A 57671-nucleotide genomic window follows, 5' to 3' on the forward strand; every position below is an offset into this window, starting at 1 on the left:
CGCCCCTGACACACGCCCAGTTGGACGGCGCGGACGCCGTGGTCACGGGCTGCGCGGTCGCCATCGCGCGGACGGGCACCGTGATCCTCGACCACGGGCCGGGGCAGGGCCGCCGCGCGCTGACGCTGGTGCCGGACATCCACGTGTGCGTGATCCACGCGGATCAGGTCGTGCCGGACGTGCACGACGGGGTGCAGGCCGTCGCGGCGGCCGTGCGCGCCGGGCGGCCCCTGACGTGGCTCAGCGGCGGCAGCGCCACCAGCGACATCGAACTCGTGCGTGTGGAGGGCGTTCACGGCCCGCGCACGCTGCGCGTGATCGTGGTGGACGGCGCCGGGCCCTGAATTCTGGCGGGCCGGCTCAGTTCACGTGGTCCCGCCGGTCACTGCACTCCGCGCACATCACCCGGTAGAGCCGCGCCGCCTGCTCCCGGCGCAGGGGACCGTCGGCCGGATCGAGCGCCAGGGCACGGTACACGCTCCGCACCGCCACCCTCACTTCCGGAGGCGCACGGTGCAGAAGGTCCGCCACCTCGCCGTCGGACAGACCCGCGGCGTGCAGCGCCCACACGTCCCGGTAATGCCCGGCGACGCGGTGCGTGAGGGGCAGCCGGTCCGTGACCCAGACGGACGTGGTGGAGGGATCGGTACGGGGCGCGGGCATTCGGGAGCCTCCATGGCAGTGAGGTGGGGTGCCGATGCCCGGAGTGTGCCATCCCGACCGTGATCGGGGCGTGATCGCCGGGGCTGCCGGCGTTCCCGTGCGGACGGCATGGCCGGATAGCAGGCCGGCGCCGGCAGCGGGACCAATTTCCGCGTGCTTATCGTCACTCTCCTTGTGGTAAGTAGAGCGCCTTCGGGTGCTTACTTCCGCCCGGTGGGTGATGGTCCTACAGTGGGCAGCATGAACCTGACGGGCAACACCATCCTGATCACCGGCGGCAACTCGGGCATCGGCCAGGGCCTTGCGGCGGCGTTCCACGCGCTGGGCAACCGCGTGATCATCACCGGGCGGCGGCAGGACACGCTGGACGCGACCGTCGCGGCACATCCCGGAATGACGGCCGTGGTGCTCGACGTGGCCGACGCGGACGCCGTCCAGCGCGTCGCCGCGCAGCTGGTCCGCGACCACCCGGACCTGAACGCCGTGATCCACAACGCGGGCATCATGAGCGAGGAGGACGTGAAGGCCGGTGCGGTCGACGCGGCCGAGGCGCACGTTGCCACGAACCTGCTCGGCCCGATCCGCCTGAACGCGGCGCTGCTGCCGCACCTGCTGGCCCAGCCCCGCGCGACGGTCATGACGGTCACGTCCGGCCTGGCCTTCGTGCCGCTGGCCCTGAACCCCACGTACAGCGCCACCAAGGCCGCCATCCACTCGTACACGCAGTCGCTGCGCTACCAGCTGGCCGACACGGCCGTGCAGGTCATCGAACTGGCGCCGCCGTATGTCCGCACCGGCTTGCAGGGCGAGCGGCAGGCGACCGACCCGAACGCCATGCCGCTGGACGAGTTCGTCGCGGAAGTCATGCAGATCCTGCAGGACCAGCCGGACGTGACCGAGGTGCTCGTGCAGCGTGTGCATGCCCAGCGCTACGCGGAACGCAGCGGCCAGTACGACGCGTTCTTCCAGCGCATGAACGACATGCTGCGGGCCGCCCGGCACGGCTGAGGCTCCCTGAGGGCCGGCCGCACCCACGCGCGGTGCGCTGCGTCACCAGCGGCACCCACCACCATTTCGGCTCAAGTTGTCCGACATTCAGGGCGAGAGGTAAAGACGGGATGACAGCGGGCTAACGCCTGTCCTGTCGAACGAGCGGTGCCCACTAAGAAATTGCGCTTCGACGAGAGCCGATCCATGGCCCCGCCCATCCGATCACGGCACCCCGGGGGCCCAATCTAGGCAGCCGCCGGGCGCCGGAGGTCATCCATCGGGTGGATGTGGGCGACCTCACAGACTGGAATCCTAAGTGAGTGAACACTCACTTACATGGCGCGGCCCCGGCAGATCACCGACGAACAGATCGTGAACGCAGCGCGCGACGCCTTTCTGGAGCAGGGGTTCGGCGCGACCACGGCCGAGATCGCGCGGCGGGCGGGAGTGTCGGAGGGCACGCTGTTCAAGCGCTATGCCCGCAAGGAGGAACTGTTCGAGGCGGCGGTGGGGCTGCGCGAGTACGGCCGGTGGCGGGACGATCTCGTCGGGCGGGCCGGACAGGGCGACGTGCGGCGCAACCTGGAGGACGCCGCGCTGGCCTTCCTGACGGAGTCGAGTTCGGTGGTGCCGCGGCTGATGGCGGTGTTCTCACGCGGGCACGATCCCAGCCACAACCCGCTGCTGGGCCGGCTCGACGATCCGGTGCGGCGCGACGCGGAGGCCCTGGCGGCGTACCTGCGCGCAGAGACGGCGCTGGGCCGCCTGCGCCCGCTGGACGTGGACGTCACTGCCCTGACGGTGATGGGCGCGCTGACACACTATGTCCACCGGGAGCACATGATGCCGCCGCAGGGCCGCGAGGCGATCGATGCCGGGCGGCTGGTGCGCGGCCTGTTCGACGTGTTGTGGCCGGGCCTGTCGCCGTGAGCTGCGGCGCCGAAGTAAGTAAGTGATCACTCGATTATTCGACGTCCGACATTCGCGCGCTGCTGGCCGCTCCACCCGAGGTACTGCAATGCTCCATTCCGTCCGTTTCACGCACGTCCTGCTGCTGACCGCCCTGCTGGTGGGCGGGGCGACAGCCCAGACGACCGCGCCGCCCCCGTCCGCCAGCGCGCCCGCCGGGGCCGACAGTCCGTCCACGGTGCTCACGGCGCTGCGCTCGGCGCCCGACTGGCGCTCGGCTGACCTGACGTACCGCGCCGCGCAGCTGACACTGGACAGCGCCCGCACCCGCGCGGGCCTGAGCGTCAGCGCCGGCGCGACCGGCAGCCTGACGAAGATCCCGTGGGACACCGGGACGTGGAACGGCGCGGCCACGGTCACCCTCAGCGCCGGGTGGAGCGTGCTGCCGTGGTCTGCCGCACAGGAGGGCGTGCGCAGCGCGCAGCGCGCCCTGGACAGCGCGGCGGTCACGCTGCGTACCGCCCGCGCCACCCTGACGGTGCAGGCGCTCCAGGCCTACGCGGCGGCCCGCAGCGCGGCGGCCCAGCAGGACCTCACGGCCGCCCAGGTGGCGCTGGCGACCCGTCAGCTCGTGGTGGCGCAGGACCGCCGCGCGCAGGGCGTGATCGCCGCCGAGGGTGAACTCGCCGCGCAGGCCGCGCTGGAACAGGCGCAGGTGGCCCAGACCCGCGCGGCGCACGCGGCGGCGCAGGCGGCCCGGTCGCTGGCCCGGCTGCTGGGCCGCCCGGTCACGCTGCCCACGACCTCCGCCGCCTACGCCGCGCTGCCCACCGTGTCCATCACCGGCACGCTGGACGAGCGGATCGCCCGCGCGCTGCGGAGCCGGCCCGAGGTGGCCCGCGCCCGCGCCGCGCTGGAGGACGCGCGGGCCGGCGTGCAGGCTGCACAGCTCGACGCCTCGCTGCCGGACGTAACGGCCAGCGCGGTCTACGGGCAGCTGTCGGATGCGCAGGGCAACCCCGGCAAGACCGTGAGCGGCAGCGTGAACCTGAAGGCTGGCACCGTAGGCGTTCAGGCCAGCGTGCCCGTCCGCGACACCAGCGCGGTTCCCAGCGGCCTGTCCCTGTCACTGAACGCCACGATTCCGCTGCTGGGCAGCGCCGCCGGCACCGTCCTGCAGCAGGCGCAACTGGGGCTGGCACAGGCGCAGCTCGCCCTGGACAGCGCGTCACAGGCCGTGGACCTCGACGTCCGGACCCGTTCCGAGGCGCTGGAGGACGAGCAGGCCGCCCTGACGGCGGCCCAGACCGCCCGCGCGCAGGCCCAGGCGGCGCTGGACTCCACCCGCGCCCGCGTGGACGCCGGACTTGCCACCACGCTCGAGCTGGGCCAGGCCGACCTGGCCCTGCAACAGGCCGCGCAGGCCCTGGCCGCCCAGCAGGACGCCGTCACGCTCGCCGCGCTGCAACTCGCGCTCGCCACGACCGACCTCGACTCCACGCTCCTGCCCACCGGAGGCACGCCATGATCCGCACCCTGACCCGACCGACCCTGCTGCTCCTGCTCGCCACGGCCACGGGCGCCGCCGCCCAGACGACCCCCGCGCAGGCGACCCCGCTGACGCTGGCGGGCGCGGTCACGCGCGCCCTGGCGAGCGGCGCGGATATCACGACCGCCCGCGCGAACCTCCAGAAGGCCCAGGCGGCGCTGCGCGCGGCGCGCACGGACCCCACCAGCCCCATCACCACCCTCACGCAGGCCGAGCAGGACGCCGCCGCGCAGGCCGCGACGCTGGAGGCCACCAAGTTCAGCGTGACGCAGACGGTGGTCACGCAGTACACCGCGGCCTACGAGACCGCGCAGCGGATCGCGCTGAGCACCGCGCAGGTCGCGCTGGACGACCGGCAGCTGAAGATCGCGCAGGCCCGCCTCGCCGCGCGGGTCGCCACGGCCCTCGACGTGAGCCGCGCGCAGACCACGCTGAACACGGACCGCCAGGACCTCGCGGACGCGCAGGCACAGCAGCCGGTGCTGGAAGCGCAGCTCGCGCGCAGCCTGAACCTACCGGCCGGCACCGACCTGACCCTGAGCGCGCCGCCCGCACCGCCCAAACTGAGTGTGACGCTCGCGGCGCTCCAAGGGGGCCTGGCCACACGCCTGCCCACGCTGGTGCAGGCGGCGAACGGCGCGGCCTTTGCGGCCCTGCAGGTGAAACTCGCAGACAACGACTACACGCCCGCCCGCACGCTGGAGGACGCCCGCACCGCCCTGGCGAACGCACAGCGCAGCGCAGACGACGCCGGGCGCGCGACCCTGACGCAGCTGCGCGACGCCTACCGCGCCGTGCAGGACGCGCAGCAGCGGGTGGGCATCGCGGCCGAGTCGCGGGCGAACGCACAGACCAGCCTGACGAACGCGCAGGCCAAACTGCGCGCGGGCACGGCCGCCGCCGTGGACGTGCAGGCCGCGCAGGTGCAGGCGCAGCAGGCGGCGCTGGGCGTGACCCAGGCACAGGACGGCGTGTGGAAGGCCCTGGCCGCGCTGAGCGCCGCGTCCGGGACGGACGTGACGGGGCTCGTGAAATGAGGACGCCCCGTCCGCTGGTGGCCGGCGTGCTGCTCGTGGGCGCCCTGCTCGCGGGCTGCGCGCCGCGCGGGAAGGAGGCGGCCGCAGCGAACAACCTCGACGCCGCACCCGCCAAGACCACCACGCTGGAGGTCGCCGCCGTGACCGGCCAGATGGGCACGCTGGGCGTACAGCGCAGCGTCGCCGCGACCATCGAGGCGCAGCGGGACTCGCAGGTCGCCGCCAAGACCGGCAGCACGGTGCAGGCCGTGCCGGTGGACGAGGGCGAGCGCGTCAGCGCCGGGCAGGTCGTGGTGCAGCTCGACGACACGCAGGCCCGCCAGGCCCTGCAGAACGCGCGGCTGCAACTCCAGCAGGCGCAGATCACGCTGGACCAGACGCGCACGACCACCGGGCAGGCCACCTCGGCGCTCCAGGCGTCCGTGACGTCGGCGCAGGCGGCGCTGGCCCAGGCGCAGAGCGGCGCGCGCAGCGCCGAGTCGCTGTATGCGCTGGGCGGCATCAGCCTCGCGGACGTGCAGGCGGCCCGCGCGCAGCTCGCTCAGGCGCAGAGCACGCTGGCACAGGCCCGCAACTCCCTGGCCCAGAACGGCCGCAGCGCGCAGGGCAGCGTGCCGCTCCAGCAGGCGAACCTCCAGACCGCGCAGGCGGCCGTGTCGCAGGCCGAGGAGAACCTCGCCCGCACCGCCGTGCGCGCCCCCTTTGCGGGCACCGTCGCGTCCGTCGCAGTGCAGGTCGGCGAGTTCGCCGCACAGGGCTCGGCCGTGTTCCGGCTGGTCGATCCCGGGTCCATCCGAGCGACCTTCAGCGTGCCCAGCGGGGACGCCGCGGCGCTGCAGGACGGCGCCCGCGTGAACCTGGGCTACGGCGGCGTGAACTACGTGGCGGTGGTGACGGGCTCGCCGGGCATTGCGGGCAGCAACCGCCTGGTGCCGATCACGGCGCGCGTGCAGGGCGGCGAAGCCCTGCCGGTGGGCGCGGCCGCGCAGGTGCGCTACCGCACCACCCTGGGCCGCGGCGTGCTGCTCCCCAGCGGCGCGGTGCAGGTCGAGGGCGGGCAGAACACCGTGTATGTCGTTACGGCAGGCCGGGCGGTGCAGACGCCGGTCACCGTGATCGCCGAGAGCGGCGGGCGGGTGGCCGTGAGCGGAATCGAAGCGGGCGCGCGCGTGATCACGCCGGTGCCGGCCAGCCTTCAGGACGGCGCGGCGGTGAAGGTCGCGGCGGCGGGCACACCATGAGCACGCACGACACCGAGGAATTCCGCTCGCACCCCGGCGCGACCCTGCCGGACGGCACGCCGGAACCGGCCGTCCATCCGCTGGTGCGCTTCAGCGTGCGCAATTACGTGTTCTCCATCGGGATCTTCGTGATGCTGGTGCTGGCCGGGCTGGTCACGACCTTCCGGCTGGGCGTGGAACTCCTGCCGAACTTCGAGGTGCCGGTGCTGGCCGTCAGCACCGCGTACCCCGGCGCGAACCCGGATCAGGTGGACCGCGAGGTCAGCCGCAAGATCGAGGACGCCGTGAGCACGCTGGCCGGGGTGACCGACATCAACACCACGTCGGTCAGCAACCAGTCGGCGGTCGTGATCACATTTAATGACGGCACCGACGTGGACTCGGCGGCGAACTCGGTGTCGCAGGCGGTCGCCGCGATCCGTGGGGCGCTGCCGGACGGGAGCGAGGCGCCGGTCGTGCAGAAGTTCGACCCGAACGCCACCCCGATCCTGACGCTGGCCCTGCTGGGCGCCGGCGCGCCGCCGGACGAGGTGACCACCTACGCCGAGGACGTGCTGGTGCCGCGCCTGGAGCGCGTGGACGGCGTGGCGGACGTCAGCGTGAGCGGCGGCCCGGCCCGCAAGGTGCAGGTGCTGCTCGATCCGTCGCGGCTCCAGGCGTACAACCTGACCCCGGCGCGGATCACGCAGGCGATCGGCGCGAGCGCGCTGGACCTGCCGGCCGGCACGGTCGCGCAGGGCGGCGTGCAGACGCAGTTCTCGACCCGCAACACGCCCCGCAGCGCGGCGGACGTCGCGCGGATCACGGTGGACACCCAGACGGGCGTGCAGGTCTCGGACGTGGCCAGCGTGCGCGACGGCGCGGCCGAGGCGACCAGCCTGGCGCGCGTGAACGGGCAGCCGGCGGTGCTGCTGAGCGTCCGCAAGGGCAGCGGCACGAACTCGGTGCGGGTCACGGACGCCGTGCGCGAGGCCATGCAGGCCCAGCCGCTCCCGAAGGGCTACTCGATCACCCTGGCGAGCGACACCACCCGCGAGACGCGCGCGACCGTCAAGGACACCTTCAAGGAGTTCCTGATCGCCATCGCGGCGGTGGGCGTGATCGTGCTGCTGTTCCTGGGCCGCCTGGACACGGTGTTCGCGGTGATCCTGGCGATCCCGATCTCGATCAGCGCCGCGCCGCTGCTGTTCGGCGTCACGGGCTTCACCTTCAACATCATCTCGCTGCTGGCGATCATCGTGGCGATCGGCATCGTGGTGGACGACTCGATCGTGGTCGCGGAGAACGTGCAGCGCTACCGCGCGCTGGGCTACTCGCGGCTGCGCAGCGTGCTGCTGGGCGGCAGCGAGGTCTTCTCGGCTGTGACCGCCGCGAGCTTCTCGCTGCTGGCCGTGCTGATTCCGCTCAGCCTGATGCCGGGCATCCTGGGCCAGTTCTTCAGCCAGTTCGGGCTGGGCATCGCGGCGGCCATCGTGCTGTCGTGGCTGGAGAGCCTGCTGTTCCTGACGGTGCGCATGGCGTACACCCGTGACCTGGAGCCCGTCACGTGGGCAGACGTCCCGCGCGTGATCCGGCGCTTCCCGGCGCTGCTGCGGGGCGCCCTGGTGGGCGTGAAGACGGTGAAGGGCGTGGCGTGGCTGGCCGCGACCGGCGCGCTGGTCAGCGTGCTCCTCACGCGCGTGCCGCTGCCGGTGCCCGTCGCCGTCCTGATCGCGGTGGTCACGGCGCCGCTGGTGCTGGCCGCCCTGCGCTACGTCATCACCAGCGTGGTCGCGGTGCTGGAGGCGGTCACGGACACGCTGCACGGCATCACCAACCGGGCCGTGCAGGCGGTCGCGCGGGCCTACGCCCGGGGGCTGAGCCGCGCCCTGGCCCGCCCGTGGGCCGTGATGGTCGTGGCGCTGGCGTTCCTGCTGAGCGCGCCGCTCGCGCTGCGCGGTGTGGGCTTCGCGTTCACGCCCAAGAGCGACAGCGGGATCGTGACAGTGGACCTGAGCCTACCGGTGGGCACGGATCTGGACGCCACCAACCGCCTGACCCGCCGCCTGGAGGACGCGCTGCTCGCCAGGCCCGAGGTGCGCCTGCTGGAGACCAGCGTCGGCGCGAGCGGGCAGATCGGCGGCGCCAACGCCAACGAGAGCGGCCTGACCGCCACCCTGGTGAACAAAGGCGAGCGGGCGCCCATTGATGAGCTGATCGCGGAGTACACCCGCGACCTCACGCCACTGGTGGCTGGCGTGCCCGGCGCGGAGCTGCGGGTGGGCACGCAGCAGCAGGGCCCGGCCGGCAACTCGGACATCTCGCTGGCGCTGGCCGCGCCGAACCAGGCGGTGCTGCTGGAACGCAACCGCCAGATCGTGCAGCTGCTGTCGCGCGACCCGAAGCTGCGGACCGTGGAGAGCAGCCTGAGCGCCACCCGGCAGGAACGCACCTTCGTGCCGGACGCCACGAAACTCGCCGGCACCGGCCTGAGCGCCAACGACGTGGCCCAGGCGCTGCGCACCTACAACGACGGCACCACCGCAGGCAGCGTGCGCGACGGCGACCGCAGCATCGACATCGTGGTCCGGCTTGACCCCTCGCGCATCGCGGACGAGCAGAGCCTGCTGTCGCAGACGGTGTACTCGCCGGCGCTGAACGCCAACCTCAGCCTGGGGCAGCTCGGCAGTTTCAGCGTGTCGCAGGCGCCGGCCACCCTGACCCGCCTGAACAAGGCCTACACCGCCACCCTGAACATCAACGTGGTCAGGGGCGGCCCCAACGCCTTCGCGTACCAGCGCGAACTGATCCAGCGCGTGCAGGACGCCGGGCTGCTCCAGGGCGGCGTGACCCTGGGCAACGCCAGCGCCTTTGGCAGCGCCGGCCTGACCAGCGACCTGGTGTTCTACGGCCCGGTGCTGATGGTGGTCGCGGTGCTGCTCACGTACCTGGTGCTGGGCAGCCAGTTCAACTCGTTCCGCTACCCCATCTACCTCCTGCTGCCCATTCCGCTCGCGATCGTGGGCGCGCTGTGGACGCTGCACCTGTTCGGCGTGAACCTCGACGTGATCACCGTGCTCGGCATGGTGATCCTGCTGGGCCTGTCCACCAAGAACTCGATCCTGTACCTGGAGTTCGTGACCGAGCGCGCCCGCACGCTGCCGCTGCGTGAGGCGCTGCTGGAGGCGGCCGAGCTGCGCTTCCGCCCGATCCTGATGACCACCCTGACGGTGCTGGTGATCTCGATTCCGCTGATCCTGGGGCAGGGCGACGGCGCGGAGTTCCGGCGGGGCCTGGGCATCGTGATCCTGGGCGGCGTGATCACCTCCACCCTGCTGACCTTCTTCGTGGTGCCCAGCGTGTTCTGGCAGTTCGAGCGCCGGCGCGTGAAGCCCGAGCCGCAGCCCCCCGCGCCGGCGGGCACGCTCGCGCCGGGCGACTGACCGCCGCCGGCTTCCTCGGCCCCGACTCTGGGAAGGTCACCCCTCCGGATCGGGGGCGAGTGCTGTGGGCGACCGGGGCGCATCCGCATTCCGGCCTATTCCGCAACACTCCAATCCCTGATACAGTTCCACACCGAAAATACTTTCATACTTGAGGGTATTGAGGAGGTGGAAGTAACCCGACCATGACGACCCCCGCTCCCCCTGCCCCGGACGCTGCCACCGTCGCCGCCCAGCGCCTGGGCCGTCAGATGAAGCAGCTGCACCGCTACGTGTCCAGCCACATGATGAAGGCCATGCAGGACCAGCTCCAGGGCGACGACCTGAGCTTCAGCCAGGTGACCGCGCTGCACCAGCTGCGCGCCCACGCCGCCCTCAGCATCGGCGGCCTGGCCGACCTGACCGGCCTGAGCCTGCCCGCCGCCAGCCACCTGACCGACCGCCTGGTGCAGCGCGGCCTGGCCGAGCGCCGCGAGAACCCGGACGACCGCCGCGCCAAGACCCTGGCCCTGACGCCCGCCGGCCACACCTTCCTGGACGACATGGACCGCCGCATCAACGAGACGTACCAGCAGGTCTTCGCGCGGGTCGGCCACGCCCTGATCGAGGCCGCCGCCGACAACCTCGAGGCCGTGCTGACCGAGCTGCGCGCCCAGGACCCCGCTCCGCCACCCGGCTGCCTCGCCGCCCCCACGCTCCCCCCGGAGGAGACCGCATGACCCAGTCCGCTTCCCAGGTGGCCCCCGAGGGCCGCATCAACTACGCCGAGGTGCTGGACTTCCCCACCAAGCGGATCATCCTGATCGGCACGCTGCTGGGCCTGTTCCTCGCGGCGCTCGACCAGACCATCGTCAGCACGGCCCTGCCGCGCATCACCCGCGACCTCGACGGCCTGTCGCTGTACTCGTGGGTCACGACCGCGTACCTGCTCGCCAGCACGTCCATGGTGCCGATCTACGGCAAGCTCTCGGACATCTACGGCCGCAAACCGGTGCTGCTGTTCGGCATCGTGGTGTTCCTGCTGGGCTCCGCGCTGTGCGGCATGGCCGGCGAGCCCTTCCTGAACGGTCTGTTTGGCAGCGGCATGATGCAGCTCGTGGTGTTCCGCGGCCTCCAGGGCTTCGGCGCCGCAGCGCTGACCAGCGTGGCGTTCGCGATCATCGCGGACATCTTCGCGCCGGCCGAACGCGGCCGCTACCAGGGGCTGTTCGGCGCGGTCTTCGGTCTGAGCAGCGTGATCGGGCCGCTGCTGGGCGGCTTCCTGACCGACCACGTGTCGTGGCGCTGGGTGTTCTACGTGAATCTGCCCATCGGCCTGGTCGCGCTGGCATTCATCTTCTCGAAGATGCCCCGGCTGGCCAGCGGCCTGAAGCCCAAGATCGACTACCTGGGCGCGCTGCTGATCATCGTGTTCAGCGTGCCGCTGCTGCTCGCCCTGACCTTCGGTGCGGACGGCAACTACAGCTGGACGAGCCCCACCGTGCTGGGCCTGTTCGCCCTGAGCGCCGTGGCCCTGGGCCTGTTCATCTTCGAGGAGTCCCGCCACGAGAGCCCCATCCTGCCCCTGACGCTGTTCCGCAATCCCACGTTCGCGTGGGGCGTGCTGGCGCGCTTCTTCATCGGCGCGGCGTTCCTGGGCGCCATCCTGTTCCTGAGCCTGTACCTCGTGAACGTGCAGGGCGTGTCGGCCACCAAGGCGGGCACCGCCACCATCCCGCTCACGCTGGGCCTGATCGTCGGCGCGATCGGCAGCGGGCAGCTCGCGTCGCGCCTCGGGTACTACAAGATCATGATCCTGGTCGGCCTGTGCCTGATGATGGGCGGCTTCGGCCTGCTGAGCACCCTGAATGCCGACACGCCCTACGCGCAGGTCGTGCTGTTCATGGTCGTGCTGGGTCTGGGTCTGGGGCCGGCCCTGCCGCTGTTCAACCTCGCCATCCAGAACGCCGTGAAGCCGTGGGAGATCGGCGTGGCCACCAGCAGCGGACAGTTCTTCCAGCAGTTCGGCAGCGTGATCGGCACCGCCGTCTTCGGCGCGATCCTCACCGCCATGCTGCCCTCGCAGATCAACACGCAGCTCGCGCCCGTCAAGGCCGACGCCTCGCCCGCCACGCGCACGCAGCTCGACCAGCTCAGCAGCGCCGGCAGCGGTAGCCGTAGCCCCCAGGCCACCTTCGACGTCGCCGCCGTGAAGGCCAGTTCCGCCGCCGGCATCACCAAGGGCTTTGACGGCGCGCTCGCGGCCGTGACGGGCGCCGTGAACTCCGGCAGCATCGCGGCCATCCAGGGCGTCGCGGCCAGCCCGCAGATTCCGGCAGAACTCGCCACGCAGCTCAAGAACATTCCCGCGCAGGCGCTCAGTACGCCTGAGGGCCGCGCCGGGGTGCTGTCGGGCATCACGAAGGGCCTGGACAGCGCGAAGGCCCAGACGATCAGCGAGACGAACTCGACGCTCGACAAGGTCGCCCGCGCCATCAAGGTCGCGTTCGCCACTACCATCAGCCGCATCTACCTCGTTAGCATCGGCGTGGCGCTGCTGGCGCTGCTCGCGGCCCTGCCCATGCCGAACCTGCGCCTGCCCCGCAAGGGCGAGCACCCCGACGGCGAGCCCGGCGGCCTGGCGGCCCTGGAAGGCTGAGCCCTCCCGCTTCTCCCGAGAAAGCAGAAAGCGCGGCCCGGACGCACTGTCCGGGCCGCGTTCCCGTGTGCGCGGGACGGGGCATGCATCATCGTGCGGTCGCGTCGGGTGGCCTAGACTCCGGGAGATGAAGGCCCGCCGCACTGCCACGCCGCCCCCATACCGCTGGGTGCTGGCGCTGCTGACGGTTCTGGCGTCCTTCGCGTTCCTGGCGCGGCAGCCGGAACCGGGAACGCCGACCGGCACCGGGCTGACCCGCATGGCCGCGATGCCGGACATGCCGGCCGACCACGCCGAGCGTGCGGCGACGCCCTGCCCGCACAGCGGTTCCTCCACGACGGCCGAGACCACCTCCCCCACCACCCGGGAGGACGCCCGCGGACACGCGGTCCCCCTGACCACCGCCGCACCGAACGCACCCCCGACCGCGCACGACCACAGCGCCCACTGTCCGTTCTGCTTCACGGCCGCCTTCGCGCTGTTGGCCGTGGGGGTCGCGCTGCCCGCGGCGGCCACAGCCCGCACGGTGCGGGGCGACCCGGCGTACACGCATCCCGCGCTGCTGGTGCTGGGGCTCGCGCAGGCGCGGGCTCCGCCGCTGGACTGAGCTCGGCCACTCGCGGCCCCACGCAACGCTGTTCCCGCGTCACGCCACGCATGGTCGGGGGTTTCCGTTCCACATGGCCGTCTGGCGAAGCGCCGGGCTGTGTTCCCTCAACCCATCCAGCCAGGAGATCCATGATTCCGTTCAAACCGCTGCTCGCCCTGTTTGCCGCCGCCCTCATCAGCGTCGCGGCCGCGCACGCCACCGTCCGCACCGAGGCCGGCACGGCCGAGTCCGCCGCCGGGAAGTCCGAGACGTACCGCCTGAACGTCCCCACCGAGAAGGACGTCGCCACCACCGAGATCCGCGTGGTGGTCCCGGCGGGCGTCGCCGTCAGCCGGTTCCAGGTCACGCCCGGCTTCACCCGCACCGTCACCCGCAACGCCGACGGCCTCGTGACCGAGGTGGTGTGGAAGGGCAGCGTGGCGCCCATGGAGTATGTCCGCTTCTTCTTCCAGGCCACCAACCCAGCTATGCCCGGCGAACTCGTGTGGAAGGTCTACCAGACCTACGAGGACGGCACGGTCGTCGCGTGGGACGACACCGATCCCGCCAAGACCCCGGCGTCGCACACCACCGTCAAGTAAGCACCCGGGCCGGGCGGCGACCCGTTCGCCCGGCCCCCGGAGGTTCCCATGAAATCGATCCTGTCCCTGCTGAGCGCCCTGCTGCTCTCGACGGCCCTGGCGCACACGGAAGTGACCGCCATGACGCCCACCGCGAACGCCACCGTCAGCGCTCCAAAAATGGTGACCCTGACCCTGAGCGAACCCGTGAACCTGCGCTTCTGCACCTTCCGTGTGATGGCCGTTCCGGCCGGCAAGACGGCCGCGCAGGCGTCCGAACTGGCGCTCACCGCGAAGGCTGGTGCCGCCGGACTGGTGAACCTGCCGGCGCGCTCCACCGGCATGGCCGCCACGGTCCGCATTCCCCTCAAGGCGACCGTGGCGCCCGGCCAGTACGTGGTGGCGTGGAAACTGCTGTCCGACGACGGGCACCCCGTCACCGGCTTCAACGCCTTCACCGTGAAGTAGCGCCGTGACCGCGATCCTCACGGCGCTGGGCTACGCGGGACTGACCCTGCTGCTGGGCAGCGCCCTGGCCCGCCGCTGGCTCACGCCGGGCCGGCCGGGCGTGGGGCCGGGTTTTGCCGGGCTGGCCCTGCTGCTGCTCGCGTGGGGCGGGCAGGTGGCCGTCACGCTGTCCACCCTGGGCATGACTGGCATGGCTGACGTGCTCGACTACGTCACGACCACGGCGACCGGGCGGGCCATGCTGACCGGGCTGCTGGGCGCCACCCTGCTGCTGGCGGTGGAGGTGGCCGCGTGGCCCGCCCTGCTGGCCGCCGGGATGGCGGGCGTGACGCTGTGGGGCGTGGCGGGCATCGGGCACGGCGAGGGCCACGGCGCGTGGGTCCGCGCCCTGCACGCCGTCCACGCCGGGGCGATGACCGTGTGGCTGGGCGGCGTCCTGGCACTGACCACCGCCCGGCGGCTCCCACCGGATCTCGCGCGCCGCTTCACGCCCGCCGCGCTGGGCAGCGTGATCACGCTGGCAGTCACCGGCCTGCTGATGGCCACCGAGCACCTCACGGCCCTGCGTGAGTGGGTGGACACGCCCTACGGCCGGGCGCTGCTGCTGAAACTGGCGCTGGTCGCCGCGGCCCTGCTGGCGGCGATCCTGGTACGCCACGCCTTCGCCCGGCAGGCGTGGGTACGGCTCGCCCTGTCCCGCGAGGCGCTGGTGCTCGCGGCGGTGCTGGGTGTCACGGGCGTCCTGAGCACAACCGCGCCGCCCGGCGGGCACAGCGAGCACGCTCACGGCAGCGCCTCGGTCACGGTCTCGAAGAGCCGCTCCGTCCCGCGGTGCGCCGATCCGGAGACGCGGCCACACAGAGGCACCGACGCACCGTGCGTCGTGTTGGACCTCAAGCCCCAGGATGCGGCGGGGACACCCCTCCCAGCCGGCGAGCGCGCGCCCACCGGGCGCCTGTAAATCATCGACCTCCTCCCCAGAGGGTTCCTGCCGGCCGTCAGCGCGGCGGCTCCATTCGCGCAGGCCGTACTCCACATCAGGAAGCGCACCCGCGAGTTGTAGTCTGTGACGCTGCACTTCGTCACGACTGGCATCAATAGCCGACCGACCATGAACACGCGCCTCGCCGCAATGGATGCCTTCGAATAGTCATTGACGTGATCCCCGGCCCATGCCCCCCTCTGTGTGGACGGAGCGGGCACGAGCGCCCCTATACTGGCGCGCGTGACGGACGCCCCCGCGCGGCATGCCGCCCTTCCCCGCTGGGTACCGTGGCTCCTCGCGCTCGTTCCAGTCGTGCCGCCGCTGTACCTCGCCGCGCTGGGGGCGCTGGGCGAGTTGCGGCGCCTGCCGCTCACTGCCCGGCGGGTGCTGTTCGTGTTCGCGGCCTGTCAGCTGGTCGCGGCGCTGTTCACGCCACAGCCGCTGCTGTCGGTCGCGCTGGCCGGTGCACGCACGCTGCTGATCCTGGCGATGATCGCCGCCGGCGCGTATCTGCGTGACAGCCGCGCCCTGCGCCCCCTGCTGTGGGGCCAGCTTGTGATCTTTGCCACCGCGTGGCTCTACACGCTGGCCACCCAGGGCTTCGCCGGCGTGCAGGAGCGGCTCGGCCACCCGTACTACTACGTGGTCTCGCTGGGCCTCGTGGCCGTGGTGGCCCTGTGGTTCGTCGTCTTCTGGCGTGGCGGCGGCTGGTGGCGCTGGCCGACCGGCGCGCTGGCCGTGGTGACGCTGCTCGCGGCCGGCAGCCGCGGCCCGATCATCGCGCTCGTCGCCGGCACGCTCGCGGCGTTTGCGTTCCAGCGGGAGCGCCGGCGGGCGTGGGTCCTCCTGCCCGCCGGTGTGCTCGTGGTGCTGGCCGCCGCGACCAGCAGCGCGCACCTGCCATTCAAGCCCCTGAACCGCCTGCTGAATGACCAGACGAGCGGCCGGGAGTACGTGTGGCAGGACGCCATCGAGGGCTGGAAGACCTCACCACTTGGCGGCGTCGGCCCCTACCAGGGCGGACCGTACCTCACCTACCTGTTTAAAGACGGCTGCCAGCTCACGCCCACCCTGGAACGCAACGACATCGGCTGCCCTGCCGCCCTGACCCGCTGGTCGAGCGTGTGGCTGATCGCGCACAACGCGTGGCTGCACTGGCTGCTCGAAAGCGGCGTGATCGGTGTGGCTGGCCTGCTGGCCGTGATGAGCTACGCCCTGTGGCTGGCCACGCGGCAGGGCGATCCCCTGACCCTAGCCATCCTGTACGGCTTCACCGCAATGAACGTGGTGGACGTCGTAATCGCGCTGCCGAGCCAGCATTTTGCCGAGCTGTGGTGGGCGCTGGTGGGCGTGGTGCTCGTGAATTCGGCTCCTGCACCGAACGCCACGCCGGGCTGACCGCACTCACCGGACATTGAGAAACCGCAACCGGAGGCGCTCACCCTCACGGCAGTAAAAGCGCGTGCCCTTCTGGCGGCCGGCTTAGGCCGAGTCGGAGGCGGTCCAGAGGGCACACAGGGCCTGCCAGCGCTCCGTGTTCAGCGAGACGTCCGCCGGCAGAACCACGCCCGCCTGCGCCCGGAGACCGCTCTTCACGTCGGGTCGGCGGCGCCGCGCCAGCTCATAGACGCTTTTTCGACCGGTGCCCACGTGCAGAACAGGCTCCTGGATGACGCGGGCATGGCGAATGACATCCGCCAGCAGGGGCGCCAGCACGTCCACGTAGTCCTGGCTGGTGTACATGTCGGTGAAGGCGACCGGGTACGCGAAATCGCGCGGACGGAAACTGGTGCGAATGATCAGATGCTCCCGCGCCGAGCGTGCGGCTTCCTCGGCGACGAGTTTCGTCAGGGCGTAGTGGTTCGCGACTGGGCCGGGGGTGTCGCCCTCCCTGTAGCCGCCCATCTCGCCGCTGAAGACGTAGTCGGTGCTGATGTGCACCAGTTTGGCGTTCACGGCCGTGGTCGCCGCCGCCACGTGCCGGGTGCCGCTGACGTTCACGGCCCAGCACGCCGCGCGCTCGGTCTCGGCGCGGGTCACGTCGGTGTAGGCGGCGGCATGCACGATCACCTCCGGCGTCACCTCGCGGACGACCGACAGCACCTGCGCGGCTTCAGTGACGTCCAGTTCCTGCGAGGTCGGGGCCACCACCTCCGGCATCAGCCGGCGCAGCTCACGGCCGAGCCGACCGCTGCCGCCAGTCAGCAGGACAGTCACCCCCGGTCCTCCATCCACAGGTCATCACCGAAGTAGTTCCAGGGCAGGCGGCCCTCGTCGGGATCCGCAGCGTCGAACTGCGCGTCAGCGGCGTACAGCAGGGTGGCCCCTGCGCTCCCGGCCCGGTACCCGTGGGCGACCCCGCTGGGAATATGCAGGAGGCTGGGCTGTTCGGCGCTGAGCAGGAAGGGGCGCCTCGAGCCCACGGTCGGGCTGTCGGCGCGGCAGTCGACGAGCCACACGCCCAGCTGGCCGCTCAGCACGCACCACAGTTCATTCTGTGGCCGCAGGTGGATATGAAAGGCATTCAACCGGCCCGGTGCCGCCCACGACACGCTCAGTTGCCGGGTATGCATGGTGGTGGGAAGGTCCTGCCCCTCCCCTCCGGTCAGGCGGAGCACCTCCATGAACGCTCCGTTCTCACCACGGCGCTTGTTCAGGTCCCGCTGCCACACGCCGGCGATACATGGGGCCACCGGATACTTCTGGAACGTCAGGTCACGGGCGTACGCCGCGGCCAGACGCACCGGTCGGTCGCCCGTCACGCGGTTCCGTCCGATTCGGCGCCAAGCCTAAGCAGGTACGCGCCGTACCGGTTGTTAGCGTACGTCCGAGCGAGCGCCAGCAGTTCGGCGGAGGTGATCCACCCCTGACGCCACGCGGTCTCCTCTGGGGACGCTACCTGGATCCCCTGACGGTGCTCGATCGTCCGGATGAAGAGCCCGGCTTCCAGCAGGCTTTCGTGGGTACCGGCGTCGAGCCACGCGAAGCCGCGGCGCATCACCTGGACGTCGAGCAGTTCATCGCGCAGATATGCACGGTTGATGTCGGTGATCTCCAGCTCACCGCGTGCAGAGGGACGGATGGAACGGGCGATCTCCACGACCCGATCATCATAGAAGTACAGGCCCGTCACCGCATAGGTGGAGAGCGGCTTTGGGGGCTTCTCCTCGATGCCCTGGACGCGTCCGCTCGCGTCGAAGCTCACCACCCCGTACCGCTGGGGATCGCTGACTTGATAGGCGAACACCGTCGCCCCCTCACGGCGCCGACTCGCCACGCGCAGCAGTTCAGGCAATGACTCCCCGTAGAACACGTTGTCCCCAAGGACGAGCGCACACGGCCGCCGCTCGAGGAAATCCTCCGCGATCAACAGCGCCTGGGCGATGCCCTCTGGACGAGGCTGGACCGCGTAACAGAAATGCACCCCCCACCGGGAGCCGTCGCCCAGCAGTTGCTCAAAGCGCGGCAGGTCCGCTGGCGTGGAGATGATCAGGATCTCCCGGATGCCGCTGAGCATGAGGGTGGTCAGCGGGTAATAGATCATCGGTTTGTCGTACACCGGCAACAGCTGCTTGCTGACGGCCAGCGTGGCCGGGTACAGGCGCGTGCCGGAGCCGCCTGCCAGGATGATGCCCCGGCGGGCGGGCTCGGGCCCACTCACGGGGGGCCGCCGGACAGGCGATCGGCGTATTGCCGGTCGTAGTACCCGCGGAATTCGCCGCTGCGGATCGGCTCCCACCACCATGCGTTGGCGGCGTACCAGCGCGCAGCCTCGGCCACGGCCTGCCTGGGGTCGTACTGCGGCGCCCATCCCAGGGAACGCAGCTTATCCACGTTCATGGAGTAGCGCCGGTCGTGGCCGGGCCGGTCCGTCACGTGCCGCACCAGGCCGGGGTCGGCCCCCAGGGTGTTCAGCACGATGTCCACCATCTCGAGGTTGGTCATCTCGCGGCCCGTGCCAACGTTGTAGACCTCACCGATCTCGCCGCGCAACAGCACCGCCTCGATTCCGGCGCAGTGGTCGAAAACGTGGGCGTAATCGCGCATCTGGAGACCGTCGCCATAGACCGGGATGGGTTCGCCGAGCAGGACATTGGTACTGAACAGCGGCACCGCCTTCTCTGGGTACTGGTATGGCCCGACGTTGTTCGCGCCACGGGTGATGGTTACGGGCAGGCCGTAGGTGATCGCGTAGGCCTGCACCAGCTGGTCTGCGGCCGCCTTGCTGGCTGCGTACGGACTGCGCGGCGCGAGGGGATCGGTCTCCACGCTCTGATGGCCGTCCGGAATGTGCCCGTAGACCTCGTCGGTGCTGATGTGGTGCAGCCGCAGCCCCAGCTCGCGCGCCACCTCCAGCAGCACGTGTGTGCCGCGCACGTTGGTGTCCGTGAACACCAGCGGCCCCAGGATGCTCTGATCGACGTGCGTCTCCGCCGCAAAGTTGACGATGAGCTGGATGCTGTGCTCTTGACACGTCCGGCGCACCAGCGCCTGGTCCCCGATGTCACCGATGACCAGCGACAGCCTGGCGTCGTCCCACAGGTCGCGCAGGTTCTCGCGCCGTCCGGCGTACGTGAGCTTGTCGTACACGACGACCCGCGCGTCCGCATGCAGGCCGAGCCAGTACCGCACGAAATTGCTGCCGATAAAGCCGCAGCCACCGGTCACGATCATGTTCATTCACGGCCTCCTCACGCGTAAGCATCAGGAAGGATGACATCCACGCGAAACAGCCGTCAGTAAGTGCCGGCCTTCGCTTGGCATTGTCGCGCATGACCATCCTGAGTGCAGCGTGGTCTCTCACCCGTGATCTCTCTACACCGACCAGTCCGGCGGGCAGGCAAGTCCACCGGGTCGCAGGGATGCCGAGGGCTGATGGGAGACCCGGAAGAGCTGGTCGTCCGTGCGCCCGCCTTCTCTATACTGGCGCGCGTGACTGCATCCAACGCGCTGCTGCCCACCGATGTTTCTGGGCCGGTACGGATGGTTGTGGCTGTCGTTCACCTCGTTCAGCCGTTCCACTCCTTTGCCTGTTTTCAGTTTCGACGTCATGCACAGCGTGCTACCGTCGGCAGGCTACGCCCTCCTCAGGGCTCACTCAGCTCCCGCAACAGTGGTACACGAGCTGCCCTTGGGGGCCGATTCTGTTGTAACCAGCCCCTTCGATGCGTAAGTATTGACCCTGGACGCTGCAGCGTGGCAGGGCGCCAGCATGTGAGAGGGGCATCTGTGGTACACCGTGTTCGGTCCCGGAGCAATGGCCGTCATGGCGGGGGAAATCTTGCCGGAGCGGCGGGAATAGAACCTCTTCTGGGCAGCACACTTCTCCGGTTTCCTATCTCCAGCCCTCGTCACACAGGCCAAGTTGGTTGGGTCTGATGGGTGCTGGCAGTCGATCTACAACGATTCCGGACTCCAATGATGTGACTCGCCCCGATTCACCTGAACACTGGTCAGACTCTGATTGGTTCACCGCTGGTAGAAGCTCCGCCCGTATCTGGGGCCGGCATGGCTGATCTCCCACCGCCACCCGCCTCAGTGGCGATCGAGCGGTTTACGGACTTCAGTCCCCGCGAATACTGGGGATGGTGGACCATCGGCACCCGGTCAAGCGCTGGGTTTCAGATCGCCACCGCCGGTCCCTACCAGCTGTCGTACGCCGGATACATGGCGCAGTTCAATCAGCGGCTAACCGTCTCACTGGATGGACGGGAGATTGGTCGATATCGCTACCCGAACAAGGGGGGGGATGCCGCCTTCGGCAACACGGATATCGTGACTTTCACGCCCGGTGAGCACGTGCTGGCGTTTCGCACGAACCTCAGCAGCCGGTCCGGCCCGGTCATGCCGTTCGCTCCAAACGATCCGCGAGACCTCGGCGTCGCTCTGAGGACGCTCGCCGTCTCGCCGATGGGCGGGTCCCTGCCGCACGTCCCACCGTCGGTACAGCTCCTTACCAGCCCGCTGGTCATCACATCCGGGGTGTTTACCGGTGACCCGGCCATCCACTACCGTGCCGCTGGTGCTGACGGCCTGCGCGTGCAGTTCGGCGGCGGAGCCACCCGGCTGACGTATCAGTTGCTCTCCGCACACGACTCGCAGGTCATCGACGTCGCTCTGGACGGACGATTACTTCGGCAGCTGCGTGCCGGCCGGCGCGCCACCGTACTCCGTGGAGACGTCGCGCTGCCCGCGGTCGACAAGTCAAGTCGGACTCACATTCTGACTGTGACCTCGCCCAGCGGTAGAGCGTCGGTGGCTCCCCCGTATCTCCTGGGAACCAGCGCTCTGCGTCAGCAGGACGTGTCGTTCTACGTGGCCGAACTGGATCTGGCACCAAGACGAAGGTCCACCGCGCTAGACAGCATCCTCACGGTGCTGGTGGCGCTCGTCGTCCTACTAGCGCTGTGGTTACTGCTCCGTCCGTATGGACGGCGGCACCCCTAACAGAGCGGCACACCCGGCCATCCAGGGTCAGGACCACGTCGGGAGGGCCAGCACTGCCCGTTCCGGATCCTGCCCGGCCCTCCGGGCGGCGACGGCTGTGTCCAGGATTTCCCGGTACTGTCGCTTGAAGCGCTCGGTGGAAAACCGTTCCGCGTGCCTCCGAATTGCTGCTGCACTGAAGTGCGTACTGGAGCGTTCGAAGTCTAGAACAGCGGCGGCGAGATCCTCGACGGTCTGATTCTGGAAATGCAGGCCGGTGACGCCGTGTACGACGGTCTCCAGGCTGCCGCCACGGCCGTATGCAATGACAGGTGCACCAGCCGCCTGCGCCTCCACGGAGACGATCCCAAAGTCCTCATCTGCCGCGAAGACGAAGGCGCGGCACCTATTCATGTGATCTGCCACAACTTCATCCGGCTGTCGACCCAGGAAGGTGACGGAGGTGCCGGCCAGAGCCCTGACTTTCTCGAAGTCCGGGCCGCTGCCGATCACGACCAGTGGCTTATCCAGCTGTGAGAATGTTCTGACGATCAGATCGAGCTTCTTGTAGGGCACAAATCGGCTCATGGTGAGGTAGAAGTTTTCCCTAGGGAGGCTGGGGTCGAACCGCTTGACCTCGACCGGTGGGTACAGCACGCGGGCTGGCCTGCGATACGTGCGCCAGATACGCCTTGCCACGTATTCGCTGTTTGCGACGTACACATCGACGCGGTTGGCCGTGCCGAGATCCCACAGGCGGAGGTAATGGAGGGCCAATTTTGCCAGGGCGGCCTTGGCCCCGGCAGTCAGGTTGGCTTCCCGCAGGTACTGCTGATAGAGATCCCAGGCATACCGGACGGGCGAATGTACGTAGCTCAGGTGCAGCTGCTCGCCGCTGACAAGCACACCTTTGGCGACCGCGTAGCTGCTGGAGACGATGACATCGAAAGCCGTGAGGTCGAACTGCTCGACGGCAAAGGGCATGAGAGGCAAGTACGCGCGGTACTTCTGCCGGCCCATTGGGAGCTTCTGGATCAGTGAGGCCCGCACGTCGGCGTGTTCCAGGGGCGTGCCGATGAAGTCGCGGGGCTCATGAACCATGGTATAGACCGGCGTGCCTGGCAGCACGTCGAGCATCTGCTCGAGCACCTTCTCGGCGCCGGCGTAGCCGCCGGCCAGCCAGTCGTGGACATAGGCGGTCTTCATCGGGCGGCCTCCTGCTCGAGGATCGACTGGGTGGCCTGGGCAGTGGCGTGCCAGGAGAAGCGGCCCGCGTGCGCGTGACCGGCCGCCCCGAGTGAGCGTCGCGCGGCTTCGTCGTGGATCAGATGCCGCATCGCCTGCGTCCAGGCCTGGGGGTCATGGGGGTCGAGCAGCAGGCCTGCCTCCCCCACCACCTCGGGAAGGCTGGTGGCGTTCGACACGATGACCGGCGTACCGCACGCCATGGCCTCCAGTGGGGGCAGGCCGAAGCCCTCGTACACGCTGGGGAAGGCGAAGAAGGTCGCCCCGGAATACAGGGCAGGCAGGTCGGCATCAGCCACCCGGCCGATCAGCCGGCATCCGGGGGGGGGCGTGCCAAAGCCACTCCCGGCGAATGCGTGGCCCGCGCTGCCGGCCACGACCAAACACAGGTCGTCTGGCCGATCAATCCAGCCCGACCACGCGCGGAACAGCGTGGCCAGATTCTTGCGCGGCTCAATCGAGCCCACCACCAGCGCGTAGCGGCCGTCAATGGCGTGACGCTGCTTGACGGCCTGGACTGCCGCAGGATCGGCGGGCCGGAAGGCGGGTTCGATGCCGAGCGGGATCGCCGTCACCCGGTCGGGCGCCGCGTCAGTCAGTGCCAGGATACGGTCGCGCGAGTGGTTCGACACGGTGATGACGTGCTGCGCGGAGGCGATCAGGCGGGGCAGCATCCAGCGGTACCACGCGGCGAAACGGCCGGCGAACCACTCGGGATGGTCGAGGGTCGCGACATCGTGCACGGTCACCACCTGCCGACGCAGGCGCACTGGGCCGGAATTGGCCGGGGAGAAGAGCAGGCGGCCCCTCAGCTGGGTGGGCAGGATCACCTGTTCCCACAGCTGGGCCTCGGCGAGCCCGGCGGCGGGCCGACTGGACAGGGTTTTGACCGGCCCAGGCAGGGCACGCAGCAGGTTGGACACGTAGCGCTGCACCCCGGCATGCCGGCTCGCGTTCAGACTGCGGGTGTTCACGACGAAGGGCAAGGGGCGATCCTCCAGGTAGGGGCTAAGGGGACAGGGCGGGGTGAGCCGCTCCAACATGGGTCTAGTATCCGCATCGAACCGCCGTGCTGCCGCAAGCGGGCCGGACGGAACACAGTTAAACTTGATGGTGAACTCCAGCGGTAGATGGAAGAGATTCAGAACCTGTGGCATGCACAGGTGGATCACGGTGCCCAGCCAGAATAAGGGCAAAATAAATCCAGAACCAGACGTCGTTGAGGTCTGGAATGGCGATAACCTTTGCTACGAGATAGGTCAGAAAAGGCCAGAGTATAATCTTGTTCTTCGTTATCATGGCGTTTGTGACAACTGATGACGCTAAGAGAAATGCAGGAAACAAGCCCAAATTGCTCAAAATATACGTTGCGAAGCTGCTCGGCCTGTTCGATCCGAGGCCAACCCCGACGCCAAACGTCTTATAAATCAGGCCCACAGCATATTCGTTTGAGGCATTCCTATTGACATAGGACAGGCTCCCAATTTTACCAAATGTAAGTACGTGCAATATATTTGAAATATTGATCAAAAACAAAAATAGACCGACCATGACTAGGATGGGCAGCAGAGTGTTGAGGCCCATGGCCCTCTGCTTAACGACAGTGATGAATAAATTCACACAGAAAGATAGCGTAAGTAATATGATGACGATGACACCCGTAGAGGATGTCGTGATGAGAGTGGCAAAGAGAGCTAATATAATATTGACCACGCCCCTGTGTGTTTGGAAATAGAGTCCGATAAAGAGGGCCAGCATGGATGAAAAATAGGCTGATGCGGTCGACGCCTCCAGAAAGCTGCCGTTGATCCTGGGTATACCGTAAAAAAGCTGGGTTGAGAGGTAGCCATAGGCCGGGTTGTTAGCTATATAGTCACTTGGGAAATAAAAGGCAGAGACCTTTGCAATAAGCTGCCATAAAGCAATGATAAGGGCAACATAGAAAATATTTCTCAGTACATTTAAAAATTCACCCACGTTCATATAAATATATACAACGACCGAAAAATTCAGTACCAGATAGGCCGCCTGCCCAATTTGACTGAAGGACTGCACGAGCGGCGTCTGCACATTGACCTGATCATCGATACCAAGGCGTGGGCTGTAGACGCCTAGACCTTCGAACAGAATCGGCAGAATAAATGCCCCCACCACCGTAATAAATGAAAAAATCGTTAGATGGATCCACTGCCGATTGACAATAGTGTCCAGCGCTCTATTCAACCTCATCAGCACCAGAAAAAATATAAATACCGCGTAGGCATAGTAAGGGGAAATACCGATAGCATTTCCACTCTGCCCGATTACTAAGACAGCCGACGCTGGAAATATGGCGAACAGGCATAAAAAATAAAACGCCGCTCTACGTCTGTAGAGCGTACAGCCAATTGCCACAGCCACCATCAACGACCAAATAATCTGGTAAGCCATTATTCGGATATGCCAAAGATGAATAGATGGCGACAGATTTGAAACCCTTTGCAGAACACGATGGTGGTCGGCACCGCTACAGACCCGTCCGGGGAAGACGTGAATCGATGGACCAGCTCCAAGTTACCACCTTCCAAGAAGGATTCTGGAAAAGTAAAGTCTAATGCTCTGAATTTGGCCTCTCTTTCTGTGGTGATCATGAGCCGAGGAGTTCTGTAATCTGGCTCACGAGAATGCGGGCGCCGGCAGACCAGTCGTGCTGGATGCGGCGAGCCACTGGGGCGGGGGCCGCAAGTTCCTCTTTGATCGCCTCGGTCAGAGCGGCAGCTTCCGGCGTCACATATCTCACGCCTTCACCGCCGGCCTCTCGCAGTTCTGGTAGATCACTGGCAACCACCCGTGTTCCGGCGGCCACAGCCTCCGCAACCGGGATGCCGAAGCCCTCGTATCGCGACGGGAAGACGAACAGGTCTGCCGTGGCGTACGCCAGGGGCAACAGAGCGTCATCGACGTACCCCAGGCGCACGACACCGCGAGTTGCGTTGTGCCTGATAAGTTCCTCAAGCGACCTGTTATTCCAGCCCGGCCCGCCGATGAGCGCCAGACGGTGGCCCTTCAGCACCCCGCTGGCCTGCAACTCCAGAAAAGCGTCGACGACCAGATGCAGATTTTTTCGCGGCTCCTGACTTGCCACGCTCAGAACGTAGGGTGAGGCGAGACCCAGGAAATTGGCAACCGCCGCCGGGTCGGCTTGAGCGCGCAGGAAACGCTCATCGACCCCTGGAGACGCGACCTGCGACGGCACGCCGTAGCGCTCGTTAAGCCGTTTGGCCGTGCCGTGCGAGACAGACACCACCCGGTCGGCCCGCCGGACGTCGGAGGCGAAAAAGAGCCTGTTGGCCCACAGATGCGTCGCCGACATGGTGTCGGGGGCATACACGTGGTTGAGGTCATGAACCGTCACCACGGTACGGACTGTCCGGGGCAGCGGCGGCAGGAAGGTTGCGGTGCCCCAGAAGACGTCCAGACGCTGTTGAGCACACAAAACGCCGCAACGCGTTTTGAGCCAGATAACCGGCTTCAGTGACCGGGCCCGGTGGGAGGGTTCAACCACGTTATGCCATCGCTCCGAGATGACCGGCATCTCGACCTCAACCGGGCTGAAGACGAAAAACTGGGCGTGTGGCAGCATCGTGTCGAACATTCGGCACATCTCGAAGATGTAGCGCCCAACGCCAGATCGCGAGCCCATCAATCCCCGTCCATCGATGCCAATGCGCGGGGCTCGACCCACGAAGCCAGTCATCTCGCCATCCGTTTTTTCAAATCCCGCGCCGCGATCAGCACCGCGTTCGGAGTCAACAGGATCGGGACGCTCGTCAGCCAGAAAGAAGAGTAGCTGGAATAATATTTCTTCATCAACATAAACGTATCTGTAATATATTTCAGATTTGCGCCTTTTTGAAGTTTAACGATGATGATTTGACTGTTTGAGTACTCTTTGAGTAACATTTTCATGACCTTATCTTTGACCACCGGATTGTTCCCGTAGACCTCCCCTACAACATCGCTGTAGTTTTTTAGATCCAAGTCCATTCTCTTGAGCATACCCTCTGTCGCTGCGGAGTCATTTCCAGTGCGGCAAGAGATTAATTTGTCGTCGAAATAATACCAATCTGGCCTGAGGAAAACCATTCGGGCTATAACGTGTAAGTGGATATATCCATTCAAGTGAGACTCGGCGTCAAATGATGCGAGAACCATGTTCCAGATTGATCGATTTACAATTTGACTCGACATAAATCCAAAGGCATTGCCTAATGTTGAGAAGCATGCGACTGGGTCTACAAAGTGCGTTGTACCGGCACAATAGACGATGCTGTTTCTGGATCTCTTGGTCTTGAGGTCTGACTCATAATACTGGACGCCGGTGCAGACGCCGGTGGGTTCCGAGGTCAGGAGGTGACGCAGCTTTTCTACCGCACCCTCTTCGAGGGCGTCATCATCGCCTAGCAACCAGCAATACTGTCCAGCCGCCATGCTGACGCACTGGAGGAGATTGCGGTCAAAACCCACGTTCTCACGCCATTTGAAATACCTGACGTTAAGGCCTCGCCGCGAGAAGGTTTCGACGACGAGGGCCGTATCGTCTCTCGACGCGTTGTCGCAGACAACCACCTCCACATCGGCCTGGGCCTGGGAGAGGACGCTCTCCAGCGCGGTCGCCAGGAGAGCGGCCCGGTTGTACGTCGGGATACAGATGGACAAGGTCGGGGCTAACGGAGGTTCAGTCACGGGGAGCCGCCCTCAGAACCCGGTGGGCACGCCACGCGGTGGCCGCCAGGATAGGCACCACCACCGCGATGGTGCCGTACAGCACGCCGATGACGCCGAAGCGCTGGCCGAGGGCTAGGCTCAACGGGACATGCACCAGCGCGCCGAGGCACACGGCGATGAGCTGGGTGCCGATGATCCCCAAGCCGTTGAGGAGCACCGAGCAACAGTTGACCAGCGCATACAGCATGGCCCACACGGCCAGGGCCACCATGAGCGGCACATCGGTCAACTCGCGTCCGGTCCAGAGCTTCAGCAGCGGGCCGTGCAGCAGGATTGCCAGGCCACCACCGCAGCCGAATAGCACGACCGTCACAGTCACTGAACGCTGAAATGAGCGGCGTATCCAGCGCCAGTCGCCGGTTACGGCCGCGTGGGTATAGGCTGACCACAAGGGCGTCAAGATAGTGAAATGCATCCCGATCAACAGCGCCGCAATCTTCTGCACGATGCTGAAGTCGCCGGCCGCGCCGATTCCGATCAGCCGCGCCGCAATCAGCGGGTCGGTGGTAAAAAGTGCCACGGCCCCGATGCCAAGTAGCCAGAACAGCGCGCTGGGCGCGGCAATCTCACGCACGACAGTCAGAATCGGCTTGAGGTGGAGGTAGGGCACCCGCCAGCCACGTAGGCGGAGGAATACAATCAGAGACACTAGGGCGGCGCCATCGAACAGCACGTAATAGGCGCCGATGAAGGTGGCAATGGGCAGCGCGCGCGCCAGCACCACTACACCTATAAGCAGCGCGGCGGACTGGAGCACATCAAGCAGGCCGCGCCGCGCCGCATCCTGGTATGCCAGGAATCCGGCCACATTCAGGCTCAGCGGCAAATTCAGTGCCAACAATACGATCACCGCTACCGACGCCGCCTGGGCTGGGCCGGCCAGCGCGGGGGCGTGGACTCCCAGAAACGTTGCCCAAGGCACCATCAGCGCCAAGCCGCCCAGTACCGACGCCAGAACCAGCGCAATGAAGGTCAGGAAGGCCAGCACCGAGAAGAAGAGTTGGGCCTCCGCCCCGTTGTCACGGGGCTGCTGAGCGACGGCCGCAGCCAGCCGGTTACGCAGCCCCTGCCCGAGCCCGAAGTCGAAACTACCAGCAAAGCCCACGAAGGTGCCGATGATGGACCACAGTCCGAACTCCTCGCGGCCCAGGGCACGCGTCAGGATTCCCACGGAAATCAGGCTCGCCAGCACTGAGAACACCCTGGCGCCGAGCATAGAGGTCGAACCCAGCAGCACGCCGCGGGTCCGCTGACGGGCCACTGTCATGAAGAAACAGGCGTCAGACGCCCCAGAAATGCTTCGACCTGTGCCTGCACGTCATCGGCCGTCAGCCGGTGCTCCTGCATCAGATAGCTGTACGAGCCGCAGAATTCGGAGAAGCGATCTTGAATCCCGATCCGGCAGACGTATGTCGGAGCGTGCGTGCTGACGATCTCGGCCACCGCAGCGCCCAGACCGCCGAGCACCGAATGCTCCTCAACCACCACCAGCACCTGGTGCGCACGGGCAACCGAGGCCACGGCGGCTTCCGATAGCGGCTTGATAGACGGTACGCTCCACACGGCGGCACCGGGAAAGTCATCCGCCACCTTCAGGGCCGTCTTGACCATCGAGCCCGTCGCCAGGAATGCCAGTGGCCCCTGCCCCGCCCGGAGGTTCAGCACTTCCCCCGCACGCAGCGTGAGCGGCCGGTCATGAACATCGCCCAGATCGGCCTTTCCCATTCGTAGATAGACCGGCCCGGCCGTCTCGTAGGCAAGGGTCATGCAGGCCTTCAGCTCGTAGGCGTCGGCAGGCGACAGGATCTGGATGGACGGCAGAGCTCGGAGCGCGGCGACGTCCTCGGTGCTCTGATGACTGGAGCCCAGCGCGCTGTAGACCACCCCCGCGCCGTCCCCAGCGAAGATCACGGGCAACTGCTCGTAGCAGACGTCGATTTTGATCTGCTCCAACACCCGAATGGGCACAAAGGCGCTCAGCCCGTACACGATAGGCCGCAGCCCCGCCTTCGCCAGTCCGGCAGCCACACCGACCATGTTCTGCTCGGCGATCCCGGCGTTGACGTACTGCTGCGCGCAGACCCGCCGGAATTCGTCGAACAGGGCGTACCCGTGATCGCCGGTGAGCAGCACGACGTTCGGGTCGGCCTGGGCAAGGCGGATCAGGCTCTGCGAGAACGCGGTTCTCATGACTGGATGTCCTCTTCGGGTTCTGCTGGCGCACGCGCTCCAGGCGCAGACTCCAGCTGGATGGGCAGTTCGCCGAGCGCCTGCGCCAGAGTGGTGGCATCAAGCCGGGTGTAATGCCACTGATTGTTGTGCTCCATGAACGACAGCCCCTTTCCCTTGACCGTATGCGCGACCAGGGCCTTGGGACGCCCATCTTGGTCTCGCAGAGTGCCCAGTGCGGCGTCCAGGGCCAGCTCGTCGTGCCCGTCCACGTCCCGAGTGTCGTAGCCGAAGGCGCGCAGCTTCGCGGCCAGATCACCCATATCGAGCACCTCGGCCGTAGAACCCATCGCCTGGAACCCGTTTGCGTCCACGATCAGGACCAAGTTGTCCAGCCGCTGGTGAGCGGCGAACATCAGGGCCTCCCAGATGCTGCCCTCGTTCATCTCACCGTCGCCAACCACGGCGTAGCACCGCTGGCCGGTGTCCTGGCGCTTGGCCGCCAGCGCCAGCCCCACGCCAACCGAGAGGCCGTGGCCCAGCGAGCCGGAGGTGACTTCCAGCCCCGGCACATGCGCGTCGGATAGCCCCTTGAGGCGGGTGCCATCGGCGAAATAACGGTCTAGATCCTCATCGCCCAACCACCCCAGGGCATACATGCAAGCATACTGCGCCATGACCCCGTGCCCTTTGCTGAGTACCAGATAGTCGCGCCCTGGTGCCTGGGGCAGCGGGTTGTGCCGCAGCCAGCCCCGGTACAGCACGGCCAGGATTTCCACGATAGAGAAGGCACAGGCGATATGCACCGTCGAGCCCGCGTGCGCCATCCTGAGCACGCTTCGCCTCAACAGGGTGGCGTCCAGGGGGGCCGTGATTTCGGCAGGTGGCGTCATGACATGCTCCTAAAAAAGGGAATGCGGCCCGGCCTGCCCCGCTGCGGAGTGCTGCGCACGGTGCCAGGCCAGCGTCTGGACCAGGCCAGCTTCCAGGGTCGTGGTCGGTGCCCAGCCAGTGGCGCCACTCAGCCTCGAGATGTCAGCCTCAAGCCGCATGATCTGGTTGCTGGCGTAGGGCCGCGCCCCCAGGCCCAGCGGCAGCTCTGGTCCGATCAGATCGCGGATGGCAGTCACCACCGAGGCCACGGTTCGGCTGGTGCCCGACGCTAGGTTGAAGATCCCTTGCGCCCGCTGGGATTGCGCTACACGGACGAGGGCACGGGCGGCGTCGTCCACGTACAGATAGTCCCAGAGCTGTTCGCCCGCTGTCAACTCGGGCACGCGGCCAGCCAGGTACTCATCGATCACGAAGGGAATCAGGTGCCGGGGATCGTCGAACGGACCGTAGGTGGCCAGCAGCCGCAGCCAGACGAACCGCAGCCCGAGCGAGGACGCCAGACGCGCTCCCACCAAACCGACCGACGCCTTCACCGCTCCGTACAGCGTGATCGGTTCAAGGAGAAGTTCCTCGGTCAGCACCCCACCTGGGAGCCCGTACTCTGCCTGCGAGCCCAGCCCCACGAACGTTCTGGCCCCCGCCGACGCGCTCGCTTCCAGCAGCTCCAAGCTGCCCGTTAGGTTCTGGTGAACCTGGCGCGGATCGTCGTGCAGGCCGTTACCGACGCCAAACCACGCCAGATGTACCACCACATCCGGCGCGAAGGCGTGGAGCGCGGGCGCGAATGCCGCCACGTCGTGCAGATCGCCGCCGATCACGGTGAGCTCCGGCCACTCCGGCAGACTCGCTCCGCGCTCACGGTCTGGCCGCACCAGCACAGCTGTCGTGCATCCGGCCTCCACGAATGCACGAACTGCCGCGCGGCCCAGATGTCCCGTCGCGCCCGTCACGAAAACCCGCATCCCAGGCAGATCTTCCATCAGGGGCTGACCGGGGCGCACACCTCGCCTACTGTCCGCGCGATGAAGTCGAGTTGCTCGCGGCCCAGCCCTGGATAGATGCCCACCCAGAAGGTGCCGTTCATGACCCGGTCGGTCTGAACCGTGTCGCCCACCACGCGGTAGTTCACATGCTTGTAAGCGGGCTGACGGATCAGGTTGCCGCCGAACAGCAGGCGGGTTCCGATCTTCCTGCTCTCGAGGTGCTGCACCAGATTATTGCGGGTGAAGGTCGCGCCCTCACGCACCGTGATCGGGAAACCGAACCAGCTCGGCTCGCTGTTGGGAGTGGCTTCGGGCAGGATCAGTACGTCCTCGTACGGGCGCAGTTGCTCCAGCAGGTAAGCGAAGTTCTCGCGGCGGCGCGCGATGAAGCCTTCTAACTTATCCAACTGCGCCACGCCCACCGCGGCCTGCATGTCGGTCAGCTTGAGGTTGTAACCGATATGCGAATAGGTGTATTTGTGGTCGTAGCCCTCAGGCAGGTCGCCCAGCTGCCAGCCGAAGCGCTTGCCGCAGGTGTTGTCCACGCCAGGCTCGCACCAGCAGTCGCGGCCCCAGTCGCGGAAGCTTTCGACCAGCTTCTTCAAGCGGGGGCTGTTGGTGAGGACCGCGCCGCCCTCGCCCATGGTGATGTGGTGCGCTGGGTAAAAGCTCACCGTCGCCAGGTCGCCGAAGGTGCCGACCTTCTGGCCGCGGTAGGTCGCGCCCAGCGCGTCGCAGGTGTCCTCGACGACCCACAGGTTGTACTTCCTAGCCACCGCCATCACGGCGTCCAGGTTGAAAGGATTGCCCAGCGTGTGCGCCACCATGATGGCCCGCGTGCGCGGCGAGATGGCCGCCTCCAGGTGGGTCACGTCAATGTTGTACGTGGGGATGTGAGCGTCCAGAAACACTGGGACCAGGCCATTCTGAATGATGGGGTTCACGGTGGTCGGGAAACCCTCGGCGGCGGTGATGACTTCGTCGCCGGGCTTGAGCTGACGGTCGCCCAGATCCGGGGAGGTCAGGGCGCTCAGGGCCACCAGATTGGCGCTGGAGCCGGAATTGACCAGCAGGGCGTGGCGCACGCCGAACCATCGGGCGAACTCCTTCTCGAACTGCCGGGCGTAGCGGCCGGTGGTCAGCCAGAAGTCCAGCGAGGCGTCCACCAGATGCTCGACCTCATCGGCGTCGAAGACCTTGCCGCTGACCGGCACAGCCGACTCGCCGGGTGCGAACGCACGTTCGGGCCACTGGGCCGCGTGGTAAACCCGCGTCAGCTCTAGAATCTGTCGGCGCAGTTCCTCGGCGGTCTGGGGGAGGGCTGGAGTGTTCAGGGTATCGGTCATGTACTGGCTCCCAGAAAGTCTTCATACCACGCGACGGTGCGTTTCAGACCGTCGTCGAACTCACGCTGAGGACGCCAGCCCAGCACCCGCTCGGCCTTGCGGCTGTCCAGATACTGATCCTGGATCTCGGCACGGGCCCGATTCTGGATCACGGGTATGAGATGTTCCCTGTGCATGATCCGCTGCAGTGCCGCGGTGACGTCCAGCACGCTGCGGGGTTTGTCCGGTCCGAAGTTGAAGACCTCACCGCGCACGCCCTCGCGCTCGGCGGCCTCCGCCATCAGCAGGTAAGCATCCACAGCGTCTTCCACGTACACGTAGTCACGGGTCAGGGTGCCGTCGCTTCGGATCAATGGGGCTTGACCCGCCAGCAGGCTGCGGATGGTGCCGGGGATGATGCGGCTCCAGTTGAGGTCGCCGCCGCCGTAGATGTTGCCGCAGCGGGCCACCACCACGGGCAGGTCGTAGGTGTGGCTGTAGGTCTGCGCCAGCAGATCCGTGCAGGACTTGGACACGTCGTAGGGGTGCTGGCCGCCCACCGGCATGGCCTCGGTGTAGGGCAATACCGCGCTGTCACCGTACGCCTTGTCGCTGGAGGCCACCAGCACGCGCTGCACCAGGGAGCGGTGAACCCGGCAGGCTTCGAACAGGTTGTAGCTGCCCCGGATGTTGGCCTCAAAGGTCGGCAGGGGACTGCGCAGCGCGGTGCCCACGATGGTCTGGGCACCCAGATGGAAGACCGTGTCAATCTCGTGCTCGTTGATGGCCCGCTCCAGCGTGGCGTAGTCCTCTAGAGCGCCGTTCACCACGCTCACGCGAGAGAGGGTGCCGCTACGCATCAGCTCGCTCTGAGGATCCTGATCGCGGATCAGAACCACGGTGTACACGCCCAGATCCACCAGGCGGCGGGTCAGCCAGGAGCCGACCAGACCGGTGGCTCCAGTGACCAGCACCCGCTTGCTGGTCCAGAAGGCGGGGTTTAGGGCGCTCACCAGACCCTCCAGGGGGCTTGGCCGGTCTGCCACAGGTCTTCCAGGAGGTGCTTCTCGCGCAGAGTGTCCATGGGCTGCCAGAACCCGTCGTGGCGGTAGCCCATCAACTGACCCGCCTCGCTCAGCGACTCCAGCGGCCCGCGTTCCCAGATCGTGTCGTCCCCAGCCACGGTATCCAGGGCCTCGCGCTGGAGGACAAAGAAGCCGCCGTTGATCCAACCCTCGCCGGTCTGCGGTTTCTCGCTGAACTCCGAAACCCGGTCGCCCTCGGTAAGCACGCCGCCGAAGCGCGAGGGGGGCCGCACCAGCGTCATGGTCGCCGTGCGCCCGTGGGCCTGGTGGAACTTCAACAGTTGCGCGATATCCACATCGGCCACACCGTCACCGTACGTCGCCATGAAGGTCTGATCCTCGCCCAGCCATGGACGGATGCGGCCCAGCCGGCCGCCGGTCATGGTGTTCACCCCGGTGTCCACCAGATGCACCTTCCAGTGCGGCTGCTTGCCGTGATGGATGGTTGTCGTGCCCGTAGCCAAATCTACAGAGATGTCATTGTTGATGGCGTAGAAGTTCAGGAAGTATTCCTTGATCACTTCGCCCCTGTAGCCGAGCGCAATGATGAACTCGTCAACTCCGTGGGCCGCATAGATATTCATGATGTGCCACAGGATCGGTTTGCCGCCAATCTCCACCATGGGTTTGGGCCGGATCGCCGTCTCCTCAGCCAGCCGGGTTCCCATTCCGCCGGCCAGGATGACCGCTTTCATCGGCCGTCCAGATAGGTCATGTCACCGTGCGTGTACTGCGAAATATTAGAATCCACTGATCTACTCCTCATTTTTTGCCATGACGGGAGGCGTATCTCCGCCATTACCCTGAGCCAATATGATCTGTTCTGTTTTCTCACCTTGTGCGCGAGCTTGTTGAGTGAATCTTCCCTGTATTGAAGCCGCCACGGAATCTCCAGCTCTGACAGGGCATGTCGATTGATAGCGAGCCTCTGAGCTTGAATGAGTCAGCCACTCGAGCCAATATAGCTTCCGAACGCTGATTGGCTGGTCGCTGGAGGTGGCGATGGCTGTGCAGGGACAGACCAGTCGGAGTGCCCAGACAGTTGACCGACCGTCACGTCGACTACGGCCGTGCGCTGCCGTCAGATCGGGAGGCCCAGAATGTGCCGCCGCCTGTGCGTAGTCAAGGCTGGCGCAGGGAGTCTCCACAACCCGGGAGAAGCACGCAGTCTCCTCAGAAAGGGGAGCCAAGCCGCACGCCCCCGCACTCAGTAGGCCCCATGGCCCCTGAGTACGACTCCGACGGTCCGCAGCAGGATCATCAGGTCCAGCCATGGCGTCCAGTTAGTAATGTAGAACTTATCCATGTCCATGCGCTCTTCAAAGGTGCTGGTGTTGCGGCCTGACACCTGCCAGTAGCCGGTAATGCCCGGCCGCACCTGCAAGACGAAACTGCTAAATGAGCCCAGTTTGTGCTGTTCCCTGACCAGATAGGGCCGCGGGCCGACCATGCTCATGTGGCCCAGCAAGATGTTGAAGATCTGAGGCAGCTCATCAAGGCTGTACTTCCGCAGAAAATAGCCCACTCGGGTGACTCGGGGGTCGCTCTTCAGTTTGTGGTAGGTCTCGTATTCGTCTCTCAACGCGGGATCGTCCGACAGCATCCCGTGGAGCCGCTCCTCCGCATCGAAATGCATGCTGCGGAACTTGTAACAGTTGAATACGCGGTGCTGCCTGCCGAGCCTCGGCGCAGCGAACAGAACCGGCCCCGGTGAGTCCAGACGGATCAGGAGAGCGATGAGTGCCAGCAGGGGCAGCAGCAGCAGCGACAGGCCGAGGCCCAGCAGGAAGTCCAGCACCCGTTTGAGCACCTGAGACTGGAGGCTTCTGAGGTTATTGCGGATCTCCAGCGAGGCGACCGTGCCGATGTTGTGGGCCTGGAGCGCCTGATTGGGCATTCCAAAGAGGTCGGGGATAATCCAGGTATACGGGAAGGACGCGTAGACGCTGTTGACCAGCCGCTGAGCAAGTTCGGCCCGCGCGCCTGGAATAGAGAGAAGGGCGTGTTCGGTCAGGGGTGTCTCCAGCGCCATGCTGATGGGACCCACGACCCGAACGCCGTTCACGACCGTACCGTGCAAATCGACATTGTCGTCGTAAGCCACGACAGGCTTGAGACCATAGGCCGGGTATGTTCTGAGGTGAGCGATCACCACCTCGGCCGTGCGGCCGGCGCCGATGATGCTGATCTCGCGGCCGAAGAAATTCATCGCGACCAGGTTGGCCCGCAGGTAGTACCGGAGGATCAGGGAGACCACCAGCACAATGGACCACTCCATGATGATTCCGGAAAAACTGGGGGAAAACCGCTGGGTAGCAAGAGCGGCGGCCAGCTGACCGGCGACCAGTTGCAGGGTGCCGATCACGTGCAGGCGCAGTTCGGTCTGCGGTGAGCGGCCATAGCCTGGGTACAGTCCCTGGTACGCTCGCCAGATAAGCCACAGGCCACCCCACACAGCCAGCGCCTGCAGGCCAGACCGGCTGATGGCCAGGCCGAACACCGCGCTGGTCATGAGCAGGGCGAGCGCAAGGGCCAGCACGTCGCCGGTCAGCAGAACCAGGCCCTGGGGCACGCTGGTGAGCCGGGGAGCACGCTCGGAGCGGCGCTGCATCGGGATGGGCGTGGGAGACAGGACGCCCATGGCTCAGAGGCCCTGCCGCATGGATCCAGCCGCCGCGCGCAGACCGGGGATCCAAGTTCCGGCGGGTGGCTTGGTCAAGACCAGACCCAGGACGTGCACACCCGCATTCTCGGCACGCCGCAACGCTTGCTGGACAAGTTTGAACCTGAACCGGCCTTCACGTACGGCGACGACCGCACCAGCCACATGCGCCCCCAGCATCAAGCTGTCAGCATCGGTCAGGAGGGCCGGCCCGCTGATCAGCACCAGGTCGTGGCCAGCGCCCCAGCGGGCGAACAGGTCGCCCAGTGCGGCGGCCTGCCGATGCCGGCCAAGACGGCCGGGCACGTCATCAGAATCGGATCCGGACGGCAGCAAATCCACGCCCGGCTGGAGTTCCAAGGCCTGCACATTCCCAGGATCGTCCAGCGCTTCCCACAGGATTCGGGCACCTCCGACGCCGCACAGTTGCCGCCAGGAGGCGGAAGCAAGCCGGCCTGCGGTCGGGGAGAGGGCTGCCGAGCGCGGCCCAGCTTCAATGATCAGCACGCGGAGGCCGGTGCTGGCCAGTTCGGCGGCCATGGACAGCGTGAGCTGATCGGCGCCCTCACTCTCGCGGCTGGAGGTGACAAGAATTGGGTGGCCTGCCCACCGGCCGAGCTGGGCCCCCAGGTTTACCCGCACGAACCCGATCCCCCCCTGCCCGCGCTGGTCGGCGGGGACAGTGCCCAGAACCGGCCAACCCAGGGCCAACAGAGTATCCTCGTCTCGCACGCTGCGGTCGGCGACCGTGCGCAGAGCGGCCAGCCCGGTGCCGAATACCAGACCCAGAACCCCGACGAGTAGGGCGTCGCGCAGCGGCCGGGGCGAGACAGGCTCCTGCGGCGGTGTGGGCGGCGCGACACGCTCAAGAAAGCCTCTGATCCCCAGGGCCTGGACACCGAGCTGAGTCTGGATCCGCCGCAAGCTGCCCTGCGAGGCCAGCAGCGCCTGCTGATCCGTCACCGATAGGTCAGCGCGGCCCAATTGACGGCTCACCTCGGCCAGCTGGGCCGTCACTCGGCGCTGGGTATCGAGAAGGCCTGCCGAGGCCCGCGCCAAGTCCCACTCGAGAAGCGCCTGAGCCGCCAGATCGTTAAGGATCACGGCCTCGCCCGGACTCCGGCCCTGGGCCGTGAGGAGGTAGATACCGTTGCCGCCGGGGTCGATCCGGCTTTCCAACTGGACGGTGCGGACGCGCTGCTGCTGGAACTCCCTCTGGAGGTGGGCCGTCAGCGCCGCCCGGCGGGTGGCCGGCAGGCCGGCCGCCCCCTGAACAAGCGCGATCAGCCGGCCCATCACGACTGGGCCCTGGAGGGCGTCTTGCAGCGCGCCGTCAGGCACCGGGAGGGCCGTCACGACCGTCTCACGGACTGTGGCGAGGGACACCACCGCCGTGGTGCTCAGGGAAGATGTAGCCTCATACACGGGCGGCTGGGCGCTGAACCACAGGAAGACTGCCAGGCCCAGGCCCAACGCGGTCAAGAGAATCCAGTGGCGCTGGCGCCGGAGCCCAGCCCACAACGCTGCGAATTCGATTTCGTCTCCAGGCTGGGTATTCAGCATGGCAGGGGTGGTCAGCGGCCGACCGGCAAGGTTCGGGGCCGTCTCAGTGGACGGAACACGGGTCAGACCGATCGCCCCAATCCGGAACTGTGTGAGGTGTCTCGACGGCTTATGGGGCACGTGACACGCGGCGCGTGCAAAACGCGCCAATCGGGTGGCGGAACAATCTTGGTCATGGTCAGGAATTCAGGCATAGGATTTCACTCAGCCAGCGGGTGAACGGTGCTCACGGCACAACGCCACGCGTCCAGGGCCCCGAAGTTCGGGAACGCCGCTGCAGCGGGCGGTACTGACAGCAAATCATAATTCTGACGCAGATGAGGAAAGGATGCCCAAATCCCAAGCGGCCGTCAGCTTCATGAGAAGGTCATAGGTCCCGATGGGGCGGCATTACGAGCGGAAAGCTGGGAATGAGACACTCAGCGGACATCGTGCTGGTCACGCAGGAACACGGCAGCTGTGAGGCGGGCCCGGGTCATCAACCTGTCATCTGATCCCGTGACCGTGCCGGGCCACAGGCCAGGGGGCACGGAGTCGCCCCCGTGCCCCCTGGCCAGCCGCGCTGGATATTACAGGTTGCCCTTGAGGGTGCTGGCGACCTTGAAGGCGACCTTCTTGCCGGCGGGAATCTGGATCTTCTCGCTGGTGCCGGGGCGCACGCCGGTGCGTGCGGCGGTGGCCTTGACGCTCAGGGTGCCCAGGCCGGGCAGGCCGACGCTCTGGCCGCCCTTCACGGCGCTGACGACGGCGTCCAGCATGGCGCTGACGGCTTCCTCGCTCTGCTTCTTGGTCAGGCCGGTCTTGTCGGCCACCAGTTCCACGAGCTGGGTCTTGGCCACCTTGGTGCTGGCAGCCTTGGTCGCGGTCTTCTTCGCGGCGGGCTTGGCAGCGGCTTTGGCGGCAGGCTTCTTGGCGGGGGCCTTCGATGACTTTTTGGTCATGGTGAGCAGCATGACATATCCAGCGCGGCTTGAACAGGGGGGAAGCCGATAAGAACGCCCTCCAGCACGGTCATCCCCGGACATCAAATCTGAAAACGCCATTCCAGACAATATTTTTACCATTCTGCCAAAACAGAGTGCGGGCACGTGGGGGCGTTCTACCGCTCCTGCGCGACGACGCGCTAGACTCGTCGCCACCACATCCACACCCGGACGGCACCCCGCGCGCCGTCCCCTCGGAGGCTTGACATGACTCCTGCTCTGCTCCATTCCGCCCACTACTGGCCCCCCCACAAGCCCAGGAGCCTGACGTTGCCGCGCACGGGCCTGATGCACAACCTGCAGGTCAGTGCCGAGCGGTATCCGGACAAGGTGGCCCTGTGGCATTACGGCCGGTCGCTCACCTACCGCGAGCTCCACGATCAGGCGACGCGCCTGGCCGGCCACCTCGCCGCGAAGGGCGTCGTGAAGGGCGACCGGGTGGCGCTGTGGATGCAGAATTCACCGGCATGGGTGCTCGGTGCCTTCGCGGCGTGGCAGCTCGGCGCGGTCGTGGTGCCGCTGGCACCTATGCTCCAGGCGCGGGAATTCGCGTTCTTCCTGCAAGACGCCGGTATCCGCGTGGGCATCGTGGGCGCCGAGGTATACGAGCGGGCCGTGCAGGCGGGGCTGGAGCACGCGGTCGTCGCGGACATCCTGCAAGGGACGGAGGCGACCGCCGGCATTCCCGTGCCCGAGGGCCTGAGTGCAGCGCCCGAACTGCGGCCTACCGACGTGACACTGGACGCAGCCCTGACGGCCGAGCCGGCTCCCGCGGCCGGAGTCACGGCCGACGACCTGTGCGTGATGCCGTACACGAGCGGCACCACCGGCCTGCCCAAGGGTTGCATGCACACGCACCGCTCCGTGCAGGCGAATGTCTTCGGCGCCGGGGCGTGGGTGGACGGAACGGTCGAGGACGTCTTCCTGGCGGCGCTGCCGTTCTTCCACGTCACCGGCTTCGTGAACTCGCTGCTGTCGGGCCTCACCGGCGGCGGGCGCATCGTGATCATGTCCCGCTGGGAACGGGACGTGGCCCGGACACTGATCCGCACCCAGGGCGTGACTCTGTGGACCACGACCCCGACCATGGTGATCGACCTAATGGCGTCTCCCCACTTCGATCCGGCCGACCTGGCGAGCGTGCGGAACATCACGGGGGGCGGCGCGAGCCTGCCGGAAGCCGTGGGACAGAAGCTCCTGGACTCCACCAGCATCCTCTACCTCGAGGGTTACGGGCTGTCGGAGACGATGGCGCAGTCGCACTCGAACCCGAAGGGCCGGCAGAAGTTGCAGTGCCTGGGCATTCCGCTGTTCAACGTGGACTCGCGCGTGATCGACCTCGACACCCTCGAGGAACTGCCGACTGGTCAGGTGGGCGAGATCGTGATCAGCGGGCCGCAGGTGATGCAGGGGTACTGGAACCGTCCCCTCGACTCTGCCGCCGCGTTCATCGAGATCGGCGGCCAGCGGTTCTTCCGCAGCGGCGATCTGGGCCGCATGGACGAGGAGGGCTACTTCTTCTTCTCGGACCGCCTCAAGCGGATGGTGAACGTATCGGGCATGAAGGTCTGGCCGGCAGAGGTCGAGAACCTGCTGCACGCGCACCCGGCGGTACAGGAGGCGTGCGTGATCAGCGTGCCGGACGAACGCACCGGCGAGCGCGCCCGGGCGCTGATCGTGCTCAAGCCGGGCCAGACTGCGGACCCTGCGGACATAGAGGCCTGGGCCCGGACCCAGATGGCCACGTACAAGGTCCCGCGCGAGTACGAGTTCGTGGACAGCCTGCCGCGCAGCCCCACCGGCAAGGTGGCGTGGCGCCCACTGCAGGAAGCGGCCCGGGCACGACTCAGCGGGACGGCAGCGTCCTGACTGGATGTGGCATAGGTCCTCGCAGGTGGGAAGAGTGAGGCCCAAAGGGACAGGCGCACCTCTTTCCTTCTGGCGTCTGCTCCTGACCCCCCGAACAGAAGATCGCTGCTCAGGCGGGGCCAGCGCTCGGGCGTACCGACACTCAGTGACGCGCCTGGTCATAATCGACCACCACGCCGAAATAGCCGGAGCCATCCGGCGCGACGGCCAGAGGCTTGACGATCATGGCGACGGTCAGGATTTCGCCCGGAACCACCACGCGGGCCAGCACGCGAAACGCGCGTGAAGCGCCGGGCAAACCGGGGAGCAGCGGACTGCCCATCAGTGCCATGATCTCGGGCAGGGCGTCCACGCTGAGCAGGTCCTTGCCCTCGCCCGGCACGATCACAGTGCCGAACGGAAAATACGTTGTCCGGTCGGTGCCGCCGTCGAACCAGCCCAGCGTCACGGACTCCAGCAGCACGTGGGCGGGGCCGAGATTCAGGAGCACCAGCCGGGACGCGGCCGACGGTTCCAGCTGAAGGTGCGTGTCGTCGTACAGCCGCAGCAGCGTGCACGGCCCGTATACGTTCATGACCTGGGCGATCAGCGGCTCGTCGAGGGGGCGCGGGGCGTCGACCATAGCTGAAGGTATCCCGCCGGCAGGTCTGGCGACAGCGCAGCGCCCGCACCGGCTTCACGTGGGGCCGGGCGAGCGCTGTCGTCGAGAGGAGTGCGGCGGCTCCCACGCTGTGCCGGGGCAGGTCTCCCCTGTTACTCCGGGGGTCGCGGGCTCATTTCAGCAGTTTCCACGTGCCGTTCACGACCTGGACCATGACCCGGCTCCGGGCGTCGAGGCCCAGGTGGTCGGTGGCCGACAGGTTGAAGATCCCGTGCGCGCCGATGACGTTGCGGGTGCCCTCGAGGGCGCTGCGCAGCGCGTCGCGGAACTCGGCCGTGCCCGGCTGGGCCTGCTTCAGCGCGACCGGCAGGGCCTTGCGCAGGAGCAGGCCGGCATCCCACAGGTGGGCGCCGAAGGTCGAGACGCTGCCCGCACCGTACTTGGACTCGTACAGGCCCACGTAGTTCAGCCCGACCTTCTTGTCAGGGTTGGTGTCCGGCAGCTGGTCCGCGACGAGCACCGGGCCGGCGGGCAGGATGGCGCCCTCCACATCTTTGCCGCCCACCCGCAGGAAGTCGGCGTTCGCCACGCCGTGCGTCTGGTAGATGGCGCCCGCGTAGCCCCGGTCCTTGAGGGTCTTCTGCGGCAGCACGGCCGGCACGCCCGACGCGCCGATCAGCACGGCGTCGGGGCGGGCGGCGACGACCTTGAGGATCTGCCCGGTCACGCTGGTGTCGCTGCGGCCGTAGCGTTCCTCGGCCACCACGCGGATGCCCCGGGCAGCCGCGTTCTTCTTCAACTCCGCCAGCCAGCCCTCGCCGTAGGCGTCGTTGAAGCCGATGTACCCGACGGTCTTGATCTTGTTCTGCTGCATGTGCTGCACGATCGCCGCGGCCATCAGCGCGTCGGTCTGGGGCGTCTTGAACACCCACGCGCGTTTGGCATCCACGGGTTTGATGATCGCCTCCGACGCCGCGAGGCTGATCATGGGCACCTTGGCCTCCGCGACCACATCGATCATGGCAAGGCTGGCAGGCGTGGTCGTGGTGCCGATGATCAGATCGACCTTGTTGTCCTGAATCAGTTTCCGTGCCGCCGTGACGGCCGCAGTGGTGTCGCTGGCATCGTCCAGAACCGTGTACGTGATGCGCTGCCCACCGATCGTCTGGGGCAGCAGCGCCACGGTGTTGCGCTCGGGAATCCCCAGGCTGGCGGCGGGACCGGTCGCCGACACGATCACCCCGATCTTCACCTCCGCCGTGGCGATAGAGCCGTAGGCAAGCAGGGCCGTCAGGACGAGATTTCTGTTCATGGAACCTCCGGGGTGAAGCGTGACTTGTGGATGACGGAATATTAGCAGAGCCGCCAGTTCGGTCTGGTCCACGCCGGACAGCTGGCAGGACACGCCTCCGACTGTCTGCTCGCGCGCTCGTCACGTGACGAGCACATGGGGAGCGCGCTCGGCAGGAAAACGGCGCAAGTTGTCCGTGCCTCGTTGAAGAACCGCCCGGGCAGGAACGCCCGCCCGATTCATCCAGCTGAAATCTTGCCCAGGACGCCGTGAGGGGGCGACGCATCCCTCACACTGCGGTGATGATCTACGCCTTCGTCAATCCCGATCCGCTGCTGACGACGCCGACGGATTCGGCCGTGACCGCCGATCTGGCGACCGGCCTCTCGACGCTGCTCGCGGCGGCGGACCTGATTCCCGTGACCGGCCGCGACGAGGAACAGGTGATCGAGGTCCCGTCCGCCTTCACGTCCTGGCAGATCCTGCTCCACGGAGCAGTCGTCATCACGCCCGACGGCGATCAGGACCCGGCGTGGCGCCGCCTGATCCGGCAGTCACAGGCCGCGCACGCCGACGCCCTGACGCTGGCCGCCCAGGCGATCGAGCACATCACCATGTTCTCGCACCTCGGGCTGGACGTGGAGGTCGTCAGCCGCGAGGGCTATCCGCTGCTGGTCCGGGCTGCCCACCCACACGCGCTCGGTCTGGCGCTCGACGCCGCGGCGACCGAATGGAAGGACTGGATCGACGGCGGCCCCTTCGCCGCGGACCTCCGGCTGCTGCGCGACCACGGCTCGCTGGTCGTGCTGCCGCGCGATATCAGCGCCGACAGCGCCGTGAACTACGTGATGGGGCAGCTTGAGGACGTGACCATGACGCTCGGCGTGGGCGCCACGGATGCCGACCGCGCGTTCCTGTCCCTGTGCGATCTGGCCGTCATCCCTGGTGCCCTGGCGTGGCTGGACCCCGCGGAGGCGCAGGACGCCCTGGACGAATAACGACGGGCGTGTCCCGGCGCAGGTCAGAGGTGGCACTCTGTGCGCTTCGGGTGGCAGGAAGGAGCTACGACGGCAGGCCCGCATCAGTCCAGCGGCCAACTCCGGACCACGCACCTGACTCTGCCACGCGACAGGAGGCAGCACCGACAGTTCACTGGTAGGCGGAGGCTCTCAGGACCCGTGAGCGTGCAGCGTCCTCCAAGCCGTGGCGCACGCCCTCGCCTGAAGACCGTCGCGGTCCGCGGGGCGCGTGCATCCTGCCGCCCACCACCCTGCACTCGCGACTGCGCCTGACCGGACGCGTGCATGAATCCTGCCCGACTGATCATTTTTGCTCATACGATCATAAACGCTTGACATTGCCGAGCGGACGTCTGCATACTGGCGATGTCGAAAACGAAACACGCACAGACGCGCAGGCGTCTGCTTCAGGAGGTCTGGATGCTGTTTGCCACGCGTCTCAATTCACTCAAGTCGAGGCCAGAGCTGTTCTTTGGTCCCGGCCCGGTCAGCACCGAGGACCTGCTCCGGCGGGCGGCCCGCATCCAGGGCCTAAATTCCCTGAGCCTGAACTTTCCCGAGCACTTCACGCCGGCGACGCTGCGCGCGACCCGCGAGACCATCGAGGCCCTGGGGCTCAGCGTCGATAGCCTCAACATCCGGTACCCGGCCGACACGTTCGGCGACGGCGGCTTCACGCACCCGAGCGCGGCCGTCCGGCAGCAGGCAATCGACCTGAGCTGCCAGGCGATGGACGCCTGCGCCGCCCTGGGCGGCAACCACGTGATCGTGTGGCCGGGCTTCGACGGCTTCGACTACGCCTTCCAGGACAGCTACGAGCGGATGTTCGCGCACACCGTGGAGGGCTTCGCGCAGCTGGCCGCGCACGATCCGGGTATGCGGGTCGGGCTGGAGTACAAGCCGTGGGAGCCGCGCAAGTATTCCCTGATCGGCAACATGGGCGAGGCCCTGCTGGTGGTGCAGGAGGTGGGCGCAGACAACCTCGGCGTCGTGCTCGACTACTGCCACGCGCAGATGGCCAACGAGCACGCCCCGAAGGCGGCCGCGCTGGCCCTGCGCCACCACAAGCTGTTCGGCGTGCACCTGAACGACGGCTACGGCCGGCAGGACGACGGCCTGATGGTCGGCACCGCCAGCCTGCTCACCACGCTGGAACTGCTGGTGCTGCTGGAACGCGGCGGGTACCCCGGCACCATCTACTTCGATACCTTCCCGGTCCGCGAGGACCCGGTGCGCGAATGCGAGTGGAACATCCGCGTCACGCAGCGCCTGCTCACCCTGGCCCGCGACATCGCCGCCGATTCCGCCATCGGCACAGGGCACGACGCGTTCAACGTCACGGCCGTCATCGAGAAGCTCCTCTTCCCCGAGCGCGTCCATGTCTGAAGCGGCCGTGCTGGTGGCGGGCAGCCTGCACGTCGACCGGATGGTGCAGGTCGAGCAGCTGCCCGTGCCGGGCGAGACGGTGATCGCCACGGGCCACTGGTCGCAGCTGGGAGGCAAGGCCGCCAACCAGGCGGTGGCGGCGGCCCAGCTCGTCCGCACCACGCTGGCCGCGTGCGTCGGCAACGACGCGGACGGGCAGCAGGCCCGGGAGGCCCTGATCCGCCTGGGCGTGCACACGGCGCTCCAGATCAGCGGATCGCTCGCCACGGGGTCCAGCGTGGCGCTGCTCGATCACGGCGGCGAGAACGTGGGCGTGGTGGTGCCGGGCGCCAACGCCGACCTGAAGGCCGAGGATGTGGCGCCGGCCCTGCGCGCGGATCCTCCGCGGCTGCTGGTCTGCCAGTGGGAGACGGCCGCGCCGACTCTGCACCGCCTGCTGGAAGACGCGCGGGCGGCGGGCATTCCGGTCCTGCTGAATGCCGCCCCGTGGCGCGCGGACCCCGCGTACCACGCGACGCTCGCCCTGGCGGATCATGTGGTCGTGAACGCTGTGGAGGCGCGGGCGTGGACCGGCTCAGACCCCTCGGCCCGCGCGGCCCACCTGCCGCTTGACCATCCCAGCGTCGTGGTGACCCTCGGTGCGGGCGGGGTTCTGCACTACCGGGACGGCGTGCTCACTACAGACCTGCCCGCCCCGGCCGTCCAGGCGCGCTCCACGCACGGTGCCGGCGACCACTTCGTCGGGGTGCTGGCCGGGCAGATCGCGCGCGGCACCACCGTGCCGGACGCCCTCGGGCACGCCGTGACGTCCGCCGCCGACTTCGTTCAACTGCTGCACAAACACGATTCCGTTTCGTGATCCACACGTCGTCCCGCTCCCCATTCCCGTCGCCCTTTCACAGCCCAGGAGGCCCAGCATGAAAACAACCATCGTGTCCGCCCTGCTTGCCGTCACCGGTGTCGCCGCCGCGCAGGCGTTCTCTCCCGACACCGAGAAGAGCCGGATCGAGTCGTCGCAACTGGAGGCGAAGTTCGGGCCAGTGCCCACACTGCCCGCCGGCACCCAGTTCGGCGGCGTGATGAAGGCCCTGTCGAACGAGTACTGGCAGCTGCTGCGCAGCGGGTATCTCAAGGGCGGCGAGAAGTACGGCGTGAAGATCGACGCCCAGGCCCCCAGCAACGAGAGTGACCAGATCGGCCAGCTCAGCATGATGAACACCATGCTCGGCAAGGACTACAAGGCGCTGCTGATCTCGCCGCAGAGCGACGTGAACCTGCTGCCGGGCATCCAGAAGGCCGGCAAGACCAGTCTGGTCCTGAACGTCAACGACGCGGTCGCGCCGTCCGCGCAGCACTTCGTGGGCAACAGCCAGTACGACAACGGCGTGAGCGTCGCCAACTACCTCCTGAAGACCTTCCCGAAGGGCGGTCAGGTGGCCGTGATCGAGGGTCAGGCCGGCGTGTACGCGGCGCGCCAGCGCACCCTGGGCTTCAAGACCACCCTTGCCAAGAACCCGGCCCTGAAGGTCGTGGCGAGCGTGCCGGCCGACTGGGACCGCCAGAAGGCCTTCACGACCGCGCGTGACCTGCTGCGCCGCTACCCGAACCTGACCGCGTTCTACTGCAACAACGACACCATGGCGCTCGGCGTGGTCGAGGCCGTCAAGGCGTCCGGCCGACTGGGCAAGACGCTGGTGTTCGGCACCGACGGCATCAACGCCGCCTACGACAGCATCAAGAAGGGTGAACTCACCGGGACCGTGGACTCCTTCCCGATCCTGACGGGCGAGGTCGCCGTCGAGGTGGCCGTGCGGCTGCTGGGCGGCCAGAAGCTGCCGCGCGTGGTCGCCACCCCGCAGGCGCTGGTCATGAAGGACAACATGGCCCAGTACGAGCAGTTCAAGAAGTAATCCCGGCATGCCAGGGGCGGGCCCGGCAGCAGATGTGCCGGGCCCGCCCTGATCCGCCGGAGTCGTCCCCATCAAAGGAGTGTGCCGTGGCTGAGCTGCTCAGCGCCCACAACATCAACAAATCGTTCAGCGGCGTCCAGGTGCTCCGTGACGTCCATTTCTCGCTGGGTGAGGGCGAGGTGCACGCCCTGCTCGGTGAAAACGGGGCCGGCAAGAGCACCCTGCTCAAGACCCTGTTCGGCATGCACCAGCCGGACTCCGGCACCCTGAGCGTGGGCGGGCAGAGCGTGGTCCTGCACAGCCCGCGCGCCGCGCAGGACCACGGCATCGCGATGATCCACCAGGAACTCGCGCTGATTCCCGAACTGACGGTCGCGCAGAATGTACTGCTCGGCAACGAGGGCCGGGAGCGCCTGAACTACGCGCATATGAACGCCCGCGTCCAGCCGTTTCTCGAGCGGGTGGGCCTGAAGGTCGCGCCGGGCACGCCCGTCAAGCGCCTCACCATCGCGCAGCAGCAGATGGTCGAGATCGCGCGCGCGCTCGCCCGGCAGGCCCGCATCATCATCATGGACGAGCCGACGTCCAGCCTCACCACCCAGGAGACCCGGCAGCTGTACGCCGTGGTGCGGGAACTCACGGCCGGCGGCGTGGGCATCATCTATGTCAGCCACCACTTCGACGAGATCGAGGAACTCGCCGACCGCGTGACGGTGCTGCGCGACGGGCAGTACGTGGGCACCGTCGAGCAGCGCGGCGTGACCCGCGAGCAGCTCGTGACCATGATGGTTGGCCGCGAACTCGCGGCGCAGCACGCCCCGCCGCACAGGACACCGGGCGACATCCGCCTGAAGGTCAGCCGCCTCGGCCGCGCCGGCGCGTTTGACGACGTGAGTTTCAGCGTCCGGGCCGGCGAGGTCGTCACGCTGGCCGGCCTGATCGGCTCGGGGCGCACCGAGGTGCTGCGCGCGGTCTACGGCGCGGACACGGCGGAGTGCGGCGAGGTCGAACTCGACGGCGAGGTCGTGGCCCGGCCGACGCCGGCCGGCATGATGCGGCGCGGCACCGGCTTCATCCCGGAAGACCGCCGCCACCAGGGCATCGTGCCCGACGCGCGGGTGAGCGTGAACATGATGCTGACCAGCTGGGCCAAGGGCCGGGTGGGCGTGCGCGGCACCGAGATGCGCCGCGAGGTCGAGCCGCAGATGGAGCAGCTCGGCATCCGCCCGAACAACCCCCAGCAGGTGATCCGCCGCCTGTCGGGCGGCAACCAGCAGAAGGTGATCCTGGCCCGCTGGCTCGCGGCCGGCTGCGGCCTGCTGCTGATCGACGAACCCACCCGCGGCATCGACGTGGCGAGCAAGGCGGACATCTACGCGCTGATCGACAGCCTCGCCGAGCGCGGCGTCGCGGTGCTGATGGTGTCGTCCGAACTGCCCGAAGTCCTGCGGCTCAGCGACCGCGTCCTGGTGATGCGTGAGGGAACGGTCGCGGGGGAACTCTCACGCCAAGACGCCAGCGAGGAGCGCATCCTGGCGCTGGCCACCGGAGCACATGCCCATGCAGAAGACCCAGTCCACGTCTAACGCCGCCAGCCGCGCGGCGGTCATCGAACGCCTGCGCGAGGCGGGCATCCTGGCCATCCTGCTGCTCGGCGCGGTGGTCTTCAGCGCGACCGTGCCGTCGTTCTTCTCGGTCGACAACGCCATCACCGGTATCGGCCTGAGCGCGGCCATCAACACCATCGTCGCCATCGGCCTGACGTACGTGATCATGACCGGCGGCATCGACCTGAGCGTGGGTTCGACCGCCGCGCTGTCGGCCGTGATCGGCGCAGACCTGATGCAGCGCGGGCTGCCGCCCCTGCTCGCCGTGGTGGTCGCCCTGGCGGTGGGCGCCGTGGCCGGCCTGGTGAACGGCCTGCTGATCACGCGGGTGCAGCTCGCGCCGTTCATCGTCACGCTCGGCACCATGACCTTCTACCGCGGGCTGGCGCTGTCGTACACCAACGGGCAGCCCATCCTGTCGCTGCCCGACGGCTTCAAGAATTCGCTGGGGGGCGACGTGTTCGGGCTCCCGATTCCACTGATCGCCGCGCTGGTGCTGGTGGCCGCGTTCACACTCATCCTGCGCTACACCAAGACCGGGCAGTACATCCTCGCCATCGGCGGGAACGCCGAGGCGGTGCGCCTGAGTGGCATCAACACGGGCCGCTTCGTGACGCTGACCTACGTGATCTCCGGCGTGCTGGCCGCGTTCGCCGCGCTCGTCCTGATCGCGCAGCTCGGCGCCGCCGAACCGATCCTCGGCAACGGCTGGGAACTCAGCGCCATCGCCGCCTCGGTGGTCGGGGGCACCAGCCTGGCCGGCGGCAAGGGCAACGTGGTCGGCGCGCTGCTGGGGGCGCTGCTGCTCAGCATGCTGCAGAACGTCCTGACGCTGCTGGGCGTGCAGGCCTTCTATCAGCTGCTCGCGACGGGCCTGATCATCATCGGCGCCATGGTCATCGACCGCTACACCCGCGGACCGTGATCCGTCCACGGAGCGCCACCCCCGCTCCTGACCTCGCCGCTCCAGCCCACCCGGGCGGGGCGGCGTTCACACGACGTTCAGGGTGACGCCGGCGTCGCGCAGCCACTCGAACCTGCGCGTCCGGCGGTCGCTGACGATCCGCCCGATGCGGTCCAGGCCGCACACCTGCGTCATCGCGCGCCACCCGAACTTGGTGTGGTCCGCGAGCAGCATGGTGGCGTGGCTGGCCTCGACCGCCAGGCGCTTGACCACCGCCTCCTCGATCACGGCGTTCGAGACTCCGCGCTCGTCCACCGCGTGCGCGCCCATCAGGAACAGGTCGGCCCGCAGGTTGCGCAAGTGCTCCTCGGTCCACGGCCCGGTGATGCTGAAGCTGTTGCTGCGGACGCGCCCGCCCAGCAGCAGCACCTCGGTTTCCCCGACTGCCAGGGCCTGCGCGGCGGGCAGGTCCAGCGTGATCGCGGTGAGCGGCCGCCCCGCCAGCCGGCGCGCCACCTCCAGGATGGTGGTGCCCGCGTCGAAGATGACGGTGGCGCCGTCGGGCACCTGGGACGCCGCGTAATCCGCAATCGCCATCTTCTCGGTCGGCATCCGCACGGACTTCGTGGCGAAGGCCGGCTCCCGCGCGATGTGACGCTCCAGCCGCATGGCGCCCCCGTGCGTGCGCGACACCAGGCCGCGCTCGGCCAGGCCCTGCAGGTCACGCCGGATGGTGGCCTCGGACACGCCGACTTTCTCGGCGATCTCCTGGGTGAGCAGGGACTCGTGCGCGTCCATCAGCTCCAGAATGCGCGTTTGCCGCTCAAGTGGAAGCATATGGACAGATCATACGCACATTCGATCACCGGCATGACGCAGGTCATCGTCTCCCGCAGTGAACACCGCCCGCTTATCCCGAGGCGTTCCCACCCAGCGACGCCGCGGGCACCCAGCGGCAGGGCAGGATGCGGGGCGGGGCGGGGACTCCGGCGAGGAGCTGGGCGAGCAGGCGCACGGCCTCCCGGCCCATCTCCAGGCGGGGAATGGTCACGTGCGCCCAGCCGGCCGGCAGCTCGCCCTGGTAGATGGGGTCGCCCAGCACCGCGAAGCCGTAGTCCTGCGGCCAGCGGTGCCCCAGCGCCTGCGCCACGGCGATCCACTCGGCAGTCAGGCGCTCGTTCTCACACAGGACGCCGGTGACGCCGACGCGCAGGGCCCCGGCCACCAGCTCTGGCGTGACGGTCTCGACGCGCTCCACGCGCCCGTGCTCGGGGTCATGGCGCAGGGCACGGCGGTACCCGAGTTCGCGGTCCACGGCGGATTCGTGGCGGGTGAGCGTGCCCAGGTACAGGGTGTGCCGGTGCCCGCGTGCCAGCAGGGCCGCGCAGGCCTGGGCGGTGGCGGCAGCGTAGTCCGCGGTCACGTACGGCAGGTCCTGACCCGGCAGGTCGCGCCGGCCGATGAAGACCGTCGGGTGGCCTCCGCCGACGAGTTGCGCCAGATCCTCGCGCCGCTGCTCGTCCAGCAGACCGAGCATGACCGTGCCGTCCGCGAGCCGCAGGCGGCTGGCCCCGTCGTGGTACACCGCGCGCCGGCCCCCCTGCGGCCCCGGCCGGGTGTGGAGCAGCAGGTCGTAGTCGAGTTCCGCGGCAGCTTCCTCGATCCCTTCCAAGAAGGGGGTGAAGAAGTCCCGCGTGCTTGTCGGGAAGACCGGCTCGTACGTGAACACGCCCAGGATGCGGTTGTGGCCGCCCGCGAGGCGCCGCGCGGCGACGTTGGGCACGTAGCCGATCTCCTGCATGGCCTGCAGGACGCGCTGCCGGGTCGCGTCCGGAATGCGGATACCGTCCACGCCGCCGTTGAGCACCTGCGACACGGCCGCCTGGGACACCCCGGCAAGCCGGGCGACCTCGCGCTGGGTGGGGCCTTTACGGGGCGGGGGGGCCACGCTCCGTATCCTAGAACCCGGGAGAGGGCGTGAGGCGCAGCGCCTCGGGCCAGTGCAGCTCGAAGCCGAGGTCGCGTTCCAGCAGGGCCTGGAAGTCGCCCAGCAGGGCGGGCGTGTGGTAGACCTGCGCCGGCGTCAGATCGGCGTTCAGCGCGTGTGCCGCGAGCGCCCCGGCGGCCTCGCCGATGTTCCACTCGACGGGGTGCAGGCGGTAGCAGCCGTTCGTGATGTGCGTGACCCCGAGGTTCTTCGCGGCGGGCAGGAGGTTCTCCACCCGCACCGGGAGGAGCGCCCCCAGCGGAATCTGGAAGGGCCACGACGCCACATCGACATAATTGCGGCCGCGCGTGGACGGGTGCAGGTCGATGCGGTACTGCCCGATGCCGACCGTGTCGGGGAACAGCTCGGCGCCCTGAAGGCCCGCGCGGGCGTCCACGCCGACCATCTGCTCGAGCACCGTGAACTGCGCCCGGATGCGGCGGGATTCGCGGACGTAGATGGCCTTGGCAAGACCGTCCCGCGTGCCGGTCACGTCGCCGCGCAGGCGCAGGCCCGGGTACCCGTGGCCGGGGCCGTCGTGTCGGGGCGCCTCGGTCTGCATCCAGTACAGCAGACTGAGGCTCAGGTCGCGGGCTCCGGCGAGGTGCTTCGCCTTCTCCTCCTCGCTGACGCCCAGCACCGGGCCGAGCCAGTAGTCGATCTGCGGCCAGTTCACCAGCGTGATGTCGCTGGCGTAGCGGCCCTCGGGGTAGTGCCGCCGGGCGAAGATGCGCCGGAAGTGCCACAGGTCGCCGCCGTGCGGGGTCTCGTCCGGGTTGCCGAACAGGTCGCGGTACACGGCGCGGTGCGTGATCGGCTGGCACAGCGTCCAGCTGAGTTGCCGGTCCGGCCAGAACGGCGCCTGGTACCCGCGCCAGAAGTCGTAACCGGCGGGCTTGTCGATGGTGTGGTCCTCGCCCTCGAGGTGATCCATCGCAAAGCACCAGCTGATCGCCTGCTGGTTGAGGGGATCGGCCTCGGACAGCGCGTGCGGCTCGCCGGTCTGCGCGTGGCCCTCGGCGCCGATCACGCTCTCGATGCCCCCCAGGTCCAGAAGCTCGCCGGTCTCGGTGGCGTCCAGCACGTAGGGCGCCGTGAGGACCGTCCGCTCGCCGCTCGGAACGTGCTCCACCGTGACGGCCGCGACGCGGTCCCCGTCCATCTCGACGGCGACGGGCCGGGTCTCCAGCAACACGACCAGTTGCCGGTCCGCGCGGTACGGAGCGAGCATGGCCTCCAGCACCGCCAGGGCGACGCGCGGCTCGTGGCACAGGCGGCTGACGGTCCCGGCCCCGGGATTGAGCGCCACCTCGGCGCGCGACTCGGGCCGCAGCGGGTAATGCTGGCGGTAGTACGCGCGCACGCCGTTGCGAAAAGCGCGGTAGGACGCGGTGCAGCCGACCTCCTCGATCCAGATGCCCTCGTCCGGCGGCACGGCCTGGGAGGTGAGCTGCCCGCCGATCCAGTCGGTCTCCTCGGTCATGAGGACGCGCCGGCCGAGCCGCAGGGCGGCCAGGGCCGCGGCGACGCCGCCCGTGCCCCCGCCGATGATCAGGATGTCCGTGTGGGTGTCTGGCATGAAATCAACCTTTGGTGCCGCTGGCGGCCAGGCTCTCGATGAACTGCCGCTGCGCGAGGAGGAAGGTGAGGAGCACCGGCAGCGCGACGAGCACGCCGGCCGCCAGCGTGAGGTTCCAGTACACGCCGCCGAGCGGGTCCGTGAAGCGTTGCAGGGCCAGCGGCAGGGTGAGCAGGCCCTCGCGGCTGAGGTAGATCAATGGGTTGAAGTAGTCGTTCCAGGAGTTCAGCACCGCGAAGATCGCCACCGTGGCCAGCGCGGGCCGCGAGAGGGGGAGCATGATGTACCGGAACACGCCCAGCGTGCCCAGCCCATCCACGCGCCCGGCGTCGTCGAGTTCGGGCGGCAGGGTGATGAAGTGCTGGCGCATCAGGAACACGGCCAGCGCGCCGGTCGCGCTGAAGATCTGCGTGACGATCACCGGGACGTGCGAGTTCGTGAGCCCCAGCCGGCTGAACGCCACGAACTGCGGCACGGCCGTGAGTTCGCTGGGCACCATCATCGCGACCAGCGTGAGGATGAACACCACGTCCCGGCCGGGGAAGCGCAGCCGCGCGAAGGCGTACCCGGCCAGCGCGGACAGCAGCATGGTGAGCGGCACGACCAGCGCGGCAATGTACACGCTGTTCACGTACTGCCGCGCGAACGGGTAGTCGTGGAACACCTGCCGGACGTTCGCCAGGCTCAGGTGCGCGAGATTCACGTCGAACGGCGAGGAGAAGATCGCCGCGCTGGTCTTGAACGCCGACACCAGCAGCCACAGCAGCGGCAGCAGGAACGGCAGGCTGACGAGCACGAGCAGAGCGTACAGCGCCCACGACCAGCGGGGCGCGCGCTCAGCCCTCATAGAACACCAGCCGGCGGCGCAGCGACCACTGGGCGACGGTCAGGGCCAGCACGATCACGAACAGCACGGTCGCCACGGCGCTGGCGTAGCCGAACTCGAAGAACTGGAAGCCCTGCTTGAACATGTACACGATCAGGGTGGTCGTCGAGTCCGCCGGGCCGCCCCCGGTGAGGACGTACACCGGCGTGAACAGCTTCAGCGCGCCGATCAGCGTGACGATGAACACCAGGAAGAAGGTCGGCGAGATCAGCGGCAGGATGATGCGGCGGAAGACCTGCCACCCGGTCGCGCCGTCGAGCCGGGCCGCCTCGTGCAGTTCCGGCGGCACGCCCTGCAACGCGCTGAGGAAGATCACGGCGTTCAGGCCAACGGACTTGATCACCTCGATCACCACGACCGTCCACAGCGCCGTGGACGGCGTGAACAGCAGGTTCACCTCGCCCGCGCCCAGCCGCGACAGCCAGGTGTTGAGAAGGCTGTCGGGCTGCAGCAGGAACTTCCACACCAGCGCCCACGCGACCACCGGCATCACCACTGGCGAGAAGACGATGGTGCGGAACACCCCGATGCCGCGCAGTCGGACGTTCAGCAGCGTTGCCAGGGCCAGCGCGGCGCTGATGTTCAGCGCGAGGATGCCCGCCGTGAACGCGGCCGTCACGCCGGCGCTGCGCAGGAAGGCCGGATCGGCGGCCAGGCGCGTGTAGTTGCGCAGGCCCACCCAGCGGGGCGCGTCCAGCAGCGACCACTGCGTCAGCGAGATGCCCATCACGCCGAGCAGCGGCACGATGACCACGAGCAGCATGCCCAGCGCGAACGGCGCGGCGAACAGCACGCCCATCAGCGCCTCCCGCTGGGCGCGCCGCAGGGCCGGGCGCCCCGGGCGCGCCGCGCGCGTCACAGGGCGTCGACCTGACGGCAGATGTCGTTCAGAACGCTGCCCACGTTCGCGCCGGGCTGGTACAGGCTCTCCAGGCCGCTGGAGATGATGTCGTTGGCCCGCAAATAGTTGTCACCGGTCTTGAACACGCGGGCACTGCCGAGCTGGCTGACGAGCGCCGTCTTCACGTCGGCTGCCGGGATGGCCGGGTTGCTGCCCAGGTACGCCGCGCTGTTCAGCACGCTCTTGCGGGGCGGCGGGAAGAACTTCGCGGTGCGGGCCATCACAGCCGGAGACGCCAGGAACTTCAGGAAGGCCTGCCCCTCAGCCGGGTGGGCCGACTTGGCGAACACCACGTACCCCGCCTGCCCGAGCTGGGTGACGCGGCCCGCGCTGCCCTTGGGCATAGGCGCCACACCCCACTTGAAGGGCGCGTCCTTGAGCTGGGCACTGAAGCTGACGTTATCGACGTACATACCCAGCTTGCCGCCCTGGAAGGTCGTCTGGTCGCCGGGCCGCGGCACGGACTGGTCCCTGAAGGTCATGTCGTGCATGAGCTGGAAGGCCTGCACGCTGGCGGGCGTGTTCAGCGCGCACTTCAGGCTGGCGTCGAAGGCGTTGCCGCCGTTCGACCACAGCACCGGCAGGGTACCGCTGTTCCACGCCTTGATGTCCAGGCGCATGATGCGCGCGCCGTACGCGCCGGTCTTGTCCTTGATGGCCTTGGCGGCCGTGCGGAAAGCCGCGTATGTCCACGTGCCCTTGGCGTACTGGGTCATGGGGTCGGCCACGCCGGCCTGCCGGAAGAGGTCTCTGTTGTAGAAGAGCACCGACGGGGAGTTCGAGAAGGGCACGCCGTACAGCGCCTTGCCCTGGGTCCACAGCGACAGGGCGCTGGTCGGGAAGTCCGCGACATTGAAGGCCGCGTCCGTCTTGAAGCTGGCGAGGTCGCGCAGGGAGCGGCTGGCGAGGAAGGTGGGCACACTCGCCTCGGCCAGCCAGCCGACGTCCGGGCCGTCGCCGGAGGCGAGCTGCACCGCGACCTTGCGGGCGTAGTCGGCGAAGGGCGTGACCTCGACGCTGACCTTCACGCCCGGGTTCTGCGCGCTGTACTCCTGGGCGAGCTGTTGCAGCAGCGCGAGGCCGTCTCCCCCGGCCCACGTGGAGAAACGCAGCGTCGTCTGCGCGGAAGCGGCGGACGACAGCAACAGGGCGGACATGCTGAGCACCAGACCGGTACGGTTCATCGAAACCTCCAGAACATTTGATTATGCGTATTATCAGAATGGGCGCAGCCCTTGTCAAGGCTGCCGCGACCGGATGTCGGACGCACCGGTACGGCCTCCCTCCCTCCGGGCAACTCCCGCAGCACGCGCGAGATCCGCTGAGCTGGCAAGCGCTTCAACAGCGCCGATGAGACGGCGCACCCGCTCTTACCCTGTCGGACGGCCATCTCAGCTTCACCGGGCCATCAGGACATCGACGGGGGTCACGTGGCTGAGGATGTGGGCGATGCTGCCGGCGACCGCCGCGCTGAGCGCCGCAGTGTGGCGTCGCCCCAGCACGTTCAGATCCGCGCCGATGTGACGGAACTCCGTCGGTGCGGTGTGTGGTCTGGCTGGGCCGTGTCTCCGTTGCAGTCGGTGTCCGCTGGGCCAGAAACACTGACCCCACAGTCTGAAGACTCAGCTTCCAAGCTCGCAGCCCAGGGCGTCAGGTGGATGACGCGAGCGTGCCTTGCAACGACGTTCACTGCAGTGATCACTGCTCTAGCCCTGGTCCAGGCGCCGCCCGCGCTTCAGGCATCCTCGACTCAACGTGCCGTAACCTCACCAAACATGTCGGATCGGCTGGCGGCCCCACTGAATGCCTCCGCAGCGTCCAAGTCCGTGCTGGAGGGGTCTCCCCTACGGGCAATCAGCCACAGCGGAACGGGATGGGCACCGGGCCACAGCAGCACACTCCACGGACGCGGCCGCCCGTCACCAGCGGCGCAGCTGCCAGGTGCGAGGCCGCCTGCCGGCAGGTGTGCAGTCTCGCGGCGATGGCCGCGCCGCTGCCGGCCACTCCCTGCTGGACGAGGATGTCCCGGATCGCCGCCGAGCACGAAGCGCCGCCGTACAGGGCGGCGTGCGCGCACCGGAAGCCCTTGAGCGGCGACAGCCAGCGCTGGTACAGGTCAATGGACGTCACCGCCGTGGTCGTGAGGGTATTCATGCGTGACGGTAACGCGCCTGTTTCCAGCGCGGGACCGGGTGCGGTGAAGGGCTCCTCATCGCCGCGCGCGTCACGGGCCGGTCATCCGCTCCGCGACGGCGAGGACGTCCCTGGGATGCAGCACGCCCTTGAACCACACCACCCGCTCGCCGAAGTCACTGGGGTTCACACCCGCCCTTTCCAGATTCAGCCGCTCCGACACGCACACAATGACGTCCTGCCGCCCGGATTTCCGCAGCAGTTCGAACTTCTTACGCAGGTACTCTGGCCGCCAGTAGCCCACGATTTCCACCAGCACCGACGCGTCTCCCCGCTTGATGCGGAAGTCCGGCAGAATCACCCCGCCCGGCACCGGCACCAGGTCCACCTCCCGCTCCAATGTCCAGGTCGTCTGCAACTTGGC

The 57671-nt window shown here is 67.7% G+C and carries 52 protein-coding genes (2 of these 52 cut by a window edge); 22 read left to right on the forward strand and 30 right to left on the reverse strand.

Annotated elements, in window-relative coordinates; genetic code table 11:
• On the forward strand, positions 1 to 344 hold the 3' portion of the coding sequence (locus HNQ07_RS05935; protein WP_184110017.1) for a LutC/YkgG family protein. 295 nt of this gene lie to the left of the window's left edge; the window shows 344 of its 639 coding nt (coding positions 296–639); the start codon falls outside the window, past its left edge; the stop codon is at positions 342 to 344.
• A 16-nt stretch (positions 345 to 360) separates the two neighbouring features.
• Here the strand turns inward: HNQ07_RS05935 and HNQ07_RS05940 are convergent, their stop codons facing one another.
• A complete protein-coding gene (locus HNQ07_RS05940) occupies positions 361 to 663 on the reverse strand; it encodes a hypothetical protein (protein WP_184110018.1) in 303 nt (100 codons plus the stop codon).
• Between the two features lie 240 nt (positions 664 to 903).
• Here HNQ07_RS05940 and HNQ07_RS05945 point away from each other — a divergent pair, with 240 nt between their 5' ends.
• The 13 genes from HNQ07_RS05945 to HNQ07_RS06005 all read left to right on the forward strand — a co-directional run bounded on the left by HNQ07_RS05945 (position 904) and on the right by HNQ07_RS06005 (position 16470).
• Entirely contained in the window at positions 904 to 1671 is a 768-nt protein-coding gene (locus HNQ07_RS05945; RefSeq protein ID WP_184110019.1) for an SDR family oxidoreductase, read from the forward strand.
• A 318-nt stretch (positions 1672 to 1989) separates the two neighbouring features.
• Positions 1990 to 2583: a TetR/AcrR family transcriptional regulator gene (locus tag HNQ07_RS05950; protein ID WP_184110020.1), complete on the forward strand. Its 594-nt coding sequence runs from the start codon at positions 1990 to 1992 to the stop codon at positions 2581 to 2583.
• A gap of 88 nt (positions 2584 to 2671) precedes the next feature.
• Positions 2672 to 4090 (forward strand): TolC family protein, encoded by a 1419-nt coding sequence (locus tag HNQ07_RS05955; RefSeq protein ID WP_184110021.1) that lies wholly within the window; start codon positions 2672 to 2674, stop codon positions 4088 to 4090.
• On the forward strand, positions 4087 to 5148 hold the full coding sequence (locus HNQ07_RS05960) for a TolC family protein (protein WP_184110022.1): 1062 nt from the start codon (positions 4087 to 4089) through the stop codon (positions 5146 to 5148). The genes HNQ07_RS05955 and HNQ07_RS05960 overlap by 4 nt, the downstream gene beginning before the upstream one ends.
• Positions 5145 to 6389, forward strand: a complete 1245-nt coding sequence (locus HNQ07_RS05965; protein WP_184110023.1) for an efflux RND transporter periplasmic adaptor subunit — start codon at positions 5145 to 5147, stop codon at positions 6387 to 6389. Before HNQ07_RS05960 ends, HNQ07_RS05965 begins: the two co-directional genes overlap by 4 nt.
• Complete coding sequence (locus tag HNQ07_RS05970; RefSeq protein ID WP_184110024.1) at positions 6386 to 9811, forward strand: efflux RND transporter permease subunit; 3426 nt, start codon at positions 6386 to 6388, stop codon at positions 9809 to 9811. Before HNQ07_RS05965 ends, HNQ07_RS05970 begins: the two co-directional genes overlap by 4 nt.
• A gap of 185 nt (positions 9812 to 9996) precedes the next feature.
• The gene (locus HNQ07_RS05975) at positions 9997 to 10530 is read left to right on the forward strand and encodes a MarR family winged helix-turn-helix transcriptional regulator (protein ID WP_184110025.1); all 534 of its coding nucleotides are present in this window, start codon (positions 9997 to 9999) and stop codon (positions 10528 to 10530) included.
• Positions 10527 to 12449 (forward strand): MDR family MFS transporter, encoded by a 1923-nt coding sequence (locus HNQ07_RS05980; RefSeq protein WP_184110026.1) that lies wholly within the window; start codon positions 10527 to 10529, stop codon positions 12447 to 12449. Before HNQ07_RS05975 ends, HNQ07_RS05980 begins: the two co-directional genes overlap by 4 nt.
• Before the next feature lie 127 nt (positions 12450 to 12576).
• Positions 12577 to 13056, forward strand: a complete 480-nt coding sequence (locus HNQ07_RS05985) for a hypothetical protein (RefSeq protein WP_184110027.1) — start codon at positions 12577 to 12579, stop codon at positions 13054 to 13056.
• Positions 13057 to 13187: 131 nt separating this feature from the next.
• Positions 13188 to 13640, forward strand: coding sequence for a DUF1775 domain-containing protein (locus tag HNQ07_RS05990; RefSeq protein ID WP_184110028.1), 453 nt, complete (start codon positions 13188 to 13190; stop codon positions 13638 to 13640).
• Positions 13641 to 13688: 48 nt separating this feature from the next.
• A complete protein-coding gene (locus HNQ07_RS05995) occupies positions 13689 to 14087 on the forward strand; it encodes a copper resistance CopC family protein (RefSeq protein WP_184110029.1) in 399 nt (132 codons plus the stop codon).
• A 4-nt stretch (positions 14088 to 14091) separates the two neighbouring features.
• On the forward strand, positions 14092 to 15048 hold the full coding sequence (locus HNQ07_RS24345) for a CopD family protein (protein WP_184110030.1): 957 nt from the start codon (positions 14092 to 14094) through the stop codon (positions 15046 to 15048).
• Positions 15049 to 15312: 264 nt separating this feature from the next.
• A complete protein-coding gene (locus HNQ07_RS06005) occupies positions 15313 to 16470 on the forward strand; it encodes an O-antigen ligase family protein (RefSeq protein ID WP_184110031.1) in 1158 nt (385 codons plus the stop codon).
• 84 nt (positions 16471 to 16554) lie between these two features.
• On the opposite strand, the gene HNQ07_RS06010 is transcribed toward HNQ07_RS06005, so the two are convergent.
• The 4 genes from HNQ07_RS06010 to rfbB are packed head-to-tail and all read right to left on the reverse strand — an operon-like array spanning position 16555 to position 19752.
• Positions 16555 to 17289, reverse strand: coding sequence for an SDR family oxidoreductase (locus tag HNQ07_RS06010; RefSeq protein ID WP_184110032.1), 735 nt, complete (start codon positions 17287 to 17289; stop codon positions 16555 to 16557).
• Entirely contained in the window at positions 17286 to 17834 is a 549-nt protein-coding gene (locus HNQ07_RS06015; protein ID WP_229831853.1) for a dTDP-4-dehydrorhamnose 3,5-epimerase family protein, read from the reverse strand. Before HNQ07_RS06015 ends, HNQ07_RS06010 begins: the two co-directional genes overlap by 4 nt.
• On the reverse strand, positions 17831 to 18733 hold the full coding sequence (rfbA, locus tag HNQ07_RS06020) for a glucose-1-phosphate thymidylyltransferase RfbA (protein ID WP_229831852.1): 903 nt from the start codon (positions 18731 to 18733) through the stop codon (positions 17831 to 17833). Before rfbA ends, HNQ07_RS06015 begins: the two co-directional genes overlap by 4 nt.
• A complete protein-coding gene (gene rfbB / locus HNQ07_RS06025) occupies positions 18730 to 19752 on the reverse strand; it encodes a dTDP-glucose 4,6-dehydratase (protein ID WP_184110034.1) in 1023 nt (340 codons plus the stop codon). Before rfbB ends, rfbA begins: the two co-directional genes overlap by 4 nt.
• A gap of 828 nt (positions 19753 to 20580) precedes the next feature.
• Here rfbB and HNQ07_RS06030 point away from each other — a divergent pair.
• A complete protein-coding gene (locus tag HNQ07_RS06030; protein ID WP_184110035.1) occupies positions 20581 to 21519 on the forward strand; it encodes a hypothetical protein in 939 nt (312 codons plus the stop codon).
• A 27-nt stretch (positions 21520 to 21546) separates the two neighbouring features.
• Here the strand turns inward: HNQ07_RS06030 and HNQ07_RS06035 are convergent, their stop codons facing one another.
• From HNQ07_RS06035 to HNQ07_RS06105, 15 genes are all read right to left on the reverse strand, one after another.
• Entirely contained in the window at positions 21547 to 22704 is a 1158-nt protein-coding gene (locus HNQ07_RS06035; RefSeq protein WP_184110036.1) for a glycosyltransferase, read from the reverse strand.
• Positions 22701 to 23729 (reverse strand): glycosyltransferase family 4 protein, encoded by a 1029-nt coding sequence (locus HNQ07_RS06040; protein ID WP_184110037.1) that lies wholly within the window; start codon positions 23727 to 23729, stop codon positions 22701 to 22703. Before HNQ07_RS06040 ends, HNQ07_RS06035 begins: the two co-directional genes overlap by 4 nt.
• 115 nt (positions 23730 to 23844) lie before the next feature.
• On the reverse strand, positions 23845 to 25173 hold the full coding sequence (locus tag HNQ07_RS06045; RefSeq protein ID WP_184110038.1) for a hypothetical protein: 1329 nt from the start codon (positions 25171 to 25173) through the stop codon (positions 23845 to 23847).
• Positions 25174 to 25369: 196 nt separating this feature from the next.
• Positions 25370 to 26479 carry a glycosyltransferase family 4 protein gene (locus tag HNQ07_RS06050; RefSeq protein WP_184110039.1) on the reverse strand — a complete coding sequence of 370 codons (1110 nt, stop codon included), beginning with the start codon at positions 26477 to 26479 and terminating at the stop codon, positions 25370 to 25372.
• Positions 26476 to 27468: a glycosyltransferase family 2 protein gene (locus HNQ07_RS06055; protein ID WP_184110040.1), complete on the reverse strand. Its 993-nt coding sequence runs from the start codon at positions 27466 to 27468 to the stop codon at positions 26476 to 26478. Before HNQ07_RS06055 ends, HNQ07_RS06050 begins: the two co-directional genes overlap by 4 nt.
• Positions 27461 to 28747, reverse strand: a complete 1287-nt coding sequence (locus HNQ07_RS06060) for a lipopolysaccharide biosynthesis protein (protein ID WP_184110041.1) — start codon at positions 28745 to 28747, stop codon at positions 27461 to 27463. The genes HNQ07_RS06055 and HNQ07_RS06060 overlap by 8 nt, the downstream gene beginning before the upstream one ends.
• A 26-nt stretch (positions 28748 to 28773) precedes the next feature.
• Positions 28774 to 29700, reverse strand: a complete 927-nt coding sequence (locus HNQ07_RS06065; protein WP_184110042.1) for a transketolase family protein — start codon at positions 29698 to 29700, stop codon at positions 28774 to 28776.
• Positions 29697 to 30572 (reverse strand): transketolase, encoded by an 876-nt coding sequence (locus HNQ07_RS06070; RefSeq protein WP_184110043.1) that lies wholly within the window; start codon positions 30570 to 30572, stop codon positions 29697 to 29699. Before HNQ07_RS06070 ends, HNQ07_RS06065 begins: the two co-directional genes overlap by 4 nt.
• Positions 30573 to 30581: 9 nt before the next feature.
• Positions 30582 to 31553: an NAD-dependent epimerase/dehydratase family protein gene (locus HNQ07_RS06075; protein WP_184110044.1), complete on the reverse strand. Its 972-nt coding sequence runs from the start codon at positions 31551 to 31553 to the stop codon at positions 30582 to 30584.
• Entirely contained in the window at positions 31553 to 32902 is a 1350-nt protein-coding gene (rfbH, locus tag HNQ07_RS06080; RefSeq protein WP_184110045.1) for a lipopolysaccharide biosynthesis protein RfbH, read from the reverse strand. Before rfbH ends, HNQ07_RS06075 begins: the two co-directional genes overlap by 1 nt.
• Positions 32899 to 33894 (reverse strand): NAD-dependent epimerase/dehydratase family protein, encoded by a 996-nt coding sequence (locus tag HNQ07_RS06085; protein WP_221274813.1) that lies wholly within the window; start codon positions 33892 to 33894, stop codon positions 32899 to 32901. Before HNQ07_RS06085 ends, rfbH begins: the two co-directional genes overlap by 4 nt.
• Positions 33891 to 34661 carry a glucose-1-phosphate cytidylyltransferase gene (rfbF, locus tag HNQ07_RS06090; protein WP_184110046.1) on the reverse strand — a complete coding sequence of 257 codons (771 nt, stop codon included), beginning with the start codon at positions 34659 to 34661 and terminating at the stop codon, positions 33891 to 33893. The genes HNQ07_RS06085 and rfbF overlap by 4 nt, the downstream gene beginning before the upstream one ends.
• Before the next feature lie 512 nt (positions 34662 to 35173).
• A complete protein-coding gene (wbaP, locus tag HNQ07_RS06095; protein WP_184110047.1) occupies positions 35174 to 36607 on the reverse strand; it encodes an undecaprenyl-phosphate galactose phosphotransferase WbaP in 1434 nt (477 codons plus the stop codon).
• A 3-nt stretch (positions 36608 to 36610) separates the two neighbouring features.
• Positions 36611 to 38191: a succinoglycan biosynthesis protein exop gene (locus HNQ07_RS06100; RefSeq protein WP_184110048.1), complete on the reverse strand. Its 1581-nt coding sequence runs from the start codon at positions 38189 to 38191 to the stop codon at positions 36611 to 36613.
• Between the two features lie 569 nt (positions 38192 to 38760).
• Positions 38761 to 39144, reverse strand: a complete 384-nt coding sequence (locus HNQ07_RS06105; RefSeq protein WP_184110049.1) for an HU family DNA-binding protein — start codon at positions 39142 to 39144, stop codon at positions 38761 to 38763.
• Positions 39145 to 39381: 237 nt separating this feature from the next.
• Between HNQ07_RS06105 and HNQ07_RS06110 the strand changes: the two genes are divergently transcribed.
• Positions 39382 to 41043 carry a long-chain-fatty-acid--CoA ligase gene (locus tag HNQ07_RS06110; protein WP_184110050.1) on the forward strand — a complete coding sequence of 554 codons (1662 nt, stop codon included), beginning with the start codon at positions 39382 to 39384 and terminating at the stop codon, positions 41041 to 41043.
• 142 nt (positions 41044 to 41185) lie between these two features.
• Here HNQ07_RS06110 and HNQ07_RS06115 read toward each other — a convergent pair whose 3' ends face one another.
• Positions 41186 to 41665: a hypothetical protein gene (locus HNQ07_RS06115; protein ID WP_184110051.1), complete on the reverse strand. Its 480-nt coding sequence runs from the start codon at positions 41663 to 41665 to the stop codon at positions 41186 to 41188.
• A gap of 151 nt (positions 41666 to 41816) precedes the next feature.
• Positions 41817 to 42956, reverse strand: a complete 1140-nt coding sequence (locus HNQ07_RS06120) for an ABC transporter substrate-binding protein (protein WP_184110052.1) — start codon at positions 42954 to 42956, stop codon at positions 41817 to 41819.
• A 281-nt stretch (positions 42957 to 43237) separates the two neighbouring features.
• On the opposite strand from HNQ07_RS06120, the gene HNQ07_RS06125 reads away from it, so the two are divergent.
• From HNQ07_RS06125 to HNQ07_RS06150, 6 genes are all read left to right on the forward strand, one after another.
• A complete protein-coding gene (locus HNQ07_RS06125; RefSeq protein ID WP_184110053.1) occupies positions 43238 to 43933 on the forward strand; it encodes an HAD family hydrolase in 696 nt (231 codons plus the stop codon).
• Positions 43934 to 44374: 441 nt separating this feature from the next.
• On the forward strand, positions 44375 to 45340 hold the full coding sequence (locus tag HNQ07_RS06130) for a sugar phosphate isomerase/epimerase family protein (RefSeq protein ID WP_184110054.1): 966 nt from the start codon (positions 44375 to 44377) through the stop codon (positions 45338 to 45340).
• Positions 45333 to 46199 carry a PfkB family carbohydrate kinase gene (locus tag HNQ07_RS06135; RefSeq protein WP_184110055.1) on the forward strand — a complete coding sequence of 289 codons (867 nt, stop codon included), beginning with the start codon at positions 45333 to 45335 and terminating at the stop codon, positions 46197 to 46199. The genes HNQ07_RS06130 and HNQ07_RS06135 overlap by 8 nt, the downstream gene beginning before the upstream one ends.
• A 58-nt stretch (positions 46200 to 46257) precedes the next feature.
• Positions 46258 to 47250, forward strand: a complete 993-nt coding sequence (locus tag HNQ07_RS06140; protein ID WP_184110056.1) for a sugar ABC transporter substrate-binding protein — start codon at positions 46258 to 46260, stop codon at positions 47248 to 47250.
• 86 nt (positions 47251 to 47336) lie between these two features.
• Positions 47337 to 48836: a sugar ABC transporter ATP-binding protein gene (locus tag HNQ07_RS06145; protein ID WP_229831851.1), complete on the forward strand. Its 1500-nt coding sequence runs from the start codon at positions 47337 to 47339 to the stop codon at positions 48834 to 48836.
• Positions 48811 to 49782, forward strand: a complete 972-nt coding sequence (locus HNQ07_RS06150) for an ABC transporter permease (RefSeq protein ID WP_184110057.1) — start codon at positions 48811 to 48813, stop codon at positions 49780 to 49782. The genes HNQ07_RS06145 and HNQ07_RS06150 overlap by 26 nt, the downstream gene beginning before the upstream one ends.
• 66 nt (positions 49783 to 49848) lie before the next feature.
• Here HNQ07_RS06150 and HNQ07_RS06155 read toward each other — a convergent pair whose 3' ends face one another.
• The 8 genes from HNQ07_RS06155 to HNQ07_RS06190 all read right to left on the reverse strand — a co-directional run.
• The gene (locus HNQ07_RS06155; protein ID WP_184110058.1) at positions 49849 to 50598 is read right to left on the reverse strand and encodes a DeoR/GlpR family DNA-binding transcription regulator; all 750 of its coding nucleotides are present in this window, start codon (positions 50596 to 50598) and stop codon (positions 49849 to 49851) included.
• Positions 50599 to 50671: 73 nt separating this feature from the next.
• Positions 50672 to 51709: a LacI family DNA-binding transcriptional regulator gene (locus tag HNQ07_RS06160; RefSeq protein WP_184110059.1), complete on the reverse strand. Its 1038-nt coding sequence runs from the start codon at positions 51707 to 51709 to the stop codon at positions 50672 to 50674.
• 10 nt (positions 51710 to 51719) lie between these two features.
• On the reverse strand, positions 51720 to 53327 hold the full coding sequence (locus tag HNQ07_RS06165) for an FAD-dependent oxidoreductase (RefSeq protein WP_184110060.1): 1608 nt from the start codon (positions 53325 to 53327) through the stop codon (positions 51720 to 51722).
• Between the two features lie 4 nt (positions 53328 to 53331).
• Positions 53332 to 54174 (reverse strand): carbohydrate ABC transporter permease, encoded by an 843-nt coding sequence (locus HNQ07_RS06170; RefSeq protein WP_184110061.1) that lies wholly within the window; start codon positions 54172 to 54174, stop codon positions 53332 to 53334.
• Positions 54164 to 55072 carry a carbohydrate ABC transporter permease gene (locus tag HNQ07_RS06175; protein ID WP_229831850.1) on the reverse strand — a complete coding sequence of 303 codons (909 nt, stop codon included), beginning with the start codon at positions 55070 to 55072 and terminating at the stop codon, positions 54164 to 54166. The genes HNQ07_RS06170 and HNQ07_RS06175 overlap by 11 nt, the downstream gene beginning before the upstream one ends.
• Complete coding sequence (locus tag HNQ07_RS06180; protein WP_184110062.1) at positions 55069 to 56298, reverse strand: ABC transporter substrate-binding protein; 1230 nt, start codon at positions 56296 to 56298, stop codon at positions 55069 to 55071. Before HNQ07_RS06180 ends, HNQ07_RS06175 begins: the two co-directional genes overlap by 4 nt.
• 670 nt (positions 56299 to 56968) lie before the next feature.
• The gene (yidD, locus tag HNQ07_RS06185; protein WP_184110063.1) at positions 56969 to 57268 is read right to left on the reverse strand and encodes a membrane protein insertion efficiency factor YidD; all 300 of its coding nucleotides are present in this window, start codon (positions 57266 to 57268) and stop codon (positions 56969 to 56971) included.
• A 70-nt stretch (positions 57269 to 57338) separates the two neighbouring features.
• A protein-coding gene (locus HNQ07_RS06190; protein WP_184110064.1) for a DUF790 family protein crosses the window boundary here: on the reverse strand, positions 57339 to 57671 show its final stretch. Its footprint extends 894 nt past the window's final position; 333 of the gene's 1227 nt are visible here — the last part of the coding sequence; its start codon lies off the right edge, out of view; it ends in the stop codon at positions 57339 to 57341.

The sequence above is a fragment of the Deinococcus metalli genome (assembly GCF_014201805.1).
GTDB lineage: Bacteria > Deinococcota > Deinococci > Deinococcales > Deinococcaceae > Deinococcus > Deinococcus metalli.

Coding starts and splice junctions, on each gene's coding strand:
- HNQ07_RS05970 (WP_184110024.1), top strand. CDS start 6,386: ATGAGCACGCACGACACCGAGGAATTCCGCTCGCACCCCGGCGCGACC.
- HNQ07_RS05995 (WP_184110029.1), top strand. CDS start 13,689: ATGAAATCGATCCTGTCCCTGCTGAGCGCCCTGCTGCTCTCGACGGCC.
- HNQ07_RS05980 (WP_184110026.1), top strand. CDS start 10,527: ATGACCCAGTCCGCTTCCCAGGTGGCCCCCGAGGGCCGCATCAACTAC.
- HNQ07_RS05975 (WP_184110025.1), top strand. CDS start 9,997: ATGACGACCCCCGCTCCCCCTGCCCCGGACGCTGCCACCGTCGCCGCC.
- HNQ07_RS06125 (WP_184110053.1), top strand. CDS start 43,238: ATGATCTACGCCTTCGTCAATCCCGATCCGCTGCTGACGACGCCGACG.
- HNQ07_RS06110 (WP_184110050.1), top strand. CDS start 39,382: ATGACTCCTGCTCTGCTCCATTCCGCCCACTACTGGCCCCCCCACAAG.
- HNQ07_RS06070 (WP_184110043.1), bottom strand. CDS start 30,572: ATGACGCCACCTGCCGAAATCACGGCCCCCCTGGACGCCACCCTGTTG.
- HNQ07_RS05940 (WP_184110018.1), bottom strand. CDS start 663: ATGCCCGCGCCCCGTACCGATCCCTCCACCACGTCCGTCTGGGTCACG.
- HNQ07_RS05945 (WP_184110019.1), top strand. CDS start 904: ATGAACCTGACGGGCAACACCATCCTGATCACCGGCGGCAACTCGGGC.
- HNQ07_RS06100 (WP_184110048.1), bottom strand. CDS start 38,191: ATGCTGAATACCCAGCCTGGAGACGAAATCGAATTCGCAGCGTTGTGG.
- HNQ07_RS06105 (WP_184110049.1), bottom strand. CDS start 39,144: ATGCTGCTCACCATGACCAAAAAGTCATCGAAGGCCCCCGCCAAGAAG.
- HNQ07_RS06155 (WP_184110058.1), bottom strand. CDS start 50,598: ATGCTTCCACTTGAGCGGCAAACGCGCATTCTGGAGCTGATGGACGCG.
- HNQ07_RS05990 (WP_184110028.1), top strand. CDS start 13,188: ATGATTCCGTTCAAACCGCTGCTCGCCCTGTTTGCCGCCGCCCTCATC.
- wbaP (WP_184110047.1), bottom strand. CDS start 36,607: ATGGGCGTCCTGTCTCCCACGCCCATCCCGATGCAGCGCCGCTCCGAG.
- HNQ07_RS05960 (WP_184110022.1), top strand. CDS start 4,087: ATGATCCGCACCCTGACCCGACCGACCCTGCTGCTCCTGCTCGCCACG.
- HNQ07_RS06115 (WP_184110051.1), bottom strand. CDS start 41,665: ATGGTCGACGCCCCGCGCCCCCTCGACGAGCCGCTGATCGCCCAGGTC.
- HNQ07_RS06050 (WP_184110039.1), bottom strand. CDS start 26,479: ATGACTGGCTTCGTGGGTCGAGCCCCGCGCATTGGCATCGATGGACGG.
- HNQ07_RS05955 (WP_184110021.1), top strand. CDS start 2,672: ATGCTCCATTCCGTCCGTTTCACGCACGTCCTGCTGCTGACCGCCCTG.
- HNQ07_RS06045 (WP_184110038.1), bottom strand. CDS start 25,173: ATGGCTTACCAGATTATTTGGTCGTTGATGGTGGCTGTGGCAATTGGC.
- rfbB (WP_184110034.1), bottom strand. CDS start 19,752: ATGAACATGATCGTGACCGGTGGCTGCGGCTTTATCGGCAGCAATTTC.
- HNQ07_RS06030 (WP_184110035.1), top strand. CDS start 20,581: ATGGCTGATCTCCCACCGCCACCCGCCTCAGTGGCGATCGAGCGGTTT.
- HNQ07_RS06150 (WP_184110057.1), top strand. CDS start 48,811: ATGCAGAAGACCCAGTCCACGTCTAACGCCGCCAGCCGCGCGGCGGTC.
- HNQ07_RS05950 (WP_184110020.1), top strand. CDS start 1,990: ATGGCGCGGCCCCGGCAGATCACCGACGAACAGATCGTGAACGCAGCG.
- HNQ07_RS06120 (WP_184110052.1), bottom strand. CDS start 42,956: ATGAACAGAAATCTCGTCCTGACGGCCCTGCTTGCCTACGGCTCTATC.
- rfbH (WP_184110045.1), bottom strand. CDS start 32,902: ATGACCGATACCCTGAACACTCCAGCCCTCCCCCAGACCGCCGAGGAA.
- HNQ07_RS05985 (WP_184110027.1), top strand. CDS start 12,577: ATGAAGGCCCGCCGCACTGCCACGCCGCCCCCATACCGCTGGGTGCTG.
- HNQ07_RS06130 (WP_184110054.1), top strand. CDS start 44,375: ATGCTGTTTGCCACGCGTCTCAATTCACTCAAGTCGAGGCCAGAGCTG.
- HNQ07_RS06170 (WP_184110061.1), bottom strand. CDS start 54,174: ATGAGGGCTGAGCGCGCGCCCCGCTGGTCGTGGGCGCTGTACGCTCTG.
- HNQ07_RS06180 (WP_184110062.1), bottom strand. CDS start 56,298: ATGAACCGTACCGGTCTGGTGCTCAGCATGTCCGCCCTGTTGCTGTCG.
- HNQ07_RS06075 (WP_184110044.1), bottom strand. CDS start 31,553: ATGGAAGATCTGCCTGGGATGCGGGTTTTCGTGACGGGCGCGACGGGA.
- HNQ07_RS06035 (WP_184110036.1), bottom strand. CDS start 22,704: ATGAAGACCGCCTATGTCCACGACTGGCTGGCCGGCGGCTACGCCGGC.
- HNQ07_RS05965 (WP_184110023.1), top strand. CDS start 5,145: ATGAGGACGCCCCGTCCGCTGGTGGCCGGCGTGCTGCTCGTGGGCGCC.
- rfbF (WP_184110046.1), bottom strand. CDS start 34,661: ATGAAAGCGGTCATCCTGGCCGGCGGAATGGGAACCCGGCTGGCTGAG.
- HNQ07_RS06140 (WP_184110056.1), top strand. CDS start 46,258: ATGAAAACAACCATCGTGTCCGCCCTGCTTGCCGTCACCGGTGTCGCC.
- HNQ07_RS06065 (WP_184110042.1), bottom strand. CDS start 29,700: ATGAGAACCGCGTTCTCGCAGAGCCTGATCCGCCTTGCCCAGGCCGAC.
- HNQ07_RS06165 (WP_184110060.1), bottom strand. CDS start 53,327: ATGCCAGACACCCACACGGACATCCTGATCATCGGCGGGGGCACGGGC.
- HNQ07_RS06135 (WP_184110055.1), top strand. CDS start 45,333: ATGTCTGAAGCGGCCGTGCTGGTGGCGGGCAGCCTGCACGTCGACCGG.
- yidD (WP_184110063.1), bottom strand. CDS start 57,268: ATGAATACCCTCACGACCACGGCGGTGACGTCCATTGACCTGTACCAG.